This window comes from Armatimonadota bacterium (genome assembly GCA_029907255.1).
Taxonomy (GTDB): domain Bacteria; phylum Armatimonadota; class UBA5829; order DTJY01; family DTJY01; genus JAIMAU01.
The window spans coordinates 114092-171762 of the sequence record JARYMF010000007.1 but is presented as its reverse complement, the minus strand read 5'-3'; the positions used below and the strand labels follow the sequence as shown (position 1 = coordinate 171762).

The 57671-nt window shown below is 47.2% G+C and carries 55 protein-coding genes, 1 tRNA gene and 1 pseudogene (2 of these 57 running past the window's edge); 34 read left to right on the top strand and 23 right to left on the bottom strand.

All coding sequences use genetic code 11. The annotated features are described in order from the left end of the window. Nucleotides 1–1294, top strand: the 3' portion of a protein-coding gene (gene selB, locus QHH26_08640) for a selenocysteine-specific translation elongation factor (protein ID MDH7482021.1). 611 nt of this gene lie to the left of the window's left edge; 1294 of the gene's 1905 nt are visible here — the last part of the coding sequence; its start codon lies off the left edge, out of view; the stop codon is at nucleotides 1292–1294. Here selB and QHH26_08635 read toward each other — a convergent pair. The 3 genes from QHH26_08635 to QHH26_08625 form a co-directional block, all read right to left on the bottom strand. Then, on the bottom strand, nucleotides 1248–2321 hold the full coding sequence (locus tag QHH26_08635; protein MDH7482020.1) for a BMP family ABC transporter substrate-binding protein: 1074 nt from the start codon (nucleotides 2319–2321) through the stop codon (nucleotides 1248–1250). The two genes, selB and QHH26_08635, sit on opposite strands and share 47 nt — an antisense overlap. 63 nt (nucleotides 2322–2384) lie before the next feature. Further along, on the bottom strand, nucleotides 2385–3950 hold the full coding sequence (gene lpdA / locus QHH26_08630; GenBank protein ID MDH7482019.1) for a dihydrolipoyl dehydrogenase: 1566 nt from the start codon (nucleotides 3948–3950) through the stop codon (nucleotides 2385–2387). A 262-nt stretch (nucleotides 3951–4212) separates the two neighbouring features. Continuing rightward, nucleotides 4213–5409 carry an anhydro-N-acetylmuramic acid kinase gene (locus QHH26_08625; GenBank protein ID MDH7482018.1) on the bottom strand — a complete coding sequence of 399 codons (1197 nt, stop codon included), beginning with the start codon at nucleotides 5407–5409 and terminating at the stop codon, nucleotides 4213–4215. 118 nt (nucleotides 5410–5527) lie between these two features. On the opposite strand from QHH26_08625, the gene QHH26_08620 reads away from it, so the two are divergent. Next, nucleotides 5528–5794 carry a zinc ribbon domain-containing protein gene (locus tag QHH26_08620; protein ID MDH7482017.1) on the top strand — a complete coding sequence of 89 codons (267 nt, stop codon included), beginning with the start codon at nucleotides 5528–5530 and terminating at the stop codon, nucleotides 5792–5794. Here QHH26_08620 and QHH26_08615 read toward each other — a convergent pair. The 4 genes from QHH26_08615 to QHH26_08600 all read right to left on the bottom strand — a co-directional run bounded on the left by QHH26_08615 (nucleotide 5791) and on the right by QHH26_08600 (nucleotide 10490). Then, on the bottom strand, nucleotides 5791–7227 hold the full coding sequence (locus tag QHH26_08615) for an Ig-like domain-containing protein (GenBank protein MDH7482016.1): 1437 nt from the start codon (nucleotides 7225–7227) through the stop codon (nucleotides 5791–5793). The two genes, QHH26_08620 and QHH26_08615, sit on opposite strands and share 4 nt — an antisense overlap. A 102-nt stretch (nucleotides 7228–7329) precedes the next feature. Continuing rightward, nucleotides 7330–8235, bottom strand: coding sequence for a GNAT family N-acetyltransferase (locus QHH26_08610; GenBank protein MDH7482015.1), 906 nt, complete (start codon nucleotides 8233–8235; stop codon nucleotides 7330–7332). 30 nt (nucleotides 8236–8265) lie between these two features. Further along, nucleotides 8266–9315, bottom strand: a complete 1050-nt coding sequence (gene dapA, locus QHH26_08605) for a 4-hydroxy-tetrahydrodipicolinate synthase (GenBank protein MDH7482014.1) — start codon at nucleotides 9313–9315, stop codon at nucleotides 8266–8268. A 245-nt stretch (nucleotides 9316–9560) separates the two neighbouring features. Further along, nucleotides 9561–10490: a glycosidase gene (locus QHH26_08600; GenBank protein MDH7482013.1), complete on the bottom strand. Its 930-nt coding sequence runs from the start codon at nucleotides 10488–10490 to the stop codon at nucleotides 9561–9563. A gap of 299 nt (nucleotides 10491–10789) precedes the next feature. Between QHH26_08600 and QHH26_08595 the strand changes: the two genes are divergently transcribed. Continuing rightward, complete coding sequence (locus QHH26_08595; GenBank protein ID MDH7482012.1) at nucleotides 10790–12646, top strand: hypothetical protein; 1857 nt, start codon at nucleotides 10790–10792, stop codon at nucleotides 12644–12646. Between the two features lie 48 nt (nucleotides 12647–12694). On the opposite strand, the gene QHH26_08590 is transcribed toward QHH26_08595, so the two are convergent. After that, on the bottom strand, nucleotides 12695–13696 hold the full coding sequence (locus tag QHH26_08590) for a Gfo/Idh/MocA family oxidoreductase (protein MDH7482011.1): 1002 nt from the start codon (nucleotides 13694–13696) through the stop codon (nucleotides 12695–12697). Between the two features lie 73 nt (nucleotides 13697–13769). Further along, complete coding sequence (locus tag QHH26_08585) at nucleotides 13770–15173, bottom strand: sulfatase (protein ID MDH7482010.1); 1404 nt, start codon at nucleotides 15171–15173, stop codon at nucleotides 13770–13772. Between the two features lie 335 nt (nucleotides 15174–15508). Between QHH26_08585 and QHH26_08580 the strand changes: the two genes are divergently transcribed. From QHH26_08580 to QHH26_08545, 8 genes are all read left to right on the top strand, one after another. Continuing rightward, nucleotides 15509–16648, top strand: a complete 1140-nt coding sequence (locus QHH26_08580; GenBank protein MDH7482009.1) for a SpoIIE family protein phosphatase — start codon at nucleotides 15509–15511, stop codon at nucleotides 16646–16648. 447 nt (nucleotides 16649–17095) lie between these two features. Then, on the top strand, nucleotides 17096–17788 hold the full coding sequence (ftsE, locus tag QHH26_08575) for a cell division ATP-binding protein FtsE (protein ID MDH7482008.1): 693 nt from the start codon (nucleotides 17096–17098) through the stop codon (nucleotides 17786–17788). Further along, nucleotides 17769–18650: a permease-like cell division protein FtsX gene (gene ftsX / locus QHH26_08570; protein MDH7482007.1), complete on the top strand. Its 882-nt coding sequence runs from the start codon at nucleotides 17769–17771 to the stop codon at nucleotides 18648–18650. Before ftsE ends, ftsX begins: the two co-directional genes overlap by 20 nt. 111 nt (nucleotides 18651–18761) lie before the next feature. Next, complete coding sequence (locus QHH26_08565; protein MDH7482006.1) at nucleotides 18762–19910, top strand: peptidoglycan DD-metalloendopeptidase family protein; 1149 nt, start codon at nucleotides 18762–18764, stop codon at nucleotides 19908–19910. A 36-nt stretch (nucleotides 19911–19946) separates the two neighbouring features. Then, on the top strand, nucleotides 19947–21356 hold the full coding sequence (locus tag QHH26_08560) for a S41 family peptidase (protein ID MDH7482005.1): 1410 nt from the start codon (nucleotides 19947–19949) through the stop codon (nucleotides 21354–21356). Between the two features lie 13 nt (nucleotides 21357–21369). Then, nucleotides 21370–22662, top strand: coding sequence for a S41 family peptidase (locus tag QHH26_08555; GenBank protein MDH7482004.1), 1293 nt, complete (start codon nucleotides 21370–21372; stop codon nucleotides 22660–22662). Nucleotides 22663–22668: 6 nt separating this feature from the next. Further along, nucleotides 22669–23622: a polysaccharide deacetylase family protein gene (locus QHH26_08550; GenBank protein ID MDH7482003.1), complete on the top strand. Its 954-nt coding sequence runs from the start codon at nucleotides 22669–22671 to the stop codon at nucleotides 23620–23622. Nucleotides 23623–23738: 116 nt separating this feature from the next. Continuing rightward, a complete protein-coding gene (locus QHH26_08545; GenBank protein MDH7482002.1) occupies nucleotides 23739–24659 on the top strand; it encodes a LysM domain-containing protein in 921 nt (306 codons plus the stop codon). Here the strand turns inward: QHH26_08545 and QHH26_08540 are convergent. From QHH26_08540 to QHH26_08525, 4 genes are all read right to left on the bottom strand, one after another. Continuing rightward, nucleotides 24616–25587 carry an ROK family protein gene (locus tag QHH26_08540; GenBank protein MDH7482001.1) on the bottom strand — a complete coding sequence of 324 codons (972 nt, stop codon included), beginning with the start codon at nucleotides 25585–25587 and terminating at the stop codon, nucleotides 24616–24618. The two genes, QHH26_08545 and QHH26_08540, sit on opposite strands and share 44 nt — an antisense overlap. Before the next feature lie 251 nt (nucleotides 25588–25838). Continuing rightward, nucleotides 25839–26885 carry a porin gene (locus tag QHH26_08535; GenBank protein ID MDH7482000.1) on the bottom strand — a complete coding sequence of 349 codons (1047 nt, stop codon included), beginning with the start codon at nucleotides 26883–26885 and terminating at the stop codon, nucleotides 25839–25841. Then, nucleotides 26882–27460 carry a hypothetical protein gene (locus tag QHH26_08530; protein MDH7481999.1) on the bottom strand — a complete coding sequence of 193 codons (579 nt, stop codon included), beginning with the start codon at nucleotides 27458–27460 and terminating at the stop codon, nucleotides 26882–26884. Before QHH26_08530 ends, QHH26_08535 begins: the two co-directional genes overlap by 4 nt. A gap of 1050 nt (nucleotides 27461–28510) precedes the next feature. After that, entirely contained in the window at nucleotides 28511–28942 is a 432-nt protein-coding gene (locus tag QHH26_08525; protein MDH7481998.1) for a PadR family transcriptional regulator, read from the bottom strand. Between the two features lie 418 nt (nucleotides 28943–29360). Between QHH26_08525 and QHH26_08520 the strand changes: the two genes are divergently transcribed. The 16 genes and pseudogenes from QHH26_08520 (at nucleotide 29361) to QHH26_08445 (ending at nucleotide 39717) form a co-directional block, all read left to right on the top strand. Next, nucleotides 29361–29633: a DUF5320 domain-containing protein gene (locus QHH26_08520; GenBank protein ID MDH7481997.1), complete on the top strand. Its 273-nt coding sequence runs from the start codon at nucleotides 29361–29363 to the stop codon at nucleotides 29631–29633. A 132-nt stretch (nucleotides 29634–29765) separates the two neighbouring features. Then, nucleotides 29766–30068 carry a DUF5320 domain-containing protein gene (locus QHH26_08515; protein ID MDH7481996.1) on the top strand — a complete coding sequence of 101 codons (303 nt, stop codon included), beginning with the start codon at nucleotides 29766–29768 and terminating at the stop codon, nucleotides 30066–30068. 302 nt (nucleotides 30069–30370) lie between these two features. Continuing rightward, nucleotides 30371–30829 (top strand): NifB/NifX family molybdenum-iron cluster-binding protein, encoded by a 459-nt coding sequence (locus QHH26_08510; GenBank protein ID MDH7481995.1) that lies wholly within the window; start codon nucleotides 30371–30373, stop codon nucleotides 30827–30829. Then, a complete protein-coding gene (locus QHH26_08505) occupies nucleotides 30816–31100 on the top strand; it encodes a DUF5320 domain-containing protein (protein ID MDH7481994.1) in 285 nt (94 codons plus the stop codon). Before QHH26_08510 ends, QHH26_08505 begins: the two co-directional genes overlap by 14 nt. After that, nucleotides 31100–31459 (top strand): NifB/NifX family molybdenum-iron cluster-binding protein, encoded by a 360-nt coding sequence (locus QHH26_08500; protein MDH7481993.1) that lies wholly within the window; start codon nucleotides 31100–31102, stop codon nucleotides 31457–31459. The genes QHH26_08505 and QHH26_08500 overlap by 1 nt, the downstream gene beginning before the upstream one ends. Before the next feature lie 2 nt (nucleotides 31460–31461). Next, the gene (locus QHH26_08495) at nucleotides 31462–32325 is read left to right on the top strand and encodes an ATP-binding protein (protein ID MDH7481992.1); all 864 of its coding nucleotides are present in this window, start codon (nucleotides 31462–31464) and stop codon (nucleotides 32323–32325) included. Continuing rightward, on the top strand, nucleotides 32306–32968 hold the full coding sequence (locus QHH26_08490) for a class I SAM-dependent methyltransferase (GenBank protein MDH7481991.1): 663 nt from the start codon (nucleotides 32306–32308) through the stop codon (nucleotides 32966–32968). The genes QHH26_08495 and QHH26_08490 overlap by 20 nt, the downstream gene beginning before the upstream one ends. A gap of 130 nt (nucleotides 32969–33098) precedes the next feature. Then, entirely contained in the window at nucleotides 33099–34052 is a 954-nt protein-coding gene (locus QHH26_08485; protein MDH7481990.1) for a radical SAM protein, read from the top strand. Nucleotide 34053: 1 nt separating this feature from the next. Next, nucleotides 34054–34893, top strand: a complete 840-nt coding sequence (locus tag QHH26_08480; GenBank protein ID MDH7481989.1) for an Mrp/NBP35 family ATP-binding protein — start codon at nucleotides 34054–34056, stop codon at nucleotides 34891–34893. Beyond that, nucleotides 34871–35680: an MBL fold metallo-hydrolase gene (locus QHH26_08475; GenBank protein ID MDH7481988.1), complete on the top strand. Its 810-nt coding sequence runs from the start codon at nucleotides 34871–34873 to the stop codon at nucleotides 35678–35680. Before QHH26_08480 ends, QHH26_08475 begins: the two co-directional genes overlap by 23 nt. Nucleotides 35681–35767: 87 nt before the next feature. After that, complete coding sequence (locus QHH26_08470) at nucleotides 35768–36658, top strand: ATP-binding protein (GenBank protein ID MDH7481987.1); 891 nt, start codon at nucleotides 35768–35770, stop codon at nucleotides 36656–36658. 37 nt (nucleotides 36659–36695) lie between these two features. Beyond that, a pseudogene (locus QHH26_08465) lies at nucleotides 36696–37033 on the top strand (NifB/NifX family molybdenum-iron cluster-binding protein). Continuing rightward, a complete protein-coding gene (locus QHH26_08460; GenBank protein MDH7481986.1) occupies nucleotides 37021–37428 on the top strand; it encodes a PaaI family thioesterase in 408 nt (135 codons plus the stop codon). Before QHH26_08465 ends, QHH26_08460 begins: the two are co-directional and overlap by 13 nt. Before the next feature lie 422 nt (nucleotides 37429–37850). Then, nucleotides 37851–38021: a hypothetical protein gene (locus QHH26_08455; GenBank protein ID MDH7481985.1), complete on the top strand. Its 171-nt coding sequence runs from the start codon at nucleotides 37851–37853 to the stop codon at nucleotides 38019–38021. 461 nt (nucleotides 38022–38482) lie between these two features. Continuing rightward, entirely contained in the window at nucleotides 38483–38926 is a 444-nt protein-coding gene (locus QHH26_08450) for a hypothetical protein (GenBank protein ID MDH7481984.1), read from the top strand. 368 nt (nucleotides 38927–39294) lie between these two features. After that, on the top strand, nucleotides 39295–39717 hold the full coding sequence (locus QHH26_08445) for a hypothetical protein (GenBank protein MDH7481983.1): 423 nt from the start codon (nucleotides 39295–39297) through the stop codon (nucleotides 39715–39717). An 851-nt stretch (nucleotides 39718–40568) separates the two neighbouring features. On the opposite strand, the gene QHH26_08440 is transcribed toward QHH26_08445, so the two are convergent. The 6 genes from QHH26_08440 to QHH26_08415 all read right to left on the bottom strand — a co-directional run bounded on the left by QHH26_08440 (nucleotide 40569) and on the right by QHH26_08415 (nucleotide 45787). After that, nucleotides 40569–40645 (bottom strand) — tRNA-Glu (locus QHH26_08440). 388 nt (nucleotides 40646–41033) lie between these two features. Then, nucleotides 41034–41759, bottom strand: a complete 726-nt coding sequence (locus QHH26_08435) for a PIG-L family deacetylase (protein MDH7481982.1) — start codon at nucleotides 41757–41759, stop codon at nucleotides 41034–41036. Between the two features lie 139 nt (nucleotides 41760–41898). Next, the gene (locus tag QHH26_08430; GenBank protein ID MDH7481981.1) at nucleotides 41899–42864 is read right to left on the bottom strand and encodes an ROK family protein; all 966 of its coding nucleotides are present in this window, start codon (nucleotides 42862–42864) and stop codon (nucleotides 41899–41901) included. Continuing rightward, nucleotides 42846–43820, bottom strand: a complete 975-nt coding sequence (locus QHH26_08425; GenBank protein MDH7481980.1) for a GNAT family N-acetyltransferase — start codon at nucleotides 43818–43820, stop codon at nucleotides 42846–42848. Before QHH26_08425 ends, QHH26_08430 begins: the two co-directional genes overlap by 19 nt. A gap of 67 nt (nucleotides 43821–43887) precedes the next feature. Then, the gene (locus QHH26_08420; GenBank protein MDH7481979.1) at nucleotides 43888–44655 is read right to left on the bottom strand and encodes an SIS domain-containing protein; all 768 of its coding nucleotides are present in this window, start codon (nucleotides 44653–44655) and stop codon (nucleotides 43888–43890) included. A 283-nt stretch (nucleotides 44656–44938) separates the two neighbouring features. Next, nucleotides 44939–45787, bottom strand: coding sequence for a PHP domain-containing protein (locus tag QHH26_08415; GenBank protein MDH7481978.1), 849 nt, complete (start codon nucleotides 45785–45787; stop codon nucleotides 44939–44941). 157 nt (nucleotides 45788–45944) lie between these two features. Between QHH26_08415 and QHH26_08410 the strand changes: the two genes are divergently transcribed. The 6 genes from QHH26_08410 (at nucleotide 45945) to QHH26_08385 (ending at nucleotide 53864) form a co-directional block, all read left to right on the top strand. Beyond that, nucleotides 45945–46490, top strand: a complete 546-nt coding sequence (locus QHH26_08410; GenBank protein ID MDH7481977.1) for an NUDIX hydrolase — start codon at nucleotides 45945–45947, stop codon at nucleotides 46488–46490. A 44-nt stretch (nucleotides 46491–46534) separates the two neighbouring features. After that, the gene (locus QHH26_08405; GenBank protein ID MDH7481976.1) at nucleotides 46535–48262 is read left to right on the top strand and encodes a DUF1957 domain-containing protein; all 1728 of its coding nucleotides are present in this window, start codon (nucleotides 46535–46537) and stop codon (nucleotides 48260–48262) included. Between the two features lie 315 nt (nucleotides 48263–48577). Continuing rightward, nucleotides 48578–49807 (top strand): homocitrate synthase, encoded by a 1230-nt coding sequence (locus QHH26_08400; protein ID MDH7481975.1) that lies wholly within the window; start codon nucleotides 48578–48580, stop codon nucleotides 49805–49807. Between the two features lie 99 nt (nucleotides 49808–49906). Beyond that, nucleotides 49907–51832, top strand: coding sequence for an aconitate hydratase (locus QHH26_08395; protein MDH7481974.1), 1926 nt, complete (start codon nucleotides 49907–49909; stop codon nucleotides 51830–51832). Nucleotides 51833–51848: 16 nt separating this feature from the next. Then, on the top strand, nucleotides 51849–52682 hold the full coding sequence (locus tag QHH26_08390; protein ID MDH7481973.1) for an RNA methyltransferase: 834 nt from the start codon (nucleotides 51849–51851) through the stop codon (nucleotides 52680–52682). A gap of 24 nt (nucleotides 52683–52706) precedes the next feature. Further along, nucleotides 52707–53864, top strand: a complete 1158-nt coding sequence (locus QHH26_08385; GenBank protein ID MDH7481972.1) for an isocitrate/isopropylmalate dehydrogenase family protein — start codon at nucleotides 52707–52709, stop codon at nucleotides 53862–53864. A gap of 26 nt (nucleotides 53865–53890) precedes the next feature. Here QHH26_08385 and QHH26_08380 read toward each other — a convergent pair whose 3' ends face one another. The 4 genes from QHH26_08380 to QHH26_08365 all read right to left on the bottom strand — a co-directional run bounded on the left by QHH26_08380 (nucleotide 53891) and on the right by QHH26_08365 (nucleotide 56990). Beyond that, nucleotides 53891–54436 carry a Fe-S-containing hydro-lyase gene (locus QHH26_08380; protein ID MDH7481971.1) on the bottom strand — a complete coding sequence of 182 codons (546 nt, stop codon included), beginning with the start codon at nucleotides 54434–54436 and terminating at the stop codon, nucleotides 53891–53893. Between the two features lie 7 nt (nucleotides 54437–54443). Beyond that, nucleotides 54444–55286: a fumarate hydratase gene (locus QHH26_08375; GenBank protein MDH7481970.1), complete on the bottom strand. Its 843-nt coding sequence runs from the start codon at nucleotides 55284–55286 to the stop codon at nucleotides 54444–54446. Between the two features lie 76 nt (nucleotides 55287–55362). Then, complete coding sequence (locus QHH26_08370) at nucleotides 55363–56019, bottom strand: MBL fold metallo-hydrolase (protein MDH7481969.1); 657 nt, start codon at nucleotides 56017–56019, stop codon at nucleotides 55363–55365. A 47-nt stretch (nucleotides 56020–56066) separates the two neighbouring features. After that, nucleotides 56067–56990, bottom strand: coding sequence for an L-lactate dehydrogenase (locus tag QHH26_08365; GenBank protein ID MDH7481968.1), 924 nt, complete (start codon nucleotides 56988–56990; stop codon nucleotides 56067–56069). Nucleotides 56991–57110: 120 nt separating this feature from the next. Here QHH26_08365 and radC point away from each other — a divergent pair, with 120 nt between their 5' ends. Then, nucleotides 57111–57671, top strand: partial view of a DNA repair protein RadC gene (gene radC / locus QHH26_08360; GenBank protein MDH7481967.1) — the 5' portion only. Its footprint extends 135 nt past the window's final position; the window shows 561 of its 696 coding nt (coding positions 1–561); the start codon lies at nucleotides 57111–57113; its stop codon lies off the right edge, out of view.

Here is a 57671-nt window from a genome sequence, read left to right as displayed (position 1 = left end):
CACGGTTAGGATAGGCGATGCCGCTGAAATTCTCCCAAAAGGAATTAACACAAGGATTCGTGGCATCCAGGTTCACGGACAAAAAGTGGAGGCGGCGGAAGCAGGAAGCAGGGTTGCGCTGAACCTCGCAGGGGTTGAACTTCCGGATATCGAGCGCGGCGACGTTTGCGCGACTCCTGGGATTTTAAAGGCTTCCAAGTTGCTTGACCTAAAGCTCACTCTCCTAAAGAACATCCCAAAGCCGCTTGCAAATAGAACGCGCGTGAGGTTTCACATTGGAACTGCGGAAGTAATTGGGAGGATTGTTCTTCTAGACCGCGATGAGCTCGGGGCGGGCGAAGAAGCATTCGCCCAGTTTAGAGCGGAGACTCCTGTAGTAGCAATGAAAAATGACCGCTTTGTAATCCGCACTTATTCGCCAATGCTTACAATTGGCGGAGGAGTTATCATTGAATCGTCAGCACGAAGACACAAACGCTTTGACGATTCGGTTATTGCATCGCTTGAAGAAACCAGCTCCGGTACACCATTTGCGATAATCGAGCAAATTCTCAAGCGCGCCGACGCTGGAATAACCCCTGCAGAAATAATTAAGAGTTCCGAACTTACATCTCTAGACATTCAGGAACTGCTAGAAAAACTGAAGGCTTCTGGGCACGTCATTGAGCTTGAAAGCGGGCGCCTATTTCATGCCGCCGTCATTGCCTCATATGCCGATAAGATTTACAAATCGCTTGCTGATTACCATTCTCGCCATGCGCTTAAGCTAGGAATGCAAAAGGAAGAGCTCCGAAGAACCGCATGTAAAGCTCTTGACAACAAAACATTTACAGCTCTCCTCACCAAACTCATGAACGAAGGGAAAATAAGCATATCGGAGGCGCTGGTATCGCTAGCCGACTATTCGCCAAAGCTCAACTCCAAACAGCGGGCGGCTTGTGAATTCATTATTTCAGAACTACAGCGCACAGGTTTGAACGCTCCCTCAGACGATGAACTGCTCCAAGGAACTGGACTGCCGATTGCGGAAGCAAAGGAGATAATGGAACTGCTCGTACACCGGGGTGAGGTCATAAAGATTACCGATGGGCTTTACCTTCATCCTTCGGTTGTTAGCCAAGCGGAAAGGCTTATTCGCGAATTCCTCGAGAAGAATGGCAAGCTAACTGTTGCCCAAGCGCGTGATATCCTTGGCTCATCTCGGAAGTATATTATTCCACTCCTGGAATACTTCGACAAAAAGCGCATTACGCGCCGCCTTGGCGACGAGAGGATACTTTTAAAGGAAGCGTAGATTCGAACTCTTTCAATTCTTTCTCGGTCTTTGGCGGCTTGATTTTGCCTTCAATAATCGCCCGTTTGAGCTCCTCAATCATATCCATAGTGCCAGGCGGAAGAACTTGTTTTGTATACTTCATTGGGCTCAGGCCTACTCCACCCTCCTTTAACCCGAGGATACAATCGCCTGGCTTAAAAGTATGCATGACAACTGATTTGCATGTTGAGTAAACGGCATTATCCACACGCTTCATCATGCTCGTGAGCACTCTTCCTGGCGCAATATAGTCTTGGTCAGCATCTACGCCAATTGCAAAAAAGCCCTGCCCCTTTAGCTTCGCTGCCTCAATTACACCAAGGCCACAAGACCCAGAAGCATGAAAAACAATATCTGCACCCCTACCGAACTGCGAAAGTGCAAGCTCCTTGCCGCGTGCGGGATCATCCCACCTTCCCGTGTAAGCTGTAAAGACCTTTATACCCGGGTGCGTAACCATTGCGCCGGCTTTGTAGCCACACTCAAAGCGCTTTATTAGTGGTACTTCCATTCCACCCACGAACCCAATTTTTCCGGTCTTCGTTACCATTCCTGCCAAAGCCCCAGCCAGAAAACAGCCTTCCTCTTCGCGAAACTTGAGCGCTACTGCATTTGGGGTATTAGGCGCATTTCCATCAATGATTGCAAACTTAGTTTTAGGGAATTTTGGCGCAACTTGGGCAAGAGCGTCCTCCATTAGGAATCCAACTGCAAAGATGATGTCATACCCTTGTTCTGCGAACTTCCGAAGGTTTGGTGCATAATCAGCTTGTTCCTTTGATTCCAGAAACTTTATTTCTATTCCAAAATCTTTTCCAGCTCTTTGAAGACCTTCCCAAGCCATTGCATTGAATGACATATCGCCAATGCCGCCAACATCAGTAACCACTGCAGCCTTTAGCTTGCCTTCTGAGGGAGCTTGTTTGGGTTTGGAACAACCGGAAACACAAAGTAAGAAGATGAGCAAAATTAGAAGAGAAGTAGTGAAAATAGTCCAACGACTCATATATCACCCCGCAAGCCGAACATTCTATTTGAATATTCGACCCGCACCAAAGGCAAACCTTCGCTATCCTTTGTGCAGTGATTCGCCATCTGCATCTAGAGCGGCTTCTTTAATAGCTTCCGAGAGGGTTGGATGAGCATGAACTGCGCGCCCGATTACGTCAATTGTTGCCTCTGCTTCCATTCCGATTACTACTTCGTGGATTAAATCGGTCGCGTGAGGACCAATTATGTGGCAACCAAGAACCTCACCGTATTTAGGGTCCGTGATAAACTTGACGAATCCAGTTGTTTCACCAAGCCCCAAAGCTTTTCCGTTCGCTCGGAAGTAAAACTTGCCAACGCGGTAGTTAATTTCTGCGCGCTTGGCTTGGTCTTCAGTCATTCCTACCTCTGCGACTTCAGGATTGGTGTAGACTGCGGAAGGCACTGTGTTGTATTTCATCTTGCTTGACCTACCCATTATGTTCTCAGCGGCAACGACGCCCTCTTCCGACGCCTTGTGTGCAAGCATCATTCCACCGACCGCATCGCCAATCGCATAAATTCGCGGGATGTTGGTCTGCATGCGCTCATCCACTTTAATCCCCTTCAGGTCGAAGGCAACGCCGACCTCTTCCAACCCAAGGTTCTCCGTGATAGGTCGGCGTCCGACTGCTACCAGTACTTTATCGGCAATAATCTGTCGCTGGGATTCCGAAGAAACAATAGTAGCTAGAACTTGGTTATCCCTTTCTTCGACCTGCGAAACGCGAGAATCGGTAAGGATTCGAATGCCTATCTTTTCTAGGGACTTTCTCAGCTCCTCAGCGACCTCGGAGTCGCCACCAGGGAGAATTTGAGGCATCAATTCTACAATCGTAACCTCAGAGCCGAATTTGCGGAACATATAACCCCATTCAAGGCCTATTGCACCACCACCAATGATGAGGAGGCTACCAGGAAGTTCGGTAGCCGCAAGGGCGCCATCGCTATCCCAAATGTTCTCGCCTTGCAGACCAGGAATTGGAAGCTGAACAGGCTCTGAGCCGGTTGCGATAATAATACTTTGCCCAGCGATTTTTTCTTTTTTGCCGTCTTCGAATGTTACCTCAACGGTAGTGCGAGAAGCGAGGCGCGCCATTCCTTTTACAACACGAACGCCATGCTTTTTCATTAGGAAATGTAAGCCAGATACCAACTGCTTGACGACTTTTTCTCTGCGTTCTACAACCTTTTTGTAGTCTAATGAAACTGCGTTCACCGTAAAACCAAACTCCGAACCTCCGTGGAGGGCAATGTCATAAGCGTTGGCGCTCGACAGCATAGCTTTTGTAGGAATGCAGCCCCTGTTTAGGCAGACACCGCCCAGTTCATTCTTTTCTATAAGAACAACTTTGCCGCCGAGCTGTGCCGCGCGGATTGCCGCTACATACCCACCTGGGCCGCCGCCAATAATTACTACATCAGCCGAAACTGGAAACGGCTGGTTCATCATTTCTTCGACCTGCTGAATTAGATGCTCACTGTTTTTCGTTTCTATATCGAGTTGAGGCAAAAATGAAGTGAAAACAGTGGAGGTAGGTTCACGAACAATGCCGGCGGCAGAGACCCCATTTATGCTCGTTGTGTATTTTTCCAAATCCTCCATGCCCTCCACCTCCGGTAAACGTCTTAATGTAATTATGACCCGCTTTGGCGCGGGTCAACCGTCCTGAGCATGTTTTTTGAAACGCCGTCTTAATTTAGCAGAACGGTCCCTTATATGTCAATTGCAGATTCTACCGCCAATTTGCCAACGCAGAGAAAGATAATGATTAGCCGCAAATCAAGATAAAAACCCACTGCTAAGTTTCAAGAAAAACAAAATTACATTGCGGCCTAGTCAATAAAGCATATAATGTTTTTAGCGGCTAATTATTAACTTTTCGCACCATATTGTGGCCAAGGACAATTTTACCAAGGATGACTTGGTGCTTTGCTCCGGTTGCGGATGGTATGTTTGAAGGCTGAAGATGAATAGCTTCGTTTGCCAATAAAGCGATTGAAAGGGCTTCCTTTGCCTTGTTATTGATACCAAAGTCTTCATGGGTCATAACTTTTACCCCGCGCAATCCTTCAGCAAGCATTTTCATAAGCGTTGGATTCTCTGCACCCCTACCACCAACAATTAAATCATCTGGTAGTTTTGGAAGCCATTTATGGTAGCTGTGAATTATAGTACGAGCGACAAATGCCGTAACCGTAGCAACAAGATCCTCAATAGGCAAGCTTCCAAACTCTTTAAGAATTACCCCTGCGAATTCTCGCCCAAAATCGCCGGGGCTTGCAGCCTTTGGAGGACGTTTTTGAAGAAATGGATGGTCTAGAATTCGCCCCAGCATAACCTTGTCAATTTTGCCATTTGCTGCGAGCATGCCTCCCGCATCATAGCTGAGCTTACCATCCGTTGCTTTGTAGACCACTTCATCTATAAGGGTGCTTCCTGGTCCTGTAACAAATCCGATTACATCATCCAGCCCTGCTCTGCCAGGAAGGTAGGTAACACTTCCTTTGTCTCCTATTTGCTGAACCGCTCTACCTCTATTTGTTACATGAAACAAAATGTAATCTGGATATGCCATTAGCGGTTCGCCCTGGCCTCCTGCCGCCATGTCAGCTGCTTGAAAGTCAGCAACAACAGTAACGCCTGTTCGATTGGCAATCACAGCAGGTTCGCCAATATTCAAAACCGAGATTGCCCACATTCCTCCAATTTCTACTTGCTGAGTCTGATGAATAATGGTGTGGCCATGCGAACCGATTAAATCAATTTGGGACATTGATAATCCATTTTGCTTTGCTAAATCAACGGCAAACGCGGCAAAAAGCTCGCCAAGTACAAAACTAAGCGCTGAGATTGAATCTATGTTGCCAATCAATGAGTTGGACTGCTGAGAAATGACCTCTCTGATTCGTGCGTGGTAAGGATAGTATTTGTAATCGAGAAATCGAACCTGAGAGTTTAGCCCAAAACCCTCAATTTCAACAAGCGCGGCATCTACCCCAGCACCCGACGCGGCCGGCATCAAGCCAATAACCTTAAGTGTATCCTTGCCATTTATTTCCATAGCCCACCTCGCATATTTCCCCTTGGAGCACCTGGTTTATTGTGTTAATACGCTTATTTTGGTATAATTCCAGTGGAAAAAATTGTGCAATTTTTTATCTTTATAGAGAGGTGATGCTATGCCAACGTACGGTTACGAATGCACGAGATGTGGTTACCGATTTGAAGTCTTCCAAAGAATAACCGACGAGCCCATCACCGAATGTGAAAAATGCAATGGTGAAGTTCGCAAGCTCTTCTTCCCGGTAGGCATAGTTTTCAAAGGCACAGGGTTTCACGTTACAGACTACAGGAAACCTGACAAGAAAGATGGTGACGGGCGCAAACCCGAGTTTTCTCTCCCGTCAGATACCTCTTCGGAGAAGGCGGAATCTAAGACATCCTAACCTTCCCTTATATATTCACCCATTCCCAGAGTTTTCTTTATAAAGGAAGCGGGGACCATGATGCGGCCATCTTGGACAAGCGCTTCCTTTTCCATTATTACTGGCTGAAAGTTAACTATCGCTTCTGCACTTCCAAGTTGCAGGGTAATATCGTACTCTGGAGAGAGTGCCCGAACTGTCTTGGACTCGCCATCCCATACGATTGTTCCTCTGACAGCCTCGAAGACAGGCCTTATTGGAACCATCAAAACCTCACCTTGAGGTTGGGGTATCCGAAGCCTATCGCCGATTCTGATGAGGCTTGGGTCTTTTATATCATTTAGACTAATAAGCTTTGCGACTGGCACGCCAAACTCATTGGCGATACGAATCAAGCTATCGCCTTCTTTTACTATATACTCCGTCATAATCTCTTGCTTAGTTTGGACGGTATCTGTCTTTGCCTTGTTATCAGGTGCTTGAACATCAACGCCAGGCTCATTGCGAATAGATTCAATCGCACCGGCAACCGATGACTTAACAATCTGCACTTTGGATGTGCCTTGCGCATCGGGGGCTATAGATGAGTTTTTCTCACCATTAAGCTTCTCATGCACAACCTCCGCAACAACCGGCGTTGTTCGTTTATACTCCTCGATGACCGAACTCACCTTAACTACGGGTTCTTTGGTAGCATCCGACTTCTTGGGCGAACTCGTGGGAAGCGTGCGAGTAGACGGCGCTACCACCGGAGCAACTTTTGAAGGATTCTTCACTATTACTCGAATCGGCTTTGAGTCCCGACGATTATCGAAGTTGTCAATTGCCTTGACTTCGATTGTATGCGGACCGTTTGGCACCTCAGTAGTATCCCACTCGTAAGTATACGGCGGGAAGTTCCTCATTGCCTTGACTACTTTGTCAATCGAGATTGTTACATATGGTGGTTGGCCGCTATTGTCGCGGGCCTGTACCTCTATTCTCACCTTCCCCGAAACCGTCTGACCTTCGGCAGGACCAAGCACAACCACTTGAGGCGGCTCGGTATCCATCTCTTTTGACTTATTGGATACCGTCACAACGCACGTTGCCATCGCCAGATACTGCTCGGCAGCGAATATCTGAATATCCAACCTGTGGCTGCCGTCTTTGGTGCGAACTGTATCCCAAAGAAAACCGGCACTACCTTTTGAAACGGGTGGATTGAAAGTTCTCTCCGAAATGAATTTGCCATCCAAATAGACTTTTATGGATGAAACCTGTTGCTTATCATTCGAACGGAACTCTGCCAAAACCTGAACTTTACTGCCAGATATCACTGCGCCGTTTTTAGGTGAAGTAATAACAATTGTAGGAAGGTCCGATTCGGTGCTGTTTTGTGCAAATAAAATAGTCGCAGTAATTAAAAGGAAAAAGACGATGCTGAAGGTGATTCTATAACACGCTCTATCCATTCAATTACCACCTTCCTGGTGTTCTAAAAGAGCCATGAAAAGCTAGTCCCCGGTGGGCAATCTATCATATTATGGGTTCAAAGTCAAGTTGCACAACCCTAGCTATAGGTTTTTCTCCATAATCCAGAATATCCTAGAAACAACTGCCCCAGCGACTTTCCAATAGAAATAAAGGGGCCCAACGGCGCAAATATGGCATATAGGATATCCCTTCTCCCTCATGTCATCCATGCACCGCAGGAAAAGGGCCCCTCCAATTCCACATCCCCTCAGGGACTGCGATGTTCCCATTGGCCCAAACCATCCTGGCCGCACAGCATCATAGGCGGCAAATCCTAGATATCTTTCCTCGCGCTCGGCGACAAAGACGGTCGGCGGCTTTAAATCACACGCAAAACCAACTTGGTGCTGCCAGCCTTGCGACCATCCATCTTCAGCTATCCAAGCAAGAAAAGCTTCTTTTTCGGTTGAATCTAATCGCCGCACAGTAATGCCTTGCTCGGCAATCCGTTTTTCAAGCGTCTTATCTGCAAAGGTCCGATTTTCAAGAGCCAAATCCATGTTGTAGCTAATTTTCGTTCGCGTAAACCCCCGCCGCAAAAGAAAAGCTATCGCAGGAGTATACGCATTTGCATCTATACCAGGGGTAAAATAATGTGGCCTTGCCCACCCTGCTTCTACTTTTTGAACCCCGAGCTCCTGGAACCGTTTTTCTACCCTGTTTAAAAGCGCTGTGGCAATTCCCTTTCCTCGATATTCGGTTTCCGTCGCCCAAGCCTTCAAGAAGCCCACACGATTATCATCCAAAGTTCGAACTACTGCGTCCATAAATGCAACTGGCTTATCGGATTCAAAAGCCGCTAGGGAAAGCTCCTGGCTATAGTTCGGGTCACCTAGAACCTTATATTTGAACAGCTCAAGAGGCAGTTTATCGCACTCGGCAACGTTCCGCTGATAGATTTCCCATACTTTGGTTACATTATTTTCCGCAATGGGCTGAATTTCCATTTTCAAGAACTTCTCCCAACCTAGTGTGCTCTAAGGATAGCAAAAGTTCGTCCAGTGAGAATCCTCGTATATCCTTGCTTCGACATCTATGCCAAAGAAATCGCCGATTGGCGCAAGGATTTCTGGGTTCTGCTTCCAAACTGTGTGCAACGCATTGCGAACAATCTGCACACCCTCAGGTGTCATCCTTCCAAGCGGCTGACGGGCGGGACCGGCAGGCATTCCAAGGCCGTTCATGAGAATTTTAATGCCCAAGGGATTGCGGAAACGATCCTGCACAACCACAACTTCGCCATTTGGAAGACAACGCTTGCTTTCGGCTTTGACTGTTACTATGCCGAAGAGTGGATTCAAAGCATCTCTGAGGGCCGTGGCGGCTTCCAAATTGCCGTTAAGGATATTTGCTACCATTTGCGCGACAGCTTTCGGCGCAACGTTCGAGATAACTGAAATTACGCCTTGAGCCCTTATCGAAGATGACGTCATCATTTTGAAGGTCAAATCATCATCTCCTGAGAGAATGGCAAAATCATCGCCAAGAAGCTCTCTTGTTCGCGCCATCCGCTCGAGGTCTCCCGTCGCCTCTTTGACCGCGCGAATATTGGGATACTCATCCGCAAGGATTGCAAGGTCCTCAACCGCAAGCGCAGTTCCAGACCGACCAGGAATAACGTAAGGCACAAAGAATACCTCAGGAAACATTTCCGCCAGCACGCCGTAGTACTCGTTACGCAATTCCAATGATGACGGTCCATTGTAGTAACAATCTACGAGAAGAGCTGCTTTAGCGCCATTTTCAAAAGCATGCTCCGTGCTCTCGGCAGCTTCCTGGGTTGAATTGCTTCCTGTGCCCGCAATGACCTGACAGCGGCCTGCACTCATGTCAAGACAAACTTTGATTACAGAATTGTGCTCGTCCCAACTCAACGTTGGAGATTCGCCCGTTGTCCCAGTCGGAACCAAACCAGTAATCCCTTGCTCTATTTGAAATTGGATATTCTTTTCGAGACCCTCCCAGTCAATTTCACCATCCGCTGTCATTGGAGTAATAAGCGCAGTCCATGCCCCTCGAAAATCCATCGCTACCTCCCAAAGTCAGTTTGGCTTATTGTAAACTGCTATGCTCGATTTGGCAAGCCACCATCTTGTTTGCAAGTTTACAAAACAAAAAAAGCCTTTCACCAAAGGAAAGGCTTTTATGGCATTTAGCTTAATATTTGAAATTGCAAAGAGGGGCAAAAGATACTTTGTATGCAAGGCAAAAAAATCGTCTCAAAGCCGCATAATAAAGGTAAACTGCAAAGTGTTTAAAGGGGCACGTCCGCCTAGGTAACTTTTTCTAACCTAATTTTGGTTAGATCCTTTTTATCCATCGTAGCTACACCAATTACCTTGTCGGCACCGCCGTAGTAAACATAATACCGGCCATTCATCGAAATTGCGCCGCACGTAAAAACAACATTCGGAACTAACCCAACTTTCTCATAATCCTTTTCAGGGCTAAGGACAGGTTCAGCAGACCTACCTATGACCTTAGAAGGGTCTTCTAGGTCTAGAAGCAGTATTCCGAGCCGATAATTCCGTTTGTGGTCAACGCCATGGTAGAAATTCAGCCAGCCATACTCGGTCTTGATAGGCGGTGCACCAGCGCCAATGCGATCGCAGTCCCACGAACCGGGTTGAACATGCATAAGCACTTTATGGTCATGCCAGTGGATTAGGTCTTCGGAATATGCAATCCAAATATTAGGAAAGATTCGGTGTAGCATTACGTACTTGCCTTTTATTTTTTCAGGGAACAACACAACATCTTTGTTGTCCATATCAGGCAAGATACAGCCATGCTTTTTGAAGGTCTTAAAATCGGTGGTTGATAAGAGACCCACCCGACAGCGCCAAGGCACCGTGTGAATAGCAGACGGATGAACCTCACAACAGGGATAAACCGAAACGCCTGTGTAGGTAATGTAGTAGGTATCATCTATGCGGGTAATCCGAGGATCCTCAACTCCTAACCGCTCAAGCTCATCGCCGACAGATTCGTAAATTGGCATGGTGTGACGCTCTATCACGTCTAAGCCATTTTTGCTTGCGGCATAGCCAAAACGAGACACACCATCCTCTCCGATTGCCCGATAGATAATATGGACAGTTCCATTCGATCTTGCGGCTGCACAATTAAAGACTGCTTTATTCTCCCACCAGCGCTCGGTGGGTGTAAGTACGGGATTACCTTCGTAACGCTCTAGCTCCATTGGTAGACCTTAAAACTCTAACTAGTTCTAAAGTTTGTTTTGGAGATTTTTCTTTCATGCGGCAACTGCGCCAGCACAACACAAACAAGCATTCTTTTTCTATCAAAAATACTATCACAAAAACACCGAAATGTCAAGAAACTATAACATAATTGTCATACTTTCGTCTAACTTTGATTCTTCTCCCCAATGAATTGTTCCACGATTTTCTGGACTCTTCATAGTGCTTTCTTATGCTATGCGATGATTGTCTTATTGGCAAGAGGTTTTAGCAATTTTTTGTAGAATTTTTGATAGAAATGATTCGCACCAAAATTATGCATAACTATCTTCTGCGAAAAGTTGCAGTACTTTCAATATTCGGAATAAGCTTGGTAGACCTTAGCAGTGTGAAAGCCGAGTGCTTAGAAGGGTTCATTAAGAGCCCCTGGTTCAATGAACAGGTGCGGGAAATACGAAATGACTTAGGAATACGGATGCTCATAAACGCTCCTGCACCCTTCCGCCATGACCTCCCTACTCTAGCTATTTTTTACGGAACACCAAATGGAAATACTATCGAACAAACCCTGGGAACCGCGATGGTAGAATGCCTTGATTGGCATTTTGATATTCAGCATATCGCCGCACAAACTCGGCTTCTGAGGAAGTTGGACAAAAACAGAAATATAGTGCTCATATGCATGGAAACCAGCGAGTTGAGCTGGCCAGCTTGGCGCCGGCAACATTCCAATGACACTCAGATTATCCGCAAGACCATCGAGGACGTATTGGGCGAAATCCCTTGCCAAGAGAAAAAAGCAGTGCTAGCCGCCCACAGCGGTGGAGGAAGCATGATTTTCGGCTTCATTGACGCTTACAATTCCATTCCATCTTGGGTAGACAGGATTGTCTTCTTGGATGCAAACTATAGCTACTCCGACGACAAACACCACGGCGATAAACTTTTCGCCTGGCTTCAAGCAAACCCTGGCACCCGTCTAGTGGTGATTGCCTATGACGACAGGCGAATAACACTCAACGGCAAGCTTGTTGTGGGACCTACAGGCGGCACATTTCGCGCATCGCATCGAATGCTGGGCTATTTTGAGAAGCTAGTTTCCTTCAGAAGGTCATCGCTAGGCGACTTTGATATATACAGCGCTTTTGTGCCTCGCGCTAATTTGTCCGCCAAACAAAATAGCAACGCATCTTGCATCAGTTTTATAATCCACCGCAATCCCTTGAATAAGATTCTGCATACAGCGCTAGTTGGCGAGATGAATGGCTATTTAGAAGCACTGACTTTAGGCACAATGCTTGAGGAAAAGTGGGGTAAATTCGGCGGCACGCGTGCCTATGTTAAGTGGATTCAACCAACGGCACCGACAAACATACCAAGACGCCCCAGGCATGCCGCAGATGGCACTTCGGTAATGAAAAAAGTTGGCAGCTTCTCGCTATCAAATCGAGAAAAGATTATCCTAAAAGAACTCAAGAGCGGCAATATGCCTGATTTTCTAAGGCAATTCAAAACCATTTCTTTCAAGGCAAGGGATGCAAATGGCAAAGAACACTCGATTTGCTTCTACACCATGCCTGATTACTTGGCGGTAGGATCCGATAAAAACTTCGTGCGAGTGCCGTTAACACCAATTTCTGCTCAAGCGATTGCAGACTTTTTTAAATGCTCGCTACCGACTCGCAAGATGGTGGACGAGATTTATCGGCAAGCCGAAGTAAAGCTGGAACCCAAACCGCTTACCGAAAAACGCGAGGCTGTCGAAACCTTTATAAAGCACAACTCAATCATCGAGGAACAACGCAAAGGAAAGCCGCTGGGAGCACTCGTTGCGGGCATAAAGAAAGACGTGGTAATCACAAACCTTCCCGAGAACCGCTTAGACCACGTTGCAATTTATGGTTGGCACAGGCTCGATGGCACACCAATCCAACCGCTATCTACGGTGCATGTTAATTGGTATGTGGATTACAGCCATGGGATTCGCTTGGTTAAACGGACTGTCATCGTAGATGGTAAGCCCTATGATATTCGCAATGTGCTGCAAGACCCGATTCTCTGTTCATTATTAAGCGACGAAGGACCGATTACAAGACCGTTTTACGGTGCCCAAATTCATTCAAACGTCGAGAAAAGCAAAATAGCACAGCCGTAAATCTTTTTAGTTTTCGGTGATAAAACCACTCACTGCAGTTAAGCTGCCTTATACCTCGCTAACTTCAACCACACAACCCGTCTCCAGAGATCTAATCGCGGCATGGATAACCCTCTGGGCGGCTAGTCCATCGGCGCCAGAGCCATCAATCTCATCAGGCGATGCTCCTTCAGAAACCTGCTGCAAAAACCGGTGAATGCGGTCTCTGAATGTGTCGTTAAAATCGCGGTATCCGCCAAAAATCGGGTTTGTATAGACTTGCTTGATAAGCTCACCAGCAGGATAGAGCGTTACCTCCCGCCACATATCTTCCAGAACAAAACGCCCCTTTACGCCGGCAACCTCGCACCGCTCCATTGGGTGGCCACGAGCAATATCGTAGCTGCTTGTTAGGTGGCCAACTGCACCGTTTTCGAACTGCATGTTAATCGAAGCAGTTGACCAAATTTTTCTGCCAGGCGCTTTCATCGCAAAGCACTGCACGCGAACAATCTCACCGCAATAGTAGCGCATCATATCAACCGAATGCGGATTTAATGCTTTTATGTGGAAATAAGGCGAATCAAACTCTCCCTGTCTACCAATCCACAGCGCCATATTAGCGAAAAGGAGATCCCCCAGACGGCCCTCATCTATCCACTGCTTCGCAAGACGAGCGGCTGGAGTGAAGCGGTGGTTGAAGTTAATGCCAAAGCAAAGATTCAGCTCCTTTGCGGTTCGAACCATTTCTTCTGCTCTTGCTAAATCATTGCAGATTGGCTTCTCGCAGAGTATATGACTGCCCGACTTCAAAGCGAGCATTGCAGGTTCATAATGGTCGCTGCAGTACTCATATCCGCCTGTTGTTATACTGCACACATCCGGTCGGCATGCATCAAGCATTTCCTGGTCATCGGTGTACCATGGAACACCCAGACGTTCACCTGCCGCCTTTGCTCGTTCGGGGATAATGTCACAGACGCCCACCAATTCGGCAAGTTCATCGCTTTTATATATGTCCGCATGGAGGTTTCCAATCGGTCCCATGCCAATGGTACAGACGCGCAACATAAGCCCTATGCCCCATTAAGAATTCTGTAATTCCCTGTAGAGTTTTGGCTACAGTTCTTATTAATCGAGAAAATTACAGCTTTTCTTGACCCCTTTGCCGCTGAAGCTCCCTAGCCTGAAGCGCCTCAGCCGCTTTAGGTGAACCTATGTACAGGGTATTGTAAGCCTCCTCGCTGGATTTAAATGGCGCTCCGTGGCCATGCCAATTCAAGTTCGTGAAGATTGGATTCCTTCTGCCTGTCTCCTGCTCTCGCTTTTTAATCCATTCCTGCATTCGCGCCTCAAGCATTCGCACAATCTCCGGCTCTTGTTCAGCAATGTTAAAGTTTTCTTCGGGATCCTTTATTAGGTTATACAGCTCAATCTCTGGCTTGAAGTGAAAATCGGGCTCAAGGGCATGGATTAGCTTCCATTCCGGTGTCCGCCATCCATGTTTTCTCATCCATGTAGCCTCTGTGATATAAAACTCGGGCTCTTGTTCGCGAGGTTTGCCTTCGAAAAGCGGAACTAGACTCCTTCCGTCAAAATTAATGTCGGTTTCTATCTCCAACAAATCTAAAATCGTCGGAGCGATATCTTTCATTTGAACATAATCAGAAAAGCGCTTTCCGGCTGGAACTTTGCGCGGGAAAACGAACACCAGCGGAATGTGCAACGTGCAGTCGTAAAGTCCATGATGGTCAAACCAACACTCATGGTCATACAGAGTTTCGCCGTGGTCTGCGTCTATTACAACAAGTGTATCTTCCTTTATCCCCAGGTGCTCAATCGTAGCAAATATGTTCGCAATGCATGCGTCCATATAAGCAATTGCGCCGTCATACTGGGCAATGATGTAGTCTTTATCTGTGCATCCCGGCGGAAACCAGCTTGCAAAGAAGTCGCAAAACGGCTTGAACTTCATTACTGGTTCAAGGGACTTATTGTTTGGGTCATACTCGTTTCCATCGTAGAATATTCTTTCGAAGGGGCGAGGCGGCAAATATGGGGCGTGTGGGTCCATGTGCCTCAAGAAAAGAAAGAAAGGCTTATCCTCTGCCGCAAGACGTTTGAGTTCCGGAATAGCAACATTGTTTAAGTTCTCTGCTTTATGGCTTCTGCCTTCCTCCCAGGAACCCCAGCCAGGGAAATCCAAATACTTCTGAAATCCTCTAGACGCAGGATTGCCGCTAAATCCTACACAAGTTGTGTTGTATCCATTCTCCCCCAGAATCTCAGCCAACGTTTTCAGATGGCTGCCAAGGCCCCCTTGATGCCTCAAAGCTACAACGTCAGTACCGAATACATCCATGCCAGTAAACATTGAGGCATATCCCGGTGTTGTCGGGATGTGCGGGCTGTAACACTTCTCAAAAACAGCTCCGCCTGCCGCAAACTTATCTATATGCGGAGTTGTTAGCCTAGGATAGCCATACAAACTCATGTGGTCTGCGCGCAAGCTGTCAATTCCAAATAGAATAAGATTCGTTTTTTTCATGTCTTCTCCTCAACCTACAAGTAAAAGCAATTTTGGCGTTGTCCACTGAATATCATTTTCAAGGATAGCTTTTAATCATAATGTCTCCGAACTCCTGCAAACATATTAAAAAACAAAGATCCAACGGCTTGCGTATTTACAAAGTGGAATTTTCGCAACAAAGACAGCTTTACTGGGCTTGCTGATTTGATATTTTGCAAAGCACATGCATTTGAATATGCTTGCAATGACAATACAAATGTTTCGGTATAATGATATAATGATACATTGGTTTTTGGATGTCCTGCCGTAAATTTAAAGCCAAACAAACGGGCGCAAAGTGGAGGCAAAATTAAATGACCGAAGAGACCATGGAAAGCAGGACTCGCCTGCAGACCGTTCTTGACACAATTCCATCGGGAATAATTATCGTCGAAGGACCTGAGCAACGGGTAACATATATGAACAAACATGCTCAAGAGTTCTTCCAAGTCCCCCCAGAGATTGGAATGCCCCTACCTGCTTATGCAGTTGCAAATAAACTAATGCATCCAGATGGCAGGCCTTATCTCGTAAGCGAACTTCCGATGAGTCGTGCGCTAAATAAAGGCGAAACTGTCTACAATGACGAGCTAGTAATTGAAACACCCTCAGGCAAACGAAACTACCTGCTTTTAAGCGCGGCACCGCTCCGCGACCAAGAAGGAAAAGTTATTGGTGTAGTAGCATCCACCGAAAATATAACGCCGTTAGTAGAAGCCAGAGAAGCACTTAAACAAGCGTATGAGAGAGAACGGCGAATCTCTGAAACCCTTCAGAGGGCTTTCTTTTCGGAAATACCGGAGAAGACAGATTCACTTCGCATTGTCAGCGCATATAAGGCGGCTTTAGAAGAAGCCGCAATTGGTGGAGACTTCTATGACGTATTCAAGCCATCCCCCAACATTGTCGCAATAGCCATCGGTGACGTGTCGGGGAAAGGAGTCGAAGCCGCTGTGCATACGGCATTGGCAAAATACTCGCTAAGAGCTTATGCTTATCAAGACCCATCGCCGTCTTTTGTCATGGAAAGCCTGAATAACGCTGTCTACCACCAAATATCCAAGGAGGCGTTCATAACCTTATTTTACGGGATAGCAGATTTAAACGAAGGCACAATTCGCTTTGTAACAGCTGGGCACGAACCACCGCTTTTAATTAACGATAAAGTCGAAGAATTAGCACTCACTGGAACTGCTATTGGAATTGCCGAGCACGAGAAATACGAGGAATGCAAAATACCGTTTAGAAGCGGCAGTCTACTGCTCTACACGGATGGCGTTACAGAGGCAAGAGGAAAATACGGCTTTTTTGGGCGAGACAGGCTCAAAGAATTTGCCTTATCCCACAAACACGAAGAACCCTCGGCATTTGTGAACTCACTGCTTGAAGAAATCAACAAATGGTGCGACGGGCACTTAAAAGACGACGTGGCACTGCTATACGTGAAAGCCTAGCCATAGCTCGTCATAGCTCGTGTCGAACATCGCCGCCCAACCAAACCCACTCGCTAGGCACAGCTGATTGGCGGTTATCATCGGTTGAGGTATGTAGGGATGTAGGGTTATGTAGGGTTTTGCAGTCGAATCCATTTTTAAAGGATATATATCTCTGTGGAGATATATATCACTTCCCCCGCGTTTAGAGGTGTTTTAACCCTACACACCCTACATTAACCGCATTTTCACGCTCAAAATCGCCGTGAATTTATGTAGGGTTGACCTTTCAACCCTACACTAACCCTACATTCACCCTTCACTGTGGGCAGGGCACCGCCCGCCTCAACGACCCATGTAACGCCGCTGGAAATTATTAACAACACAAAAACAACCCCTGCCCATTTCACTTGCAATCTCGGAGTTCATCTGGTATACTTTCGCAAAAGAACCCCGCCGGTGCGGAAGATGATTGAGTTTAGAAACGTATCGGTAATCTACCCCAATAATATTCAAGCGCTTCGAGACGTAAGCTTGCGGATCGAAAAGGGCGAATTTGTATTTATCGTCGGCCCTACTGGAACCGGCAAGTCCACGTTGCTTAAGCTAATTTATCGCGAAGAAGTCGCCACAAGCGGCAAAGCTATTGTAAATGGTTTGGATGTCAAAAGGCTTCGTGGCAATGCAATTGCGCGCCTTCGCAGAGGGATTGGCGTTGTATTTCAGGATTTCGGCCTGCTTCCAAGAAAAACTGCACGCGAGAATATAGCTTTTGCTTTATACGTAACCGGTGCACCTCGAAAAGAGATTAAAACGAGGGTAGCTGAGGTACTCGACTTGGTCGGGCTCCTTGACCGAGCAAATGCATATCCTGACCAGCTCTCTGGCGGCGAGCAACAGCGCATTGCAATCGCAAGGGCGCTGGTAAACAATCCTCCAATTCTCCTAGCAGATGAACCTACTGGCAATCTCGACCCCGAAACATCTTTGGAAATCATCCGGCTTCTTGAGCGTATAAATATGCGCGGCACTACCGTCGTAGTTGCCAGCCATGACAAACACATCGTAGACCACATGAAGAAGCGGGTGATTGCCCTCGACAAGGGAGAAATCATTAGAGACGAGGCAAAAGGCACATATCATGAGCTTGCGAAGTCTTGAGTTTGCCGTCCGCGAGGCATTTGTAAGCATTTGGCGGAACGGCTTAATGTCTATAGCATCAGTTACTACTATTAGCCTGTCACTCGCGGTGCTTGGCGGCTTCGCGCTCCTTGTGCTCTGGCTCAACGGCGTTGCCAAGTCGCTTTCGGAGGAGCTAGAAATATGCGTTTTTATGAAGTTTCGCGCCACCCCGCAGGAAATAGCCCAAGTACATGATTATCTTTCACAAATGCAACACGTAAAAGCATTTACGCACATACCCGCAGCGCAGGTTTGGGAACAAGCTAAGCAAAGTTACAAGGGCTACATTGACTTAACCGGCATTCCAAACGTCAGTCTTGGCGATGAGTTTATCATAAAGCTCGATAATGCAAAACACACTTCTTCCGTTGCTAACGAGATAGCGCAATTGAAAGGCGTAGACGAGGTTCTCGCACCTAGAAAAGAAGCCAAAGAAATTGTTCGGTTTTCGAACTTCGTTGAGATATTAGGTGCATCCGCTAGCGGCGTGCTTTTGATAATAACAGCATTTATAATCAGCAATGCAATTCGCCTAACTGTTTTCGCTAGGCGGCGCGAAATAAGAATCATGCAGCTTGTAGGGGCAACCAACTGGTTCATTCGCCTACCTTTTCTACTTGAAGGAATAATCCTAGGAGCAATTGGCGCCGCCATTGCATGCGGCATTGTATTGGGCGGAGCATTTTATGTAACCAAGGTTGTTACTCGCATGTGGCCCCTATTGGAGCGTTATCCAGGAAACATCGAACCATCTCAGCTTCTGGGCGGCATGGTTGGTCTAGGCTGTTGCATAGGGCTTGTAGGGAGCTTCATGTCCATAAGAAAGTTCCTAAAAACATAACACCCTTTTCGGTTGGCATAGTCAGCGCCGATGATATATAATGTAATCATATACGGCAAGATAAGCTGGCGCAGGTTATGTTAACCACTGCGGACAACTGGAGGAATCACTTTGGGGCAGCCGCAAAAACTTGGAGCTAGGTTTGCATTAGCAGTCTTAATCATCAGCGTCATGTCTGCGACGCCGATTGATGCAAAAAAGCAAAGCATAACAAGCATCAAGCGGCAACTCCAGCAGGTTGCCCGAAATATGAACCAGTATCGAAGCAGGCTAAAAGTTGTAAAACGGCAAAAGATTTATGCCTATCAAAACCTAGTTGCCGCTGAACGAAAACTTTCGATTTCGCAAGCAAAACTTGCCGATATTCGCACACAGCTTGCGCGCACTCGTAAAAAAATCGAATTAACACGCGCAGAACTGGAAAAAACAAAGCAAAGGCTCAAGAAAAGAAACGAGTTGCTTGCAACACGCATAGCGGATACATACAAACATGGAAGCATGAGCTATATTGGCATTCTTCTTGGCGCGGCTGACTTTTCAGATCTTCTAAGCCGCGGATATGTTGTTCGGAAGGTATTAGAAAAAGACGCTGAAATCATCGAATCCATTAAAAGGGACAAAGCCGCAATTGAGCAATACCAAGCACAACTTGAGGCTCAAGAACGAGAGCGAAGGCGGCTGGAATATCAACAAGAAATCGAGACACGCGCGGCGGCGGAATGGGCTGAGGAAAAAGAACGTAACTTAAAGCGAATACAAAGCGAAGCCGCGGAGCTGGAGCGCGCCCTTGCCGAGCTTGAGCAAACATCTCGCCGCTTGGGCGAAATGCTGCGGCGGATGCATAGAGCCGCATCAATTAGCAGAAAAGATATTCCTATGTGGTCTGGCGGATGGCTAAGGCCAGTGCCTGGTGCTGTAACATCGGGATTTGGCATGCGCATGCATCCAATACTCAAAAGGTATATACACCATGATGGCATTGACCTTCGAGCCGCCTACGGCACCCCAATTCGAGCCGCAGCCGATGGGATTGTGAAATTTAGCGGAGTCTGTGGGGGATATGGCAAGACAGTAATTATTTATCACGGCGGAAACATTGATACTCTTTATGCGCACTGCAGTCGTCTCGCCGTGTCGGTTAATCAAAAAGTAAAACAAGGGCAAATAATAGGGTATGTAGGTAGTACAGGGCTTAGTACCGGTCCGCATTTGCATTTTGAATTTAGGGTAAACGGAACGCCTAAAAAACCACCATTCTAGAAAATTACCAAACGAGAGGAAACCATCTTGAAAGCAATGAGAAAAAAAGTTCATGTATGGCTTGCAATAATATTTATCATTGCTGCTTTTTGCGGCGGAAAATATCTTAGGTCAATTCAAGATAGGCCCTTATTGATTATAAAGGGCGCATCTCCACAGGCGAATGCTCTGCTAAAGCTAGCACCGGAGCAAACCCCTATTCAGGTAGAATCCATCAAGCCGAAACCACAAATTGGGGCGGATGCGGAGTATCGCAATCTTTTCTCGACGGTGCTTAATCTTTGCAAGAAGCATTATGTAGAAAAGATAACGCCTGAAAAAGAAGCAAAAATGGCTCAAGGCGCAATCCGCGCTATGTTGGACTCGTTAGATGACCCAGACACGCGCTTTATCACCCCTGAAGAACGCAAACTGCTGAATGATGTCGAAGCCGGCATATTCCATGGAACTGGTGCAATACTAGCTCTAAAACATGAAAAAATCGGCGATCTTGATACAACAAATATAGTCGTAGTGGCACCCATGCAGGGAAGCCCAGCGGACGAAGCCGGGCTCGAGCCTGGTGATGCCATAACCGAAGTAGGCGGAAAGTGGGTCATCAATCATGATCCATATATGGAGCCAGAAATCCAAAAGATGCGCAAGATGGTCAGGAATAAACAACTTGACCTTCTCTCTTATCGAAAAGCGCTTGACGAAATTGATGCGCGGCTAAAAAAAGGAATTACTATTCAAGATGCACTTGACAAACTCACAACCACGACATCTGGCGATTTAAATCTTGAGGTCGAACGGCCTGGCAAATCGGAGAGAATCAAGGTTAAGCTGCGCTGCCGCGACACAGTGGTAGACCCTGTTGTTGTCAAAGAACTTAAGCATGGAATTGCATACGTACGAATTGCGCAGTTTAACAAACGAGCAGAAAAGGAATTCACAGCAGAAATTAGCAAATTACAAGCGCGCAGGGCGAAGGCTCTAATCTTAGATGTGCGCAACAATCCAGGTGGGTCGCTTTATTCAGCAACATATATAGCATCTAAGCTCACAGGCGGAGGAACAGTCGCCACAATCCAGGGCAGGAACGCAAAGCGTTCAATCAGATTACCCAAGACGCGCAGTATTGGAATACCCGTTGCCGTTCTCATCAACCACGGTACATCCAGCGTGGCAGAACTTTTCGCTGGAACTCTAAGAGATTCGCAAATTGCGACCCTTGTCGGAACAAAGACTTTTGGCGATGGGTTGGTTCAAACACCGGTTGTGCTCAAGGACGGCGCATCTGCGATAGTTACGACTGGAAAAATGATAACTCCGGGCGGTATTGACTTCAATGGCCATGGGTTAAATCCAGACATAACTGTTGAGAACAAAAACCGCAAGGATGATGCTCAGCTTACTGCAGCTGAGAAGCTGTTGGTTTCTAAGATTGGGACACCAAAAGGATAAAAGGCTAACGAAAATGAAAAAAGCGTTCTATTTTGTATTAATTATAATGCTGATTTGCACCTCGTTTCTATGTGGTTTCACCTACACAGATTTCTCTCGAAACCCAAGCATACCGAATTTAGTAGCCTTACTTGAACAAGCGCCCTCCAGACTGCTTCTAGGCATAAGAGCTGAACTTGAGTCTAGCAAGGCAGATGTGGAGTGCACGGATGCTTATTGGCAAATTTACTCTTACATAAGCAACAATTATTTTGGCAAAACTCCCGACCCAAAACAACTCACCTACAGCGCAATTCGCGGAATGCTTGCTGCGTTAGGCGACAGATATACTCGCTTCTTAGATCCTGAACAAAATAAGGAAATGCAAAGCGAAAATCGCGGCGACTTCGAGGGAATCGGCGCCGAGCTTGATGTTAAAGATGGCTATGTATTTATAAAAAACCCCTTGCCTAACAGCCCAGCAAAAAATGCGGGACTGAAGAAGAATGATGTCATCCTAAAAGTAGACGACACGCTAATCCACGGCATGGATATTGACGAGGTAGTCAAGCGAATTCGTGGGCCTCGTGGGACAAAGGTAAGAATTACCATCAAGCGCGAAGGCGTTCCAGAACCCATGGAATTCGAGATAACCCGCCAGGTAATTATATCACCCATGGTCGAAGTCGAAATGAAGGACGACGAAAGCAAAATCGGCTACATCGCCCTTCGGCAATTCAATGAGAAAAGCGACGAACAGTTTGACCAAGCGCTTACAAAGCTAGAAGCTGATAAGGTGCAAGCCCTAATTCTTGATCTCCGAAACAACCCTGGGGGCTTACTAGACGTCGCTGTTGATATAGGAAGCCGCTTCATTGATAACGGTGATATCGTCATCATTCAAAACAAAGGTGGCGAGAGAACATCTCTAAGAGTAAATCCTAGTCAACATAATCATAAGAGATATCCGCTAGTTGTTCTAATAAACGAAATGAGCGCTAGCGCATCCGAAATTGTGGCGGGTGCAATCCAGGACCACAAGGCTGGTAAGTTAGTAGGCGTTCCTACATTCGGCAAAGGCTTGGTTCAACAAATATTCAATCTCGAGGATGGCTCAGCGGTGGCAATCAGCACTGCAAAATATTTAACACCTCTTGGCCGAGACGTTGATAAGCAAAAGATAAAGCCGGATGTAATCGTAGAACCAACCGACGAAGACATAAAAGCAGAAAACGACGTACAGCTTAAGAAAGCTATTGAAATTCTGAAAGCAGAACTCCAGTCGAACTTTAAAACCACAACAGCTCGGGACCATAGAAAGAGCTGAACTTTGGTGCGTAGAACTCGCAAATCATGTTTGCCGGGCTGTATCAAATATACGGCAGCTCTACTACTGCTAGCAGCCGTAGGATTTGGAGCGGCATATCTCCTATCGCAAAACAGGAGGGAACTTCCCAAAAGTTTTCCTACGGCTCCTCAGCACGCCCCTTCTACAAGAACACAGCCAATTGCGCCTGCATGGGAGCAAACACCTTCTCGTCACAAGCCGCCCAAACCATCCGAAGCCGAACAAACAGCAAAAGCCGAAAATCCTATCTCGCACCCAAGCGTTGATTCCGCTTCCAAAGAATCTGAGGCATCAATTAGGAAGTCGCCTAAGCCAACGATTACCTCAAAGGAACAATGGAACGAGGTTTCTCATGGGAGCAGAATGAAGCCTTTGATTGCTCTAACATTCGATGCTGGCGCAGATAGCAGCCCAACTTACGAAATCTTGAATGTTTTAGCGAAGCACAACTTGCACTGCACATTCTTTCTCACAGGCAAATGGATTGAGCGCAATCCTGAACTTACCCGACGAATTGCTACCGAAGGCCATGAAATCGGCAACCACACTTATTCACATCGAAGTTTACCCAAGCTTCCCGACGGGGAAATAGTAAATGAGTTGGCACGCGTTGACGACTTGGTGATTCGCCTAACAGGCCGCAGCACCAAACCACTCGCAAGAGTACCATACGGTTCTAGGGACAAGCGAGTACTGCGCATTCTTGCAGAAAACGGCTATCGCTCTATATACTGGGATGTGGACAGTTGGGACGCATTCAAACGCGGTATTACTGCCAACGAGATTCGCCAGCGCGTGCTCAGTCATGTTCAAAACGGCTCGATTGTCCTTATGCACTGCGGCAGTAAGGCAACAGCAGATGCCCTAGATTCCATAATTGAAACGCTACAGTCATCTGGATATCAAATTGTTACCGTAAGCGAATTAATTGGTATTTGATTTCACCTTTTCTACTAGCAAGCATTCAGAAAAATGTGAAATGTGAACGCGAAACTTCCCTACCCTAGCCGACATCTCATTACCACAAAAAAAGGAGTTGATGGGAGAAATAGTATATGGAGGAAAAGCTCGAAAAAAACATTAAGCGCAGGATATGGATTGAGCGTGCTTTCTTAATTTTGATAATTATCATAATTGCAGGATGGGCGGCTTCTCAACACTTCGGTGGGAAGCCGTGCACAATCTGTGTTGATGGCAATGCAATCGTTACTGTGGAATCAACCGCCGCCGCAAAAGCTTTGCTAAACCAATTGAGAACCCCAAGTGAGGTAAAAATCCGACACACCAGGTTTGACAAAATCGTTACGCTTCGTCCTGCTCGGCAAAACGCGGAAGTCGTCCCCATCCCGGAAGCCGCCGGAATGCTTGAAAACCTATTATCAGTTATGGCTGAAGCATTTGCAATTTCTGTAAATGAAGAACCAATTGTTGCACTCGCCAAAGAAGAAGACGCCCTAAAGACCCTTGAGATTGTAAAGAAACGTTTCGCAAGCAAAGTTGATAATCTCAGCGAGGAACCCACCTTCAAAGAAAATGTAGGCATCGAGCGCAAGTATGTGGAAATCAGCAAAATCTGCCCTACCCCAGAAAAAGCCGCCGATATTCTTGTGTCAACCACCGAAGAGCCAATTTATCATGTCGTGAAGGCCGGCGACCGCGCTGTATTCATCGCTCAACAATATGAAGTTTCGCTAACCGATCTCAAAAAACTCAACCCAAACATTAATCTAGATGCTTTGGTTGAGGGAGATAGACTGCTAATAAAGCCTCCTAAGCCGCCGGTTACGGTAATAACCAAAAGCTTAATCACAAAGGTAACAGAAGTAACAGCACCTTCAGAACTCAGATATCGAACTGGCACCAAAACTGGAAAGCGTGTAACAAAAACGGTGATAACTTTTGAGAATGGCAAACCTGTCAATTCCGAGGTCATCAGTCAGGTAACAGTTTGGAACAAACCAGCCCCGCCCCAATGATTGCAGCAGAATCGCCAAGAGCAGCTGGGAGCACCTTAACTGGTGGCAGGTCGGTTCCAGGAAAAGCGCTGTTTTCCTCTACATAAGCCTTCACGGTTTCGAATATTTCTTTAACCTTGCCGACACTTCCACCTAGAATTACCGCTTCAGGCCCAACCATTCGTATTATGTTCACAAGCGCAACACCAACTGCATTTCCAGCCTCGGTCAATATTTGTCGTGCCAACGCGTCTCCTTCGCTGCTCGCTTTTGCCACTGTTTGAGCAGTGATGTCGGAAGGTTTGTTGTTAACCAAGTCTGTAATTATTGATTTCGAACCCGCCTCAATTGCTTCTCTCGCTTTCCTTGCGATTGCCACTCCGCCTGCGACTGTTTCTAGGCAACCAACGAACCCACAGCCGCACTTCCAATCTCCCCCTGCAAAGACATGGCCAAAGTCTCCGCCGCTGTTTCTCCTGCCCCGAAGTAATCTTCCTTCGTGAATTATCGCACCACCAACCCCAGTTCCAAGCGCAACATAAATAAAGGAACTGAGACTTCGACCAGCCCCGACGGAGAATTCGCCTAGCGCGGCCATATTTGTATCCTTGTCCATCACAACCGGTTTGCCAATTAGGTCCTCGACTTCCCTCCCAAGGGCGAAATTCCGCCAACCTAGGTTTGAAGCAACTACCATCGTCTTTGCATTATTATCAACGTATCCAGCCGCGGCGATTCCAATGCCGTTACACTCATCAAACGATTTTTGAATCTCCCATAAGAACTCGGTGATATGCACAATTAAGCGTTCTGTCGCGGTATTTTGATTATATAAATCAGAGGAAGAAAGTCGAATTGTATGCCCAACATTGCCCTTCTCGTCAACAAGGCCTATCCTGAGCGTGGTCCCACCAATTTCTACGCCTATGGCTTGACAATTAGTAGACATTTGTTACCCAATATTATGAAAGGCGAGAAAAAGCGTTCTTTTGGCAAGAAAATTTGCCGTTCCGAAGTTAAAATCTTTTGCTTTCTAATTAATGATTTTAGGATTGAAACCTGGTTTTCCTCCAAAATGCTGCTTCATTTCTCTTGCGTGTTTCCGAGTTTGAAAGACTTCTACAAGCGAGTCGGATAAACGAGAATGAAGCCATATCGCTACTTTGCAATGCCTTAAAGCTTCTCAAAAGCGTTATCAAATCAGAAAAATCTTTGATACTGCGCTACTATAGCATCATTATTAATCTCGCCAGCCTTTTCCGACTTAAATATGTAGTTAACTTGAATCTTGTGGTAGTCGGATTTTATGTAGTAAGTAGCGCCAATTGTGAGCCATGATATATCCTTCGAGTTCACAACCGAACGGTCAGGGTCCATAGCTTCAAGACGTGCAGCCAGCAACCACTTCCTAGATACAGCGTAAGCCCATTGCAGATAATATCCCTGTGCATCTATGCTGGGAATCGCAGATTTGTTGCTGTGATACCGAGCCGCAAAGTACTCACAGCGAAGCGAATTTTTGCCAAAATCATAGGCAATCGCGATATTCTGCCGAACATCATTGCCTGAGAAATTTGCATAACCTGGCGGAGCGCCTGGAAGCTGACCAGTAAAGTCAATATCATGATCTTTGCGCCAGGATACGGCAAGTTCGGAATGAAATCGCTTTGCCGCAGAACATGGCTCGTATATAAAGCGCCCAACTACCAGCGGGCCATTGCCCTCTAATGGCTCGTTAGCACCGTTCCCGTCGAACACCCCAACTGCGCATCGGCCAACTTTACCAATCTTTCGTTCAATTTGGATGCCTCGATCACGGGCAAACGACATTCCCAGGCTGCCGTTTGGAACCAACTTATCGGTCGGCTGACTGCGGTCAATTAATGCGAGCACGGAATCGGAGGTAAACCGTTCCATTCCAAAAGGTGGCTTGAACTGTCCTACTGTGAGCTTGACAGAACCAGATTGCGTACTAGCACTTGCCTCCTGAACGACTATTTGGTTATCAGTTGAGCTGCGGTTATTCGTTTTATACAGGAACTGCAAGTAGTAGCTCCAATTGCCAGAAATGGGACCGCCTCCATACAGCTTAAGCCTGCGCAGACTTAGGTAATCGGCACGATCTTCTGGGTTAGTATAGCACACCTGGAAATAGCCTTGCCACTTGTGAGTGGTGGAACCTACGCTGGATGAAGTTATTATACATGTAAGCAACGCCAGCGCTAGAAGAAATCTACAATGTTTCAACTCCCCACCTCAATCACATCTTTACTTATTCGGCAGTATTGCCACATTGGCACGCTTTTTTGGCGGCCTTTGTCGTCAAATGGGTCGACTATCACCGGGGAATTGAAGAATTGGGAATTTGGGGCATGACAATCCGAACATCCCTTAGCGCCCCAAGCCTTCGAAGATGGCGAAACGTTATGACTAAACGTCCAATACAAAGGTGAAGCTTGAGGATGAGGCTGAGATACGAGTAACAGCGTTGTCAAAAAACCTGCAACAAGCGTTATAGATGCGCCATTCTTTAGCAAGACTCCTGCTAGTGGGAAAGCAACAAACCCAGGTATGAGCGCGACCGAGCCGACAGCCAATGCCAATACAAAATGCGCGGGAGTATCAGCGGAGAGCCACTCTCTAAGCTGTGCTGGCGTCAAAACCGAAAGAGAAATGCTGATAAGGATAAGCACAACCGACATCTCTGGGACTATCTTCCAGAACATCATCAGCCCCCGATGAACAGAGCGAACTGTCTTGTGCCTATCAAGAATAAAGCAAGCCGCCAGGATACACAAGCCAATCAGATTGAACGCCAGCAACTTTAAATCAATTCCCTTATAATTTATGGCTTCATCTATACATTCAGCTTTATATTTTTAAGTTCCTTTGTTGCTTTTTGAACAAACCTCAAAAACACGCTACTGCAGGCGTGCGCAAAAAAGCTGTCTCATGTCGAGAATCGAGAATTTAGAATTACTTTCTCGCCCGAAACCGCAAGCGCCCAACCTGCAAGCAAAACAAAGTAGACGCTGGCAATCTAAAAACGCGCTTATCCGGCGTGAGAGCTCTGCGTCCCTGCACACATATCCGCCATAACTAAATTTTAAGCGGCTGCCCCACAAATGGAATGACAGTGCCGCCAATACAAGCAGTGTCGTATTTTAGGGTAAACTCCTTCAAATGATGTTTTGTGTTCCAATCAACCAGCAGTGTAGGGCGTTAGCCATATACTTTGACTGCTTTTCTGAATATGGGTAGCCAGCTACTTCAAGTTTGCCGAAGTGTTTGTTAGCTTTCTTACTAGAGGCATGACGCTCACAAGAGGTGCGTTTGAACGATTGCTGGAAGATGAACCTCCGTGCTTCTGCATATTTCAATCTCTTGACATGCTGCATTCACGGCAATAAGTTGATCCGCCCCATGTTGCCAATACTCGTAGATGTGATAATGAGTAAGCATACAGCTAAGGCTAAGAGAGTGGCAATAGAAAATCAAACATCAAATCAACCAAGCTTACGCCTTTTTAAGTTACAGCACATTATCTGAACGGTCTTTCGCAAGCCTTAGAAGCATAAAATTTTACTTTCGCAACTTTCTCCATTTTTTCAATTTTGTCTGCTGGCTAAATAAAGTTTCGCAATGAGTTTGTTAATTGTGATTCAAACCCTCTGCCGTTTTCGAAAGAATCTGAGCATGGAAACACTAATTTGATGTTGCTTCACCACCTAATAAAGCAAACCGGCACAAAACGCGTAAAAAGCGTCTTGTGCCAGTAATGTGGGAAAGCACCTTGGCGACGCCCAGACTCACAATGAAGGAGATTTTTCTTTAAAGTCTAAATAGGCAGTTTTCGCTGTTACACAATGGGCCTAATGTACATCTGCAATCGGTGATTCAGCCGATTCCGTATCAGCTTCGCCAAGGGACTTCACGTCATGCACAAAGGCATCCATGGAGCGAGCCAGGTTGCTCAAAACCACAGACCATTCGCGAAGATGTCCCCTGCCGCTTTCAGTAATTCTGTAAACGTGGCGTGGTGGACCGGACCCGCTGGTGTCCCAGTCGGAGGTAACATACCCCATCGCTTCAAGTCGCTGAAGGGTTCGATAAAGCGCTCCGCGGTCAATCTCGGCGTCGGTAAGAGCGTGGTCGGCCAAGTCAGCCGCGAGTTCGTAGCCATAAGCTGACCCCTTTTTCGCCAGCATATACAGAACAACCGGCTCTACAAACCTATAGAGATTTCCCATCGCACAGGTGCACGGGCCTCTAGCCGCGTGCCGATGGCAATATCTTCTGGGCATGAACTAGCAACTCCTTGTTTTTTCAAAAACACCACGGCCCCAGTCATGCGCTTTGCGTCGCTTATGTCACGGGTACCATAGCGTTATAATTCTATCACATCTCGTGCCGCTTGTATATATTCGAGAATGTCCTCACAATCTAGACGCAGCCTGAACCACTTAATGCTAGCATTAAGTGGTGTGTTACTGCATACCTCTGAACTTGCATGCCGCTTTGAAAAATACCACAATTAGCTCGCTCACGTTCGCCAAGGTTTTCTGCCGAATGATTCCCTAGGCGAGAGAAAAAATTTCTAAGTAAATTGAAAAATATGTTGACTCCCATGGAATGGTAGGGTATAATCATAAGTGTAAGTTACACCTATCACCCAACCTAAGTGCGGTGATGTCAGAGACTGGCGGCGCAAAGAAGGAAGACATGCCAAAAGGTGATGGGACCGGCCCCCTCGGATTAGGACCTATGACCGGTCGAAGGGTTGGGTATTGTGCCGGTTACTGCATGTCGGGATTCGCTAACCCTGCAGTCTTAAGCTTCGGTTGCGGAGCGGCGCGATGGCGCGGAAACAGAATCGGCTTCGAACCTTCGTTCCGCACAAGACCGACTGGAGGGTATTCCTTTTATACCGGATTCGCCACGCCGGTAACCGAAGTGTTCCCAAAACAACCACGGCTGAAAAAAGGACCAAGCTAGGGTCGCACCTATCAGCGTTGGGATAGCAGCTAGCGGTGGCAAGAATCGGCTTGAAAAGACCAAAAGTTGCAATCTCTTGAGAAATTAAGAAATTGCTAATTCGCCGTTAAGGCGGCAAAAGGAGGTAGAACGATGAGATATCGGAACATGTATTATCTTACAGGCTTGCCTGGATGGATGCGATTCGGCTACAGCCCCGGTTGGGTCGGTCGGAGCGCGACAGGGCTGGGCCCTTGTGCAGAGTACCTCATAACTGGTCGGTGGCCTACTTTTCAAGCGGCGCCAATGGCACAATCTGGCGCTCCAGGTGGCTGGCCAGGCTTTGAGCCGCAGACGCGGCTGGAGTTCCTGAGGAAGCAAGCCGAGATACTCGAACAGCAACTCGCTACCATTAAGTCCCAGATTGAGAATCTGGAAAAAGCTCAGACCAAATAATAGGAGCTGGCGTATTCAATAAACAGCATGCCCGATTCGAGGATAGATCCCCTATTCAGCTAGTTGGCATGCTTTATAGTCGTGGACAGACAGCGGCAGCGCATGAAAAGATAATTTCTTAGTGTCAGCCGTTCGTGGTCAAAATGCGACTGTCGCCGTAAAGACATGCCTAACCGAAAACGAGGAAACGAAGACTTATGACTGTCATTCGTACTCTGAGCAGGAGCCGGCACCGGCCTTCTGCTCAGCTTCACAAATGAAATCGTAACTTGAAAAACTTATTTGAAAGGAACGAAACCCAAATGAAAGTAGCAGTTTGCTCAACAGGCAACACACTCGATGCGCTGGTTGACCCCAGATTTGGCAGGTGTGCGTATTTCGTCATTGTTGACACAGAGACGTTCGATGCATCTGCCGTCCAAAACCCTGGGGCAATGTCGGCGCAAGGCGCGGGAATTCAAGCGGCACAAGTGCTCTCATCCCTTGGGGTGTCGGCCGTGATAGCCGGCAATCTGGGTCCGAATGCGTACCAAGCGCTCTCTGCGGCTGGAATCAAGGTATACTCGTGCGCGGGAGAAACCGTGAGGAACGCAGTGAATCTACTCAAAGCAGGAGCACTACAAGAAATCTCTGCGCCGACAGTTGCAGCCCACTTTGGAATGAATGCCCCTCCCAGCCAAGGACCAGGAATGGGCATGGGCGGCGGTATGGGCCTCGGCCGAGGCATGGGTCGTGGAGGCCGTGGGCGTGGCGGATGGTAAATATCTAACGGAGGTTAATCAGATGCCAGGAATGGATGGAACAGGTCCTGCTGGACAAGGACCTATGACGGGTAGAGGACAAGGGCCTTGTAACCCTCTTGGAACTAATAGTTCACAAGCGACCCCACAGCAGCCAATTAGCTGGCTTGGAAAAATACTGCAAGGGACACTTGGCAGTTTCGGCCTTGGAGCCTATGGCATTCGCCGAGGAGGCGGTCGTGGTATGGGAGGTGGCCGAAGACAAGGCCGAGGCAGGAGACGCACTTTCTGATGAGAGTGGCAATCACTGCAAAAGAACCGTCTATTGAAAGCAATGTTGACCAAAGGTTCGGACGTGCTCGGTATCTCATAGTCATTGACACTGAGACCGGAAATACCGAGGTGCATGATAACGAAGTCAACCTGAACGCCGTACAGGGCGCGGGGATACAGACAGCCCAGAATGTTGTTTTACTGAACGTCGAAGCAGTTCTAACAGGTCACGTGGGACCGAACGCTTTCCGCGTTCTGTCGGCTGCGGGAATCAGAACTTACGTGGGGTTTCAAGGCACTGTTGGAGAAGCTATTGAGGAGTTCAAGTCTGGAAAGCTAAACCCAATAGACTCTGCTGATGTGGAGAAGCACTGGTAAAAGTGATAAATACAACTACCATTGCGGTGGCCAGCGGGAAAGGCGGCACCGGCAAGACAACCATAGCGACTAATTTGGCGCGCGTTGCGGAAATGCAGGGATTTGACGTCAGCTACCTTGACTGCGACGTTGAGGAACCGAACGGCCACATATTCCTGAAGCCTATGCTTGAGAAAACGACCTCCGTTTTTGTTCCCGTTCCCGTTGTGGATAAGGACAAATGTACGGCTTGCGGAAAGTGCAAGGAGATATGCCAGTACAGCGCGATAGCACTACTCGGCAAAACTGTCCTCACATTTCCAAATCTATGCCATGGATGTGGCGGTTGTGTGCTGGTCTGTCCGACAGGCGCAATAACCGAGGCTGGCCGCGAAGTAGGAGTTGTTGAAGAGGGAACGGCGAACGGAATTAAATTTGTGCATGGGAAGCTCAGAATTGGCGAGGCGATGTCACCACCTCTTATAAGAGAAGTCAGAAAGAAAAAAACAGACGGCGGTTTGAACATAATCGATGCTCCCCCCGGCACTTCCTGCCCGGTAATACAATCAGTGAGAGGAGCTAATTATGTGCTCCTTGTTACTGAGCCGACACCGTTTGGCCTAAATGATTTGAAGCTGGCCGTTGAGATGCTCAGGGTACTGAAGCTGCCATTTGGGGTTGTTGTAAACCGTGCCGATATTGGCGACGAAGCCGTTTTCGACTACTGCGCCAGCGAGTCCATTGAGGTGCTTTTGCAAATACCTGACGACAAACGAATTGCAGAAGCTTACTCGCGAGGCAAACTTATCATCGAGGCACTGCCCGAATATACCGCGGCGTTCGAATCGCTGCTGAAAGGTGTTACTATTGCGCAACTCCAATCTTGAAAAGATGCTGTACGAGCGGGAGGCTGTGCTTGTCAGCGAGTACGATGCGGCGCTTGACCTTGCAAGCTTCGATACTAGGGATACGGTCCTGGATGTCGCCACCGGCTCAGGCCGAATGCTCTTGCAGATTCTAAAGCGGGGATATTCGGTGATATCAGGCGACATCAACCAAGAGGCATTGGACAAAACCAGGGAGCGACTCGGCAGTCTAGCCGATAAACCCACGCTTGTAATCTTGGATGCACACAAGCTTCCGTTCGATGAAGGCAGTTTCCACGCAATAACTTTTGTGAATGCCATCCATGAAATTGACAATCCAAGCGGTGTGCTTGACGAAATAACACGGGTGCTAGCTGATAATGGAAGGCTACTCATAGTGGAGTTCAATGCAAAGGGATTTGAGTTGATGGAACTGCACCATCAGATGCAAGGCAAGGGGAAACACCGAAAGGGCGAGATGTCCACCGAAGACATCGACCAGCATTTGCGCTCATCGTTCGATAGTGTTGAGACCAAGGAGTTCACTATCACACGCGCGTGGGTTGCTTCAGGAAAGAAGACGGCAGCCAATGAGCTGTTTGGCGTTTTAGATGAGAGGGCAATCGCTGAAGCTCTTTCGAAAGCACAGCTAGAAGAAGACTGACAAAAGAAAGATTCGCAGGATAAAAGTAGAGACAGCGTAGCTTTAATTGCGATTTCAAAAGGCTCAAAGCGGCAAAGAACGCCCGCATGTTGTTTTCTATTACCTATTAGGAAAGGCCGACAGAGACATAATGAGCGCAAAAGCCCCTGTAAAATATAAATACCTATATGGGCCAGTGCCATCCAGGCGACTTGGACGGTCGCTGGGGGTAGACATCGTGCCGCACAAAGTCTGTAGCTACGACTGTATCTATTGTCAGCTCGGATGCACCACCAAACTGACTTCCACGCCTGAACGGCTTGTCGACGCACCAGATGTTATTAGAGAGATTGAGCATTGGGTGCAACACGGTGGAATCGCTGATTACATCACATTCGCAGGCTCCGGCGAACCTACGCTAAACATTGATCTTGGCGAGATGATTCGGGCGATAAAGAAACTCACCAATATTCCATTAGCTGTGATTACGAATGGTTCGCTGCTCGACAATGTCGAAATACGTGACGCAGTTTCGATGGCAGACGTTTTGCTACCTTCCTTGGACGCTGGAACTCAGCATACTTTTCATGCAGTAAATAGACCTGCGCCCGGCATCAGTTTCGCCAGAATGACCGAAGGTCTTGTGCAAACAGCACAAGAGTTCCCTGGCAAAATCTGGCTGGAGATTATGCTAGTCAAGGGAGTCAATGACTCAGATGCCGAACTTCGTGCGATGCACGAAGTTGTCCGACTGGTCTGTCCCGACAAATTGCAGTTAAACACGGTTGAAAGACCATCAAAATCCGGAGACGCCAAGCGCGTCTCATCAGAGACGCTTAGAAGAGCATGTGAAACCTTCGGTGGCTCGGTCGAGATTATCGCAGGCGGAGTGGTAATGCCTGCTGATAGGTGGCAATGGCAGGAGGTCAGAGACGAGCTAATGCGGATGCTCTCCAGAAGGCCTTGCACCATAGACGATATTGTCACTGCTTCAGGCCGAAATATTCACGAGGTTACAAAGCATCTGCAACATCTCATGCAAGAAGGACTCATAGAACAAATCGGGGACACTGACCCTTACTATCGTTGTGTGATTGGAGGATAAAATGGCGGATGTACGAACCACCGACCATCTCACGCTAGCCGAGCAATCGAACGAGGTTGCTAATGTGCTAGGCGTAATGAGCGGCAAAGGAGGCGTAGGCAAATCGCTTGTTACCAGCCTGCTTGCCTGCGCTCTCAGAAAAGCTGGACACGAGGTCGGGATACTTGACGCGGACGTTACCGGCCCAAGCATTCCGAAAATGTTCGGAATAGCTGAAAGGCCTGAGATAAATGAGTTTGGCATATTCCCAGTCAAGACTAGCTCCGGAATAAGAGTTATTTCCATCAATCTGTTGCTCGACAGCCCCTATGAGGCCGTGATTTGGCGCGGCCCTTTAATCTCAAATGCGGTCAAGCAGTTTTGGAAGGATGTGTTCTGGGGCAAGCTTGACTATCTGTTGGCAGACCTCCCACCCGGCACGGCCGATGTCCCTCTCACCGTAATGCAGTCACTTCCCCTGGACAGCGTGGTAATAGTAACCTCGCCACAGGAACTAGCCGCAATGGTTGTGCGGAAGGCAGTGGATATGTGTCGAAAGATGAACGCACCTATTCTCGGGCTAGTTCAAAACATGGCATGGCTTAGGTGTCCAAAATGCGGCAGTGTCAACTACCCATTCGGAAACTCTAATGGGGAACATATCGCCCGCGATATGGGGATTCCTCACCTGGTCGACTTGCCGATTGACCCAGAAATATCGTCCCATTCCGATGCTGGGACAATTGAAGACCACATGTTAAACCCTATTGCCGATAAAATTGATTTGATTATAAGCCGGCTGACGGCGATAAAACAAGCGCAAACAGCTGGACCACGTGATGAAAATAACACTCCTTGTTGATAACGAAGCAGCAAGTGACAGACTAAAGTCGGAACACGGACTGAGCTTTCTCGTTGAAACCAACGATGGGGCAGTCATGTTCGACACTGGGCAGACCGACGCGTGGCTACACAACTTAATTGCTCTTGGACGCGAGCCCGGAGCGATAAAAGCCATAGGTCTCAGCCATGGGCACTACGATCATACCGGCGGACTGATTAGAGCAATGAAGGAATTGCCTGGGATAGCATACTTTGCACACCCTGCATGTTTTCAACCGAAGTACGCGCAATCAACAGTTGGGATGCGTTACATTGGAATGCCTGCGGAAGTCGTGCTGCGGAAAGCAGCTTTCGCGCTCAACAAATCGGCGGTCGAAGTTCTGCCAGGTGTGATTCTGAGTGGAGAGATTACACCAATTACTGGAACGCACATATTCGAAAGCAGGTTTCTAACAGGCGATGACGAACTTACGCAAGACACTTTTGAGGATGAACAGTGTCTAATCGTGCGAAACGGCGGCAGGCTTGCCGTGCTGGTTGGCTGTGCGCACAGGGGAGTCGAGAACAACGTACTCGCTGCAATGAATGTGGCGGGTGTAACGCGTATTGACCTACTCGCAGGCGGATTTCATCTGGGCAACGCAGATGAAGACAGGCTGGAATCGCTCGCCGTATTCCTGCAAAACATGGATATAGGACAGATAGCCTGCTGCCACTGCACAGGGGCGAAAGCATATCAGTATCTCAGGTCCAATCTTGGCTCGCAAGTTACCATTGGCCAAGCTGGGATGTCCTGGTGCATATGAATTGACTGGAATTAGGCTTAATTCAGCAACCCCATATTTTATGTACGCAGGACCTGATACAAAAAAACACAAGAAAGGTAAGAATCCGTGAAAGAGCTTGTCGTGATAAGCGGAAAGGGCGGAACAGGTAAAACAAGTGTTGTCGCCTCGTTCGCCGCTCTTGCAGAAAACAAAGTGCTTGCCGACTGCGATGTGGATGCCGCCGACCTACATCTAGTGCTGTCTCCCAAAATCGTGCGCCGCGAGGAGTTCAGCGGTAGCAAGAAAGCGTCAATCCTAGCCGACAAATGCATAGGATGTGGAAAGTGCGCGTCTATGTGCCGATTTGACGCTATTAGCTTCGACGGCCCTCCAAACGACGTCGTCGGCAAGACCTATCAGATTGATACCATAGCTTGCGAAGGCTGTGGAGTCTGCGTCTACGTCTGCCCCGTCAAAGCTGTGAATTTCTTTCCAAGCATCAACGGAGAATGGTTCGTCTCTGAAACTAGACACGGCCCAATGGTTCACGCAAAGCTTGGGCTCGCCGAGGAGAACTCCGGCAAGCTTGTCACGATAATCAGAAGAGAAGCAAAAAGAATCGCTGAAGAAAACGGCCTCGAACTAATCATAATCGATGGCCCGCCCGGCATCGGCTGCCCCGTCATAGCTTCCACCACCGGCGCAAGCTTGGTACTCATAGTAACGGAGCCGACTCTATCTGGACTACACGACATGGACCGTGTTGCTGATTTGGCCGCCTATTTTAAGATTCCAACAGTAGTCTGCATTAATAAAAGTGACCTCAATCCCGAAATGACTGCGGTGATCCGCGAACGATGTATCGAACGGAACACAAGCTTCCTAGGTGAAATTCGCTATGACGAGGCAGTCACTCGGGCTCAGATAGTTTGTAAAAGCGTTGTCGAATATGACAACGGCCCTGCGTCCAGCGATATCAAATCGCTATGGAATGCTGTAAAGCACAAACTGGAATAACCAATCAAATACATAAAGGAGGTAGTATATACCTAAAATGAAGATCGCTATACCTACTGCAAATGGCCTTCTCTGTCCTCACTTCGGACATTCCGATGAATTCACGATTGTGGATGTTGACCCTAAAAACAACGAAATCGTCAACACACAAACGATTCCCGCGCCCGAACATGAACCCGGACTGCTTCCGAGATGGCTGCACGAGATGGGAGTTACTGTTGTTATCGCCGGAGGAATGGGAGTCCGCGCCCAGGGCCTATTCGCACAGAATGGAATTCAGGTATGCGTGGGCTATCCGTTGCTCCTCCTGCCGACATAGTAGCTGCGTATCTCGATGGGACGCTGGAGACAGGAGCAAATCCTTGCGATCACTAGAACTGCCGCAGAATGCAAAACAATCAAACGCAGAAGAGAGCACCAGCGCTGCCGACCTTTACCGCAACTGTTTCGCCTGCGGGAACGGCAAAGACGGCCTAGGTCTGACATTTAAGGTGAGTGCCAAAGATACCGTTTCGGCCGAATGGTTCTGCGAAGCCCGATATCAGAGTTATCCAGGAATTGCACATGGCGGCATTATAGCTACTGTTCTCGATTCCGCCATGACGAACTGCCTGCTGATAAAGGGCATATCGGCAGTAACGGCGAACCTACACGTCGAATATAGGGAACCTGTGCGAGTTGGCGGCATGGTGACAGTGAAAGCATCGCTGGTACGCTCTCGTTCACCCTTATTCGTGCTCGAAGCCGAGATTATCCAAGACGAACGGTGAAAGCCACGGCGTCTGCCAAGTTCATGCGCGTTGATACATGGTCGAATATGAGTCATGTATATTAATGCTCTCATTATAAACCATTTCCCCAATCCTAGATGCTCCCACTAGCCCAGGATGGCAAATGGATTGCTTATGAGTACGCCACTGCCGGCAACTGCACGTTCACCTATGACACCAAAGGTAACAAGCTTACCAAGACAAACGGTGGTGTTATGACAACCTATGTATAACACGGATGGGATAAGGGTAAGGAAGGCTAACAGGGATGGCAGGCAATGGATTTCTTGCTGAATTTTACTGATATTTGAAGGAAAAACTAGCAATAGCGTCGCATAGTATGTTAAACCTGGACTGCTTAACAGAATAAAGGAAGAGACACAGGAAATCTACCCCACGCGGATGGAATTGGGAGCACGAGGGTGAAGAGTGATGGCAGTACACCACCAGCAATCCTCGAAGCAGCGGTCTATGATGCTTATAGGAACATGCTTGTCTCTTTCGGAGGAACCCCAAACCTCGGTTTCGCCGGGCAATACAGGTACTATGCTGATTCGACACGTTTACACCTACCTGAAGGCAAGGCACTGTGATCCAAGTGTTGGCCGCTTCGTTTCGATGGATTCGATTGCATATGTTGGTGGAGTAAACCTGCGTGAATATGTTGGGTATTGGCCTACAACATTTCTAGACCCTTATGGATTAATAAAGCAGCAGATAACAATGCCACCGCCACCTCTGCCACTGTCAGAGATACCGTACGGAAACTGCACGTTTACTTGCATAGCATCCCTTTTGGGTGGAGCTATTTCTCCATGTCAGATGTGTGCAATTGTGAGCCCAGAAGCACCCAAATGTGTCTTGCCGCGCACAATTGCCTTTGGTCTGGTATTGTTTTGCTCCCTTGCGTGCAGGAATTCCGAGAAATGTAAAAGAAATCTATTTACAAATATTTTGCAAATCCAATTAACGTTAATTCAGTTGAACCGCCTACGGTTAATTTGCTTGTGCCCTGGAAATAAAATCGTACATTTAGCACAGGATGGGATTTCTTATGTCAGTAACAGATAGCATAATTATAACAGCGATTCTTTCGGGGATATGTGGTTTAGTAATTCTTTTAGACTGGCTATTCGTTGGCAGGCAAGTCATACGGAACACCTCTGCAGGCCGGTTGTACCCCAAATTCATGGGCATGCGGATTGGCGGTTCTGGTGTGACAGAGCGCTCTATACGCCGTATGGCTGCATCTTCCGCCTTAATTGTTCTGCTTCTATGCACGACTGCGGCCATTTTTGGTTACGGTTGGTGGTTTGGGTTAGTTACCTTTTATGGCGTGAGCATGTTGTTTTTATATCTTGATATGTCGAGAGAAGTGGAGCTATGCACTCATGATAGGTGTTGTGCCGATTCGCTTAGTTCTCGAATTTTTACTTTACGGCTTTCACCTGTGGGAACTTGGATGGATGCCCTTATGGGTTTTCTTGTTAGCCCCTGACGTTGCAGGCTATTATATAGGCAAGGTTGACAAACCAAATCGTAAGTGATACTGAGATGGTCGGTAGCTGTAACAGCCTAGGTATCGTGTGGTGTTTTGTTGCTTATGGCTTAGCCGTGATTGGCGGTGTGCTAGGATATCTCCTTTGCTTGGCAGTCTGCTTGGGTAGGAATGCAGATAGGTGGGCAATGGAGTAGATGGCATGTTCGGACATATACAAAAATTTGGAAAGCCCCTGCTGCGAGGTGCACGAATGCTGTACGCAAAGTCGGGGCTACTGATGGGAGGTTTGATTTAATGGATGTTTATAATAGTTTGCTGAAATTATTGTTTCCGGTTGGCTTGTTCTCGCCGAACTATTCGTCAGGTTGAAGAAAGCCGAATTTGGGGCGCTTAAAGGCCAGGCCCTTTTTGGGCTTGCATTCTATTTCATGGCTGTTGTCGGCGTTCACATGCTGTGCTTGCCGTTGCGTATCCAGCCGCCGGCGCAGATCTCGGATGTTTATCCACAGTTTATCGCTGGTGCAGTGCTATTGTTGCTCGGCACCGGAGCATTGGCTGGATGGGTTGTCTCGCCTGGCGGGTTCCGTTTTTTATACGTACCATTCGGGATGCTGATAAGAAAATGGCCAGCATGCTTTGGTGAGCGTCCTATTCCAAAAGAGCACACTGCGATTTGGGGGCGAGAGTCCTGGTCTCTTGCTGTTCGGTTTATCATCTCGGCAGCTCCTTTTGTCTGGTTGACATGGCTGATTATGACTATAGCGATTCGCACTTGGCAGCCAAAGTAGGCGTAGGAACGACGATTTACACCCACGACGCCGCAATAAAGATGCTCAGCGCCGGAACTTATCGTTTACCTAAGACTAAAAGAACAACATGCTCACTGAGACAAACGTTGGCGTCACTACAACCTATATGTTTAACGCAGATGGGATAAGCGTAAGGAAAGCTAACAGGGATGGCAAGCAACGGATTTCTTGCTTGATTTCACAAAAATAAGGTACTATGAGCCAGGTATTGGCACTTCATCTCTCATGTCCCAATCGGATATAGAGGAGGACGGAATTCCCACTTCCCGGCATGGGCTCAGCCATAGTCAGCGGTGATGCGTGCTCAAACACATAAGGAGGGTGGATTCAGATGAACCTACCTAGCGTGTTATCTGCGGGTTTGGGGTTCTTAGTATGGGATGTTTGTGGTCAGGCAACGTGAGTCAAAGATTGGATTCTACTTTTCAACGCTGGGTTTTGGTTGGTTTATCTATCATAACATCGTCCCAGGAAGAGACAGTTCGGAAACCATAGCTATTCTTTTTCTGGTCAATAGCATACTAATATGGTGGTGGGATGAGTTGCAAAAAGGCAGACAGCAGTAGCACCCATGAGCGCTCAGAGGCAGGCACATCGGCAATGACAACGTTCACTAGAAACGAGGAGGAAAGAAGTGGAGTATACTCCCTGGTGTAACTATTACTTACTAGACCGCCTTGAGTTTCGACAAGGTGAATGATCACACGGTCAAAAAAGCTTGCGAATGATCATCCACAGCTAATTCAGCTGGGGTGTGAAATTGAAGAAACCATCAATTGTCAGTAAAGCAAAACGGCCCAAACGACTTCCATGCGTTTGGGCCGATAATGTGGTAGCCCGTAGGGGATTCGAACCCCTGATCCCGTGGCTGAGAACCACGTATCCTAGACCGCTAGACGAACGGGCCGCTACTTTCGAGGTGTGAATATTATAGCAAAACTCAATCCCTTTGTAAAGGCCACTGCACCGCGTACGACTCTTTGTTCTTAATTAATCTTACCGTCAAGCCCAACAAAAAGTTCAACTATTCTGCAAAATCTATAATCTACTTCTTCTTGGTCGAAGTTTGCTGCTGCTGAGCCGCTCGCATTCTAGCTTTATAAGCTTCCTTCTTTCGCTTTCGAATCCTCCTTAACTCTTTCGCCCTTATTCGCAACTTGTTACCTCCCCAAAATGCCCAAGTTTATCACATACTCAAATATACATTGATAGTCTTGCTACGTCAACCTATTGGTTAAAGACAGGAGCTCCCGACGCATCTTACAATTCTATCGGGAGCTCCTCTTCTCGAAGGATTAGTATATCAACATGGTCTCATGGACAGGGAAAAAGTCAAAGGTCCGATGAGTTGAGAACCTTGGGAGCATAAAAGCTGCGGCTTTGTCACAGCCTGCAATTGCCCCGCGAACTTGCGCCAATCCGGAGTAATATTCGTTATAGCGGAATGAAGATACTTCTCCGCGGAACAATGCGTGCTTTTCTATGCCTTCTTTCCAGATATCATAGACATCTGTTATATCCACATAGACGTTTGGCTCGAACTCAAGCGCATCTTCCCAATTATCTGCAAAATACAGCTGCTTTATCCCATGTGCAGGCAGCGCGCGCTTGATTCCAGGAACAGCGGCGTAGAAAATACCTTCAACTACATTATAGTGTGTATTTATGTGGTCCTTATGAAAGCTTCCTTTCCAATGAGTAATGACAATATCTGGCTTAAGCTCTCGAATCACATCGGCGAACATCAGTTTACTTTCTTCGTTTAGATATGTCTCGCCGTCTTTAAATGGCATGATTCTAAGATCACACCCCCAAAGCTTTGCGGATGCCTCGGCTTCCTGGCGCTTTTGAACCTCATACTCTTCGGGAGGCAGTGTTGGATGGCCCTTCTCGCCGGGTGTTACTGCAACTATGGTGGCTTTGTGCCCTGCCTTAACATATTTTGCAAGCACGTGACCACATGTGATTTCCGCATCGCCAATATGTGCGCCAAAAAATACAATGTGAAGCTTATCAGACATTTGGAAAACTCCTTTCGATTTTGAACCTAAATTGCTTTGAGACTTCTAGCCAGCAATAAGCGAAAAGTTCATAGCAATCGGCAAAAGGACGCTGGATTTTTTAACCTAAGGCAATTTGTTCGTTTGCTTTCCATTTCCCTTATAAGTTGTTAACACTCCGCGCGGCAAGGCAAAGTGCACCAATCAATCCAGCACGATTTCCAAGCATTGCTTTTTCAATTCTAACTTGCTTAGCTGAAAACGGTTGGGCATGCTCCCTGGCAATCTCGGCAACTGGCTTCAGGATTATGTCTCCTGCATCAGCTACCCCACCGCCGATAATTAAAACTTCGGGATTGAGCAAGCTAATCACATTTGCGGCTACAATTCCCAGATATTTTGCAGTATCGTTAACTACTTCCTGAGCCACCGGGTCGCCTAATCGAGCCGCCTCAAAAACAATTCGCGAGTCAATTTTTTTGATATCGCCGCCAGCAAGCTCCGTCATCTTAGTCTCTTTACACCTGGCTGCTTCGCGGCCCCTGCGGCCAATTCCTGGACCAGCGGCAAGTATTTCTGCAGAACCTCCGGCCTTGTATTCCTCCTTGAAGAGGCGGTCTTCGCCAATGACAAACCATCCCACCGCTCCTGCTACTCCGCCACTTCCCTTGTAAAGCTGACCGTTAATTAAAATACCGCCGCCAATTCCAGTTCCTATAGCCATTAAAAAGATGTTCTGCGCACCCTGCCCTGCGCCTTTCCACCATTCACCAAGGACAGCTACGTCCACGTCATTTTCAACCAACACCGGAACACCGAACTCTTTGCGTAGAATCTCTCCAAGAGGGATATCACGCCAGTCGGGAAGATTCGGCGCCCACACAACAAGTCCCGTCTCGCTTACCGTAATTCCAGGAACGCCGATACCAATTGCCGAGAGCTCGCCAATCGGATTTGCGACGGCGAGCTCTCGAGTTACGTCGATAACCTGATTTACAACAGCTTCAGCACTAGATGTATCTGTTGGGCGCTCGACAATATGGAGTATTTCACCCTCTAGATTGCCTATCCCGCCAGAGATTTTTGTCCCACCAAGGTCAATGCCAATTATGAGTCGGCGTGCCAACCCTGCAAGCCTCCCTTGCGCATCATAGCGTAGGTGCGCTTTTCTTTCATACCCTGTTTGCGGTAGAAGCGCGCAGGGATTGGCTCATCAGCCCAACCGAACCATACGCGATCATAGCCGTTGTCCTTTATCTTTTGCAGAGCCTTGTTGAAGATTACTGTTCCGATATTCTTTGAGCGGAGGTCGAAACGAACAAGGAATGGGCCAAAGTGCGACTCCTCGATGTGGCAATAGCCTACGATTTTGCCGTTCAACTTTGCAGTAAAGAAACGAACATAGTTCTCTGGGCTCTGGTTCATAACAATCTCCACATGTCTGTACCAATCGCCCGGGAAATTATGCCACAAGAATTCGAGAAGGTCGAGATGCTCGCCCTTCTCAAGCGGCTGTACTGTTATGTTTTCTTTTCTCAGCTCTTCTTCAATCTTGGCAACTTCCTCAGGATAACTCCAGTCCGTTAGAGAGCGTTCCATGTAATGGGCTACGTGGGAGGTCCAAAAACCGAACTTTTCGAGAAGCTTAATTGCTGCTGGATATTCCTTTACATCCACGCCAGGGAAGAAATACTTGGGCGACGAACCAGTAAGCCCACAGACAAAAATCTTGTCTCTATTTTTCCCTTTGATGAACTTGATGCATCTGTCAATCAATTCCGAGCCGATGCCCTGCCGACGAAAGTCCGGGTGAACCATGAATACTGTAATCCAGCCTCTATCCAACTCATAACCGCGGCCATCATTTGGTGTACGACGCACTTGCGAGATTGCAAATCCAACGATCTTGTCGCCGGCCACTGCGACAGGGCACCCATCTGGGTGTAGATTCGGGTCTGAAGTAATCTTCTCATCATAAGTTGCGTCGTCAATTGGATCGGCAGGCAGGCAAAGATTCCAAAGGTCCATGACTGCCTTTCGATCGGCAACGGGGTCGAACTGCCTGTAAGTAATTTCTGCCACCTGAAAACCTCCTTAAATATTTTTATAATTCAAGTTTGGGAATGCCACATTCCCCGGGTTTGATTCTTTAGAAGCCTTTTGCGCGACGCTTGTATTCTCTCGTACCGATTTCCACAAGGTCCTCTGCGATTCGGTCGCCTTTCACGTTTAAAGTTGCGTTTACGTAGAGCTTGACTCCCCGCTTTGTTAGAATGTCTGCCACAGTCGTTACAACGGCATTCGCTACAGTAATAAATCCCAGAGTCGAGCCAGGACCGACTTTTTGTTCCAAGCCTGGGACTTCAATCATTGCATCGCCAAAAGGAACACAGCTATCAATAACGATATCTGCCACTTCGTATAGCTTCTTTCCGGACGAGTGTCTTGATTCCGTTTGTTTAGAGTGCTCAAGCGAAGTTGTCGCAACTACAGTTGCACCCTGCTCCTTTGCCGCTAGTGCCACGTCTATAACAACGCAGTTTATTCCCGAATGGGAGAATATCCACATAACATCACGAGGGTCAAGGTCATAATTTTGCATTATAACTCGGCCATAGCCCTCAACGCGCTCCAGGAAACAAAACTGTCGAACACCCGAATCGCCGACAACATTCGTAAAATACGTGAGCGCCATTTCGCCAATCGGATGGAATCCTACAAAGCCTCCCGTTCGGGGATAAACCTCCTCCAAAGGAATATGGGCATGACCTGCTCCAAACATGTGCACCCAGCGTTCGGCTTCTATGGCATCCGCCATGACCGTTGCGGCTTTCACGATGTTCTCCGACTGGGTTGTCTCGATGCGATCCATAATTTCTTTAGCCTTTGCAATCCATTTAGATCCAAACATTTCCATTACATTCTCTCCCTATCAGCTTTCTTTTGGCTACTCTTGCTACACCGGCAAAACCAAAAAAGGCTAACCGGGCGCCAAAGGCACCGTAAACATTTATAACACAATGAGGGATTGCTAGTCAATCGTTTTCAGGGGCATTTTTAACAAAATTCAGCCAATGTAATCGTTTTCTAAATACCCTAATACGCCAAAAGTCGCTTTATTTATAGTTTAACGTTTTGCTTTAGCAACTCAACGCTTGTAATCTAGCTTTACTAGAATATCACCTGTTGGATGGGAAAATCTAGCCCCGAGAAGATGCTAGTTTTCCAGCCAATTCCTCTAGCTCATAAGCAACCGAAACATCAACTGTAACATAGCCAATTGGGACTGTCTTTATCATGTTTGGGCCATGGGAATCCGACCCGCCGGTCGCTATGAGGTTATACTTTTCAGCAATTCGAAGGTAGTGCTCAGTTTGTGCGGGCGAATGCTCAGGATGATAGACCTCAATACCCTTCAAACCAACCTCAACCAACTGGGGAATCAGTTCATCATGTTTGCTGGTCCCAGGATGGGCAAATACAGGAACACCAAGTGCTTCTTTGATTGTATGTAATGCCTCAAACGGACTTACCTTATAACGCGGAATGTATGCTGGGGCGCCGCGGGCGAGATACCTACCAAAAGCGTCGCCTGGAGAATCTGCGTATCCTGCATTGACAATTGCCCGTGCAATGTGAGGTCTGCCTACCGATCCCTTATCTGCAACTTTGAGTACATCATCAAAGCTAATATTAACGCCTAATTTATTCAGGCGTTCGACTATCTTTTTTGCGCGGTCCAAGCGTCCTTGCCTCAAGTTTTCGAGATGTCTGCGCAAAGCAACAGATTCATCATCTATAAAGTAGCCGAGAATGTGGACTTCTTCGTTTCCTACATCAGTGTTTATCTCAATACCAGGCACAACTTTGATGCCAACCGTTTTTCCGGTCCCAACCGCTTCCTTAATACCGTCAACTGAATCATGGTCGGTTATGCCAACTGCAGCCAAGCCAATGCGCGCAGCTTCACGGACAACTTGCTCGGGAGTCAAAGTACCGTCCGATGCTGTGGTATGCACATGAAGATCCGCTTGACCGCCTCCAACCATTTCCAATAGCCGCCTCATCGGCATGTTGTTATTACCCAATTTACTAAGAAAACGATTAAAATCTATCATAGCTGAATGCAAACGTCAATAATTAAAAGAAGGTAAATCACCCCTGAATGTCGCAATTAAGTCTAATAAAGGGGTTAGGAGGCATTTATTGAGTCAGCAGGAATATTATGTGTTGGAAGTACCTTGTAAGTTTTTAAATGACTTCCAGCAAAGACATGCTGAGACATTTGAGGAGGTAGTTTTAGTACTTCTTCGCCCAGGCAGACGAGTCCTTGTGCACACAAAGGCTTTCTATCCCAGCAATGTTTATAGGCTCCCAAGCGGCAAAGTAGGCAAAAACGAATCTCCCATTGAGGCAGCCCAACGTGAAATTGCTGAGGAAACTGGTTTGCAGCCGGCCGAAATCCAAAAAATTGGTGAGATAATATACATGCTTCGGTGCAATAACTGCAAACAAGAGTTTAGGTCCCATGTCTTTCTCTGCGCTGAAACATTTGAAAAACCGCAACCAACTAGCAAAGAAGAGGAAATAACTGATTTCAAAGAAGTTGATATACTAGAGTTAAAAGCCATTGCCGACCAGCTGCGCAATCTTCCTGCCGAGTGGTCAAGTTGGGGGCAGATGCGTGCGGTCGCTCATGATTTTGTTTATTACCGCTTGAAATCTTTATTTCAATTTGACAAGGCGAAATAGGTATGCTATCTTCGTGATAGCCTCAAGAAAGGAGCAATCTATAATTGTCATCACAGCCACTGGGCTATTTTGCATTTGTACTGCACTCTCACATACCATATGTGCTGAGTCATGGGCGATGGCCCCACGGTAGCGATTGGCTACTTGAAGTCACTGCGGAAACATATATTCCGCTGCTCGACGCCCTATACAGCCTTATTGAGGAAGGATGCTCTCCAAAAATTACCATCGGCATTACGCCGGTCCTTGCCGAGCAGCTTGCGGATGATTCCTTCAAATATGAGATGGCGGCTTACCTGCGTATGAAGGCAAAAACCGCCTTGGACAATAAAAAGGATTTTTCCCGACTGCATGAAGAGCAATTCATCAGTCTTGCAGACTTCTGGCATGATTTTTATTCTAGAGCGCTTGACCATTTTAAGAACAAGTACCGACGTTCGCTACTTAAAGCATTCGCGGAACTACAAGATGCTGGCCACATCGAAATTATGACCAGCTCAGCAACACATGGCTATTCACCTCTGCTTTCGCAAGACGTAAGCATCCAAGCGCAGGTAAAGCAGGGAGTTGCCACATACAAGAGACACTTCAAGCGCCAGCCGCTAGGATTCTGGCTCCCAGAATGCGCATACCGTCCTGGGTATCGGTGGTCTCCGCCAGTCCAGCCGAAGCATCATACTATTGAGCCGTACCAGCGCAAGGGAATCGAGGAATTTCTTGCGGAAAATGGGTTGAAATATTTTATAATCGAATCGCACCTTCTCCATGGCGGAGAAACTAGAGGGGTCTATATCGACAGGTTTGGTGCGTTACAAAAGCTATGGGCGCAGTTTGTACAAGAAAGGCCCGACATCTCCGTTGCCAAAACACCTTATCAACCGTATCTTATCAAATCTTCTGAGAATGCAGAGAAAACCTCGGGGGTTTTTGTCTTTGTTCGCGATGAAGCAACCGGCTCACAAGTGTGGAGCCGCTGGCAAGGATTCCCAGGCGACGAATGGTATCTCGAATTCCATAAAAAGTATCAAACTGGCGGCCTTCGTTACTGGCGTGTAACCGGTCCAGATACTGATTTAGGCGCAAAGCAAATCTATGAAGTAGACCGAGCATTTAACCGAACATACGACCATGCAAAGCACTTCCTATGGTTGACTAAAGAGATTTTCCGAAGAGAAAATGCAAGCGGAAGAATACCTATCATATGCGCACCTTACGACACCGAACTATTCGGCCACTGGTGGTTTGAAGGAATAAATTGGCTTAAAGAAGTCATCAAAGGCATGCATTACGACCCAGAGATTCAACTTGTAACTTGTTCGGAATATCTTGAGAAGAATCCGCCGACCGCCGCAATTTCGCTTCCAGAGGGTTCATGGGGCGAAGGTGGATTCCACTACATGTGGCTAAATCAAAACACCGAATGGACATGGTCGCACATTTATGATGCGGAGCTCGAAATGCGAGAGCTAGTGGAAAAATACGCTGACAACGAAGAGCTCTTGCCAATTTTGAAGCAAGCCGCACGCGAACTATTCCTTCTTCAATCGTCAGACTGGCAATTTAACATCAGCACGGGTGCGTCAAAGGATTATGGTGAAGCAAGATTAACTGAACATTGCAAAAACTTCAAACGACTGGCAGAGCTGATACGAAAAAAGGCAGCTGGTGAGAAAATCAACGAAGCTGATTGGGTCAATTACAAACTATGCGAAGAGCGCGATTGTCTTTTCCCTGATATTGACCCTTCCTGGTGGAAAGAACTCGACAAATAAGCTTAAACAAACATTGTTTGGTAACCTATATTTCTAAAAGTGCAAGATACAGATAAGCCCAATATTAGAACTAAAGCAAAAATTCCAACCTAATGATTTTAAAATTGCTTTCTTAGACAACAAAGGCATTTGTTAATATAGTGCCCACCACACAGCCATATCTTGACAAGAAACCATTACCTGCGTTATACTCAGCCTGCCGCAACATTCCGAGGCTAAGGGATTGCTTTAGGAAACACAATGCGTTATGTTTCCTATCCTTGGAACGTTCGGTAAATAACTAGCACGACTTTAATCCATGAAAGGAGCCGTGTGATGCCTAAGATTTACATCATCGACGTAACAAATCGCGATGGTGTACAAACATCGAGAATTGGAGCTTCAAAACTCCAAAAGACGCTGTTCAACGTTCTGCTCAATGAAATGGGAATCTTCCAAAGTGAATTTGGCTTCCCATTTGTAAAGCATGAACAAAACTACTTGAACACCAACCTTGAACTTTGGGAAAGAGGTGTGCTTAAACCACTAAGACTCGAAGGTTGGTGTCGCGCGATTCCCCAAGATGTCGAGAAAAGCTTAGAGCTTACAAACGTCAAAATGCTGAATCTCTCAATCTCGACTTCCGACCAAATGATAACTCACAAATTTAAAGGCAAACTCGACCGTGAAAGCATAATCTCCGAAATGAAAGATGCAGTTACACTGGCCAAGGAAAAAGGCGTCGAGTGGGTTGGCGTCAATGCGGAGGATGCATCTCGGACAGATATGGATTACCTTATCCAGTTTGCTCAAGCGGCGAGGGAAGCTGGCGCAGACAGTATCCGATACTGCGATACCTTGGGATACGATGATCCTACGACCATCTACCACAGGATAAAGACTTTGGCTAAACATGTGGGACTCCCAATAGAGCTCCACTGCCATAATGACCTGGGTATGGCTGTGGCTAACTCCGTTGAAGGCGCAAAAGGCGCAATTGATGCAGGCGTTGATGCGTTTATTAATACCTGTATCAATGGAGTTGGCGAACGTGCAGGAAATGCTGACTTAGTTTCCTGCATCCTGGCACTGCGCTACTCGAGTGGATTCAAAGATCTATCACTGCTAGATGATAGAGTGGACCTAACAAAAGCGTGGAAAATCGCAAAATACGCTTCTCACGTGTTTGATATCCCGATTCCAATAAACCAGCCTGGAGTTGGAGCAAATGCATTTGCGCATGAATCGGGCATCCACGCCGACGGCGCACTAAAAGACCGACGAAATTACGAACTCTACGACTATGAAGACCTCGGTCGGGGTGAGCCGGAAATTATTCCAACGGGCAGAATCATCACAACAGGCGCCTATGGTGGAATTAAAGGATTCCTCAAAGTTTATAGCGACTTGGGGATAGAGTTCGAAAGCCAGGAAAAAGCTGAAAGAGTGCTGGAATTAGTGCAATATGCAGACCTCCATACCTCGAAGCCTCTGCACGAACTCGAGCTACGATTCATCGCTGCTTATCCCGAAGAATGCGCTAAGATAATGACCGTAAATCCGTAGAGGTATCCAGGAAGATTGATGTAGTATAAAACACCAAACCAGTGGCGAGAACTTTCCGCCACTGGTTTGGTTTCAGGCAAAATAGGAGCTAAAGCCTAAATGAACGTTGCACAAAAGATAATCTCCAGTCATCTCGTATCCGGCGAGATGACGCCTGGCAATGAAATCGCACTGAGGATTGACCAAACCCTTACGCAGGATGCGACCGGCACGATGGCATATCTTCAATTCGAAGCCATGGGTGTCCCACGCGTAAAAACAAAGCTGTCGGTCAGTTACGTCGACCATAATACACTCCAGACCGGCTTTGAAAACGCGGATGACCACCGCTTTCTCCAAACAATTGCGGCGAAATACGGAGTTTACTTTTCTCGACCAGGCAACGGCATTTGCCATCAGGTTCACCTAGAGCGATTTGGGGTGCCCGGACAAACACTTCTCGGCTCTGACAGCCACACGCCGACGGGCGGTGGACTTGGGATGATTGCAATCGGTGCCGGTGGATTAGACGTGGCAGTGGCAATGGCGGGCGGACCCTTTTACCTTACAATGCCCCAAATTGTTCTTGTGAGACTCATTGGCAAGCTTCGCCCTTGGGTGTCTGCAAAAGACGTAATTCTTGAGTTACTTCGCCGGCTAACGGTCAAAGGTGGCGTCGGAAAAATATTCGAATACGGAGGGCCGGGCGTCAGCACACTTACCGTTCCAGAGCGAGCGACGATAACCAACATGGGCGCAGAACTTGGTGCGACAACGTCGGTATTTCCGAGCGACGAGCAGACACGAGCTTTCCTCAAAGCCCAAGAAAGAGAACATGCGTGGACGCAAATAGAAGCCGACCCCGATGCAAAATATGATGAGATAATCGAGATTGACCTCTCTTCGCTAGAGCCAATGGTTGCACAACCTCATCAACCCGATAAAGTTGTCAAGGTAAAGGAAATCGAGGGGCTCAAAGTAGACCAGGTGCTTGTAGGGAGTTGCACAAATTCATCGTATCGGGATCTCATGACTTTAGCCAGCGTTCTAAAGGGCAAGAAGGTCCATCCCAACGTGAGCGCTGGAGTCTCACCTGGCTCACGCCAAGTTTTTGAAATGATAGCTAGGAACGGTGCGCTAGCGGATCTCATCGCTTCAGGTGTGCGCATCCTTGAGGCTGCATGTGGCCCCTGCATCGGAATGGGACAAGCCCCGTGCACAAACGGAGTTAGCATACGGACATTCAACCGCAATTTCGAGGGCAGAAGCGGCACACCGAGTGGGAAAGTATACCTAGCAAGTGTCGAAGTTGCCGCAGCTGCCATTCTTACTGGTCAGCTTACCGACCCCAGAGAGCTAGGCCAGCCAGTGGAAGTCATCCCGCCTGAAAAATACATAATAGACGACAGTATGATAATTCCTCCTGCCGAATGCCCCGAACGCGTTGAAATTATCCGTGGGCCCAACATCAAGCCTCTGCCTCTGCGCGGGCCGATGTCTGAAACGCTAACCGGCAAAATACTTATCAAAGTAGAAGATAACATCACGACCGACCATATTATGCCCGCTGGGTCAAAAATTCTGCCATTGCGCTCTAACATTCCGGCAATTTCAGAGCACGTCTTTGAGGGTGTCGACCCTTCCTTTGCGTCTCGAGCAAAATCAGCGGGTGGAGGATTTATCATTGGCGGGGAAAACTATGGCCAAGGCTCAAGTCGTGAACATGCTGCCCTTGCGCCTATGTATCTCGGCGTAAAAGCAGTAATTGCGAAATCTTTTGCGCGTATTCACAAGGCAAACTTAGTGAACTTCGGTATTTTGCCTCTTACCTTTGCTAATCCAGCGGACTACGATAAACTAGAACAAGACGACGAACTGGAGATTGAAGCCATACGCGATTGTTTGTTAAACCGCCTACCAATCACCATAAAAAACAAAACCAAGGGCACAAAAATTGAAGTGCGATACGATCTTACACCTCGGCAGGTCAGCATAATCCTTGCCGGCGGAATGTTGAGTTATATGAAATCCTCTAATCTTCAATAAAGAATCGGACGACCAAATGATTGAGATCGAACTAATCTCAAGCATCAAACACCCAGCAATCGTCCAAGCAAGGGCAGACCTAGCTAAAATAGTTGGTCGCCTGCACAAAACCTACCCAGTTGAAGACTTCGACATGCTAGAACAAGCCCTTGATGCTGGGATTCAACTTAAACAAGCGTTTTTTCGAGAAAACGCTCAAAATCCAAAACTTAATGATTTCGTCAGCCGATTAAGAAAGCAAAACATTCCTTGCTATCGCGTAACACCCGGAGTATTCACGCGAATCATGCCCTTGGGTTATAATACCTCAATTGAAGCGCTTGCGGTTGCAGAAGTTCAAAAACTGCATATTGATAATTTAGTAAGCCGTTGCGACAAGCACGCAATTGTTCTTGTTGGCGAGAAAATCCAGGACCCCCGAAACGTTGGAGTCCTAATTAGAAACGCAGATGCTTGGGGAGTCAAATTTGTAATATTTGGGAATTCCGCGGATGCTTATTCGCGTGCTAGTGTGCGGTCCACCACTGGCTCAATATTTAGAGTACCCATAGTTCAGTCGGAAGAACTTACTCAAGATATTGCCAAACTAAAAAACTTAGGATTTCGCATAATTGGAAGCTCAGCGACAGGCAAAACCCTCATATGGCAGAGTCATCTGACACCGCCATGCGCTATTGTAGTGGGCAATGAAAGCACCGGCTTATCGGAAGACCTGCGAAGACAATGCGATAGCATAATAAGAATTCCAATGTATGGAAAAGCACATTCTCTAAACGTTACTGTTGCTGCTGGCATACTGCTTTACGAAGCAACCAGAGAACCTAAGGTTACTCACCAATCATCAAACTAAGAACTAGAAAGGAAAGAAAACACCGTGGCACACAAAGTTACCTTGATTCCAGGCGATGGAGTTGGCCCGGAACAAACTGCTGCTGCAAAACGCGTAATCGAATCGCTTGGCGTTCCCATTGAATGGGAAATTCACGATGCCGGGATGGATGTAATGGAAAAATACGGCACGCCACTTCCTGAACACGTGCTGGAGAGCATTCGCCGAAACAAAGTTGCTTTAAAAGGTCCTATTACCACTCCAATTGGCAAAGGATTTCGGTCGGTAAACGTGGCTCTGCGAAAGGAGCTCAATCTTTATGCGTGCCTTAGGCCATGCAAGTACTATCCTGGAATTCGCTCTAAGTACACAGATGTTGATTTGGTAGTCGTTAGAGAGAACACCGAAGACTTATATGCGGGTGTAGAGTATGATTTGGGCACCCCAGAAGCAAAGCAGATTATTAAAATGGCCGAAGGGAAAATCCGCGAGGATGCAGCAATCTCAATAAAACCGATTTCTGTCACAGGCACCAGGCAGATTGTCAAGTTTGCCTTTGATTATGCTCTGGCAAACAACCGAAAAATAATTACTTCGGTATGCAAAGCAAATATAATGAAGTTTACGGATGGCCTCTTCTACAAAGTAGCCAGGCAAGTTGCCCTCGCCTATGGAGCACAATTCGAGGACCCGCAACTTGCAGATGGCTTGGAACCCGATCCTATTCTTGTAAATAGTGTAAAAGGCAAGGGAGCAAACCTTATATACCAAGAGCGACTTGTTGATAATATGTGCATGCAATTAGTCCAAAAGCCCGAAATATACGATATACTTGTGCTTCCTAATCTGTATGGAGATATAATTTCCGACCTATGCGCCGGACTAGTTGGCGGTCTTGGAGTAGCACCTGGGGCTAACATAGGCGAAGATGTAGCAATATTCGAACCAACTCATGGCAGCGCTCCAAAATACAAGGGACAAAATAAAGTAAATCCCACCGCGCTCATTCTCTCGGGCATGCTTATGCTAAGACATCTTGGCGAAAAAGAAGCTGCGGACAGGCTCGAAAAAGCAGTTGCCGCTGTTATTGCAGAGGGAAAATATGTTACCTATGATATGAAGCCGCATCGCGATGATCCAACTGCGGTCGGGACGTCCGAAATGGCGGATGCAATAATCCGAAAAATCCAAGGCGTCGAGTAATGGAATTCAAGACTTCATTGGCTATCTTAGCCAATTTTCAACCTTTCATATAAGTCTCCGCCGTAGATGTCATTAATAACAATTAGGGGAAAATCTTCGACTTCGAGGCGGAAAATGGCTTCAGGGCCGAGGTCTTCATAAGCAACAACCTCGGCCTTCTTTATTCGCTGGGCAAGCAGTGCACCTGCTCCGCCAGTTGCCCCAAAGTAGACGGCGCCATATTTCTTCATGGCATCCTTTACAGCCTGGCTCCGAACTCCTTTTCCAATCATCCCCTTGAGGCCACAAGCAATGAGCGCCGGTGTGTATGCATCCATGCGCCCACTCGTTGTTGGACCCGCCGAGCCAATTACACGTCCTGGTTTTGCAGGAGTTGGCCCAACGTAATAGATTACTTGCCCGCAAATATCAATTGGCAAAGGTTTTCCTTGCTGGAGAAGTTCGAAAAGTCTCTTGTGTGCGGCATCCCTGCCAGTATAGACAACGCCGGTTAGAAGTACCCTTGTACCCGAGCGCAGGTTGGCAATTTCATCATCGTTTAATGGCGTATAAATTTTAATAGGCTCTTCCATTGAATCCTTAAATTACAATTTCCTTGTGGCGCGCCGCGTGACATTGAATATTTATGGCGACTGGCAAGCTAGCAATATGGCAAGGGTATGTTTCCACATTAACAGCCAATGCAGTAGTCCTCCCGCCAAATCCGCCGGGACCGATACCAGTTTCGTTTACGAGGCTCAGCAGCTCTTTCTCCAGGCTTGCGTCTGAAGGATTCGCATTATGTTCCCCTACCCTTCTAAACAGCGCCTTTTTCGCGAGAACGGCAGCTTTATCCATCGTCCCTCCTATGCCGACGCCAATTATAAGCGGCGGGCATGGATTTGGACCAGCGGCCTTCACAGTCTCCACAACAAATCGCTTAACGCCCTCGATGCCGTCAGAAGGCTTCATCATTCGAACTGCGCTCATATTTTCGCTGCCTCCGCCTTTTGGCGCAAGCATAATTCTAAGACGGTCACCAGCAACAATATCGGTGTAAATCACAGCGGGCGTATTGTCGCCTGTATTTTTTCGTTCTAGCGGATGAGCAACAATGGATTTGCGTAGATAGCCTTCAGTATATCCCTTAGCCACACCTGCATTTACCGCATCGGATAAGAGACCTCCTACTATATGCACATCTTGGCCAAGCTCGATAAGAACAACTGCATAACCAGTATCCTGACAAATAGGCACGCTATCTCGTCGGGCAATATCGGCGTTCTCAATCAGTTGGGCAAGAACATCCCGAGCAATGGGAGAATCCTCAACCTCCATAGCATCTCTCAATGCCTGATAGACGTCATCACCAAGCTCATAGTTTGATCTGATGCATAGTTCAGCAACAGCTTCTGCTATCTTTGAAATGTGTATTTCCCGCATGTGTGAGTTTCAAAATTTGATTTGATTTGATTTGCATCGGACGCGACACAAAATCTTCAGCCGCTGAATTTAAAAACTACAATGCGTATTTGAGGACAACAATCTGTCGTTCCGCAGGAAGTGTATCTTTTGTTATCTCAAACTCCGATGAATCGAAACGTCTAACGTTTTGCTTGCCCCTAAGAAATTCATCCACCCCTACGATTGGGAATTCAACCTTTGGCGTTTTGAAATGCATTGGAATAACAACCTTTGGATTTAGCTGGTCCACAACAGCAGACGCTTCCTCAGGGCCAATCGTATAATAGCCACCTACAGGAATAAGGAGGATGTCAACAGCTCCAATTTCATTAACTTGGTCGGCAGAAAGCACATGACCCAAATCTCCAAGATGGCATACGCGGATACCATCAACTTCGACAACGAATATAATATTATTTCCCCTTACGGTACCTCGCTCTTTGTCATGATACGACTTGATGCCCTTTATAGAGATTCCCCTGATTTGCTTTTCACCGACGTCAGAGACTACTTCAAAATGGTTTGGTAGGCCCTCGACATAGCCATGATCGGCATGAGAATGAGATACAGTGACGATGTCAGGAGCGATTTTGATTCGCTCATACTTGAGCCCGCCGCCGAATGCATTAGATTCATAGGGGTCCATTATAATTTTCGTCCCATCCGACGCAACAAGCAGAAAACACGAATGCCCTAACCACTGGATTTTCATTTTCTTTGCACCTCCTGGTAGACAGGGTTTCTAGAATTCCAAACCCACTAGGAAAGTTGCTTCAGCGTTTCCTTAAGAACATCCGCGGACCGGCTTAAGGCTGCTGCCTCAGACTTTGTTAGACTAATCTCTATTTGCTTTTCCGCTCCGCCTCGGCCAATGATAGTGGGAACACTGAAGCACACATTGTTAATACCCATAAATCCCTGCATCAGCGACGAGACAGGCAATACTGCTTTCTTATCTAGAATTATTGCGTCAATAACAGTTTTGACAGCTAAACCAACTGCATAACCTGCCCCACCTTTTAATCGTATTACTTCAGCACCGCTTTTCTTCGTATACTCAAAAATGGCTTTTACAGCTTTTGTGTTATAGGTGGGAAAACTTCTCAAAGGAACACCGTTAATTGTAGCCGAACTCCATATGGGTACCATGCTGTCGCCATGTTCGCCAAGAATCAAAGCATTCACATTAGTTGGATCCACGCCAAAATGCTCGGCGAGAAGCGAGCGGAAGCGTATTGTATCTAATACCGTTCCCAAGCCGATAACCTGATTTGCAGGCAGTTGGAGCGTGTTTACAGCTAAGTATGTCAGGATATCCACGGGGTTTGAAACGACAAGCACGATTGTATTTGGCAGCAGGTCGACCTTTTGTATTTCTCCTAAGATATTTTTAAACAAAACCACGTTTCGATTAATTAGTTCCAACCGACTTTCCTCGGGTTTTCGTCGGAGGCCCGCGGTAATAATTATTATCTCTGAGCCGCCTACAACCTCATATCCACCCGAATAAATTTTTTGCGAGCCTGCAACAGATGCACCGTGGCGCAAATCGAGCGCTTCTCCTTTTGCAACATCCTCTGCCACATCAACAATCGCTATTTCTTTTACCAAACCACCGATTTGCAAAGCATAGGCTGTGTTTGATCCAACTCGGCCAGCACCACCAATAATGCTTACTTTCATGATACTACCTCCCAAACTTGCGGTATTATAGCCATTAAAAACCCTGGTTGTCAAACGATTAAGACACTTGACCATTGTTTAGAACTCTGATAGTATTGTCCAGTTTCTGGAGATTTGGCGATGGGTGAACCCAAATATAATATTACAATTAAGGACCTTCCCGTAGATGAGAGGCCTAGGGAACGCCTAGTAAAGTACGGGCCGGAAGTCTTGTCGAATGCCGAACTTCTAGCAATTATCCTCAGAGTTGGAACAGCCGACTACTCCGCCATTGGACTTGCAGAGCATATGCTGAGCCGATTCGGAAGCCTCAAAGGAATTGCTACAGCAAGCATTGAGGAACTAAGCAAAATCAAAGGGCTTGGAACAGCCAAAGCGGCTCAGATTCAAGCGATGGTGGAATTAGGAAAGCGCCTGGCAACCGCTTCGGGCGAGACACGCATAGCAATTCGGTCTCCACAAGATGCTGCAGAGGTTCTTATGCCAGAACTTCGAGATTATCCCCAAGAATGTTTCAAAGCCATATTCCTTAATACAAAAGGGGAGGTTCTGAGGATACGCACTATTACTATCGGAAGCCTGAATGCCAGCATCATCACACCAGTCGAATTATTCAAGAAGGCAATTTCCTATAACAGCAAGTCTATAATCGTTGCTCACAATCACCCATCAGGCGACCCA

Coding starts and splice junctions, on each gene's coding strand:
- QHH26_08475 (MDH7481988.1), top strand. CDS start 34,871: ATGAAAATAACACTCCTTGTTGATAACGAAGCAGCAAGTGACAGACTA.
- ftsE (MDH7482008.1), top strand. CDS start 17,096: ATGATTGAGTTTAGAAACGTATCGGTAATCTACCCCAATAATATTCAA.
- QHH26_08485 (MDH7481990.1), top strand. CDS start 33,099: ATGAGCGCAAAAGCCCCTGTAAAATATAAATACCTATATGGGCCAGTG.
- QHH26_08520 (MDH7481997.1), top strand. CDS start 29,361: ATGCCAAAAGGTGATGGGACCGGCCCCCTCGGATTAGGACCTATGACC.
- QHH26_08625 (MDH7482018.1), bottom strand. CDS start 5,409: ATGGAAATAAATGGCAAGGATACACTTAAGGTTATTGGCTTGATGCCG.
- QHH26_08590 (MDH7482011.1), bottom strand. CDS start 13,696: ATGTTGCGCGTCTGTACCATTGGCATGGGACCGATTGGAAACCTCCAT.
- QHH26_08480 (MDH7481989.1), top strand. CDS start 34,054: ATGGCGGATGTACGAACCACCGACCATCTCACGCTAGCCGAGCAATCG.
- QHH26_08510 (MDH7481995.1), top strand. CDS start 30,371: ATGAAAGTAGCAGTTTGCTCAACAGGCAACACACTCGATGCGCTGGTT.
- QHH26_08515 (MDH7481996.1), top strand. CDS start 29,766: ATGAGATATCGGAACATGTATTATCTTACAGGCTTGCCTGGATGGATG.
- QHH26_08635 (MDH7482020.1), bottom strand. CDS start 2,321: ATGAGTCGTTGGACTATTTTCACTACTTCTCTTCTAATTTTGCTCATC.
- QHH26_08595 (MDH7482012.1), top strand. CDS start 10,790: ATGATTCGCACCAAAATTATGCATAACTATCTTCTGCGAAAAGTTGCA.
- QHH26_08615 (MDH7482016.1), bottom strand. CDS start 7,227: ATGGATAGAGCGTGTTATAGAATCACCTTCAGCATCGTCTTTTTCCTT.
- QHH26_08365 (MDH7481968.1), bottom strand. CDS start 56,990: ATGAAAGTAAGCATTATTGGTGGTGCTGGCCGAGTTGGATCAAACACA.
- QHH26_08620 (MDH7482017.1), top strand. CDS start 5,528: ATGCCAACGTACGGTTACGAATGCACGAGATGTGGTTACCGATTTGAA.
- QHH26_08380 (MDH7481971.1), bottom strand. CDS start 54,436: ATGGAAGAGCCTATTAAAATTTATACGCCATTAAACGATGATGAAATT.
- QHH26_08395 (MDH7481974.1), top strand. CDS start 49,907: ATGAACGTTGCACAAAAGATAATCTCCAGTCATCTCGTATCCGGCGAG.
- QHH26_08420 (MDH7481979.1), bottom strand. CDS start 44,655: ATGGAAATGTTTGGATCTAAATGGATTGCAAAGGCTAAAGAAATTATG.
- QHH26_08600 (MDH7482013.1), bottom strand. CDS start 10,490: ATGGAGCTAGAGCGTTACGAAGGTAATCCCGTACTTACACCCACCGAG.
- QHH26_08560 (MDH7482005.1), top strand. CDS start 19,947: ATGAGAAAAAAAGTTCATGTATGGCTTGCAATAATATTTATCATTGCT.
- QHH26_08525 (MDH7481998.1), bottom strand. CDS start 28,942: ATGCCCAGAAGATATTGCCATCGGCACGCGGCTAGAGGCCCGTGCACC.
- QHH26_08500 (MDH7481993.1), top strand. CDS start 31,100: ATGAGAGTGGCAATCACTGCAAAAGAACCGTCTATTGAAAGCAATGTT.
- QHH26_08400 (MDH7481975.1), top strand. CDS start 48,578: ATGCCTAAGATTTACATCATCGACGTAACAAATCGCGATGGTGTACAA.
- QHH26_08370 (MDH7481969.1), bottom strand. CDS start 56,019: ATGAAAATCCAGTGGTTAGGGCATTCGTGTTTTCTGCTTGTTGCGTCG.
- dapA (MDH7482014.1), bottom strand. CDS start 9,315: ATGGATTTTCGAGGGGCATGGACTGCGCTTATTACTCCAATGACAGCG.
- QHH26_08545 (MDH7482002.1), top strand. CDS start 23,739: ATGGAGGAAAAGCTCGAAAAAAACATTAAGCGCAGGATATGGATTGAG.
- QHH26_08435 (MDH7481982.1), bottom strand. CDS start 41,759: ATGTCTGATAAGCTTCACATTGTATTTTTTGGCGCACATATTGGCGAT.
- QHH26_08375 (MDH7481970.1), bottom strand. CDS start 55,286: ATGCGGGAAATACACATTTCAAAGATAGCAGAAGCTGTTGCTGAACTA.
- QHH26_08585 (MDH7482010.1), bottom strand. CDS start 15,173: ATGAAAAAAACGAATCTTATTCTATTTGGAATTGACAGCTTGCGCGCA.
- QHH26_08540 (MDH7482001.1), bottom strand. CDS start 25,587: ATGTCTACTAATTGTCAAGCCATAGGCGTAGAAATTGGTGGGACCACG.
- ftsX (MDH7482007.1), top strand. CDS start 17,769: ATGAGCTTGCGAAGTCTTGAGTTTGCCGTCCGCGAGGCATTTGTAAGC.
- QHH26_08415 (MDH7481978.1), bottom strand. CDS start 45,787: ATGGTTGGAGGCGGTCAAGCGGATCTTCATGTGCATACCACAGCATCG.
- QHH26_08390 (MDH7481973.1), top strand. CDS start 51,849: ATGATTGAGATCGAACTAATCTCAAGCATCAAACACCCAGCAATCGTC.
- QHH26_08555 (MDH7482004.1), top strand. CDS start 21,370: ATGAAAAAAGCGTTCTATTTTGTATTAATTATAATGCTGATTTGCACC.
- QHH26_08580 (MDH7482009.1), top strand. CDS start 15,509: ATGACCGAAGAGACCATGGAAAGCAGGACTCGCCTGCAGACCGTTCTT.
- QHH26_08450 (MDH7481984.1), top strand. CDS start 38,483: ATGTCAGTAACAGATAGCATAATTATAACAGCGATTCTTTCGGGGATA.
- QHH26_08610 (MDH7482015.1), bottom strand. CDS start 8,235: ATGGAAATTCAGCCCATTGCGGAAAATAATGTAACCAAAGTATGGGAA.
- lpdA (MDH7482019.1), bottom strand. CDS start 3,950: ATGGAGGATTTGGAAAAATACACAACGAGCATAAATGGGGTCTCTGCC.